The sequence below is a fragment of the Epibacterium ulvae genome, assembly GCF_018678075.1.
Classification (GTDB): Bacteria; Pseudomonadota; Alphaproteobacteria; order Rhodobacterales; family Rhodobacteraceae; genus Epibacterium; species Epibacterium ulvae_A.
Map to the genome: position 1 here is coordinate 1 of NZ_JAHHIR010000037.1, position 57,154 is coordinate 57,154.

Genomic DNA, 57,154 nt, shown 5'->3' on the forward strand with positions numbered 1-57,154 from the left:
GATGCGCGCCGCAGCGGGCGATTAAACGCGACTTCGCCGTCTTGGGTGATCCCGTGGATCTGAAAGACGTTCTTGGCTAAATCGAGACCAACTGTTGTAACTTGCATTGGGTGGCTCCTCTCTGAGCAGTTCATTACAACTGCACTATGGCGCATTGCGACGCCGATGGAGCAGGAGCCATCCACCCCATCTGCTTTGGGGATGCGGTCGAGCTCTGGTTGATAGCCAAATTCGAATTTTTTTATACCTGTGATGCCAAGGTCATTCAGGTAACGGACATTCGCATCGCTGTAATCCCAAATTGTGAAATCGTAGGAAAACCATTTGAGCAGGGCCTCGTTCCAGTCGTCGTACACCCCACCTAACTGTTCTGTGTTTAGGATAATAGTACCGGGTGGTACACCTGCAGCTACAGATGGATCCAGAAGATGCGCACCGATCAGGATGTTTTGTGCGGAATCGTCAACTTCATTCACCTTCACCTCGGTTTCATGACCAAGCGAATTCAGTGTGAATTTGATCAGGTCAGCGATTTCTAAAAAGGCAGCCGTATGGACATAGTTTTTGGGTTGAATGAGACAGATTTGAAACTTCACCGTGCAGCTCCGATCAACTTGCAATGCGCGAATTTAGAGGATGTGTCGCAATATCGTCTTCTGGCAGAGAGCGTGTTTCAGGCTCGTAGTTGAAATTCTTGAAATCCAGTGCGTAAAGCTCATGAATGAGGTCGACGCTTTCAGCGCTCAGTTCGAGGTCCTGCGAGGGGAGGCCAGCATTGCCATTTGAACGGTTTGTATGAGCAATGTCGCGGCTTGCCATGTTGCCAAACAATGCGTGGTCAATGAATTCCTTGGCAAAAGACGCGCCGTCTTCTTCCAGTTTGAAGACCTGATAGTTGGCACCGGGGAAAAAGAACCCCGACTGCGGATAGAAATGATTGTCCAACCAGCCCTTGGTCAAATAGTTCTCGCGCAGATCGGTTTTGACAAATTCGTCAAAGCTGATGCTTCCAATCTGTTTTTCTCGGGTGCGCTGAAACTTGTATGCGCTTTTGAGCCGCGACATCGGATGACGCACCACCGCAAAGAAAGCAGTGAAGAAATCCAAAGGGAACAGTCGTGCAATAGATTCGCCGTCCACGTGCTGCGGTGACGAGATGTTCCAATGTTGTTGCGGCGCGTGGGAGACGTACCGTTCATCGATAAAGGCTATACTGACCGACTTTAGCCCCTGAATGTAGCGCTCAACCGATGTGCCGCCGCACTTGGGGATATGTGCAAAGTGAAGAATGACATCTTTGTATTTGATGATAGGCACGCTGCACCTCCAAATTTCATGAGAAGATCGCAGTGGTAGGTCCCAAAGAGATCATTTTCACTTAATTTGGCGGAAACTGTTTAAAATCTCCTGAAAAGCCGGGCGGATTTCAAACAAAGCTAGATCGGAACTACTCGATCGAAACCATGTAATTTCGGTCTATGCCTCGGGTCGTTTCGGCCCATGGGGAGGCCAGGGTTCGCGCTTGATGCGCGTCAAAGGCCTCTTGGTTCACAAAGGCCTCCTGCACCTCTAAACGCCCGGCGATTGTCGCATGGGGGGTGACCTCGAAACTGAGGCACCCGGGTTCAGCGCGGGTCAGACGGATGTGGTCTTGTAGGGCGGTTTCGACCTCGTCCAAGCGGTCCAGCGGTACGTCGATATGGCCGGTCAGGGTAACAGGCATCTAGGCTTACTCCACTATCCAAAGACGCGCGCTGTTTGGAATGCCCAAGGCGCCCGCAAGGGAATAGACCGGCGCGCGCAACCCATTGGCCCAGAATTTGACAGTCTCTGCAATCAAAAGCATTTGCGGCACCTCGCCCCAGGTGACATCTGGATCGGCTGCCAGCATCTGCATGTCGCGCGCGCCGGCCCACCAAAACGACACCGCAGAGCGCGGCAGGTGGAAACTGTCGGTCACCAGGATCAGCTCAGAGGTGCTGTCGAGTTTGGGCAGGGTAAACAACGCGTTCTGCAGAGTGGATTCAGATTGGCTCTCAATCACTATCGCATCGGCTGGCACGCCCAGATCTTGGGCCAAAGCCGCCATTTGCGTGCCGGTGGGCGGGGCGTCGTGGGATGAGTTGCCACCCGTGAAGGCAAGTGTCGGTGCAAGGCCCGCGTGATAGGCGGCAATACAGCGTCGGGCGCGGGCTTCGGTAAAGCGGCCCATGGTGCCATCATGCCTTAACCCCGCCGCCAGACAGACAATAGCGGTGGCCGGGCGCATGTTCTCAAACCGTTGGTTGGGCCACAGGTGGGTCCAAGCATTCACCGCGCCATACGTCAAAAGGCCGAGGAACACCCCGGCCTTTGTCATACGTAAAAGAGCGCGTCTTATTCCCACTCAATGGTTCCCGGAGGTTTCGAGGTGATGTCATAGGTGCAGCGATTGATGCCCTTGACCTCGTTGATGATCCGGGTTGCGGTCTCGCCCAGGAATTCATGGGTGAACGGGTAGTAATCCGCGGTCATGCCGTCCACCGATGTCACCGCACGCAGGGCACAGGCGTAGTCATAAGTGCGACCATCGCCCATCACACCAACGGTACGCACGGGAAGGATCGCGACAAAGGCTTGCCAGATCTCATCATACAGACCGTGTTTACGGATCTGGTCGATATAGACGGCATCGGCCTCGCGCAGGATATCCAGCTTTTCGCGGGTGATCTCACCCGGGCAGCGGATCGCCAGACCGGGTCCGGGGAAGGGGTGACGACCAATAAAGCTTGCAGGGAGGCCAAGCTCACGGCCCAAAGCACGGACCTCATCCTTGAACAGTTCCCGCAGGGGTTCGACCAGTTTCAAGCCCATCTTCTCAGGCAGGCCGCCGACATTGTGGTGCGATTTGATGGTGACCGACGGTCCGCCCGAGAAGGAGACCGATTCAATCACATCCGGGTAGAGCGTGCCCTGAGCCAGGAACTCAGCACCGTCGATGGTGTCGGCATGTTTCTGGAACACGTCGATGAACAGCTTGCCGATGATCTTGCGCTTGGTCTCGGGGTCGGACTGACCGTCCAGCTCGCCCAGGAACAGCTCTTGTTCGTCCGCATGGATCAGGCGCATGTTGTAGTTGTCGCGGAACATGGTGACGACCTCTTCGGCCTCCCCCTTGCGCAGCAGACCGTGGTCGACAAACACACAGGTTAGCTGGTCGCCAATGGCTTCGTGGATCAACACGGCGGCAACCGAACTGTCAACGCCACCAGAGAGACCACAGATCACCTGCTTGTCGCCAACCTGTTCGCGGATCTTCTCAACCATGATTTCGCGGTAAGCGCCCATGGTCCAATCACCCTCGAACCCGGCCAGTTTGACAAAGTTCTCATAGAGCTTGGCGCCATTGGGGGTGTGGTGCACTTCGGGGTGGAATTGCACCGCATAGAAGTGACGCGACACATCGGCGGTGATCGCATAGGGCGCATTGGGGGAGGTTCCATAGACCTCAAACCCTGGTGCGATTTCCGACACATGGTCGCCGTGGCTCATCCAGACCTGCTCATCGCCGTCAGCGAACCAGCCATCCAGAATATCCAGGTTGTTTTGCGGGGTCACATAGGCGCGACCAAATTCAGCGGTGCCATGGCCGCTTTCGACCTTGCCACCCAATTGGGTCATCATGGTCTGCTGACCATAACAGATGCCCAGGATCGGCACGCCGAGGTCAAAAATCTCTTGCGGGGCACGGGGGGACCCCTCACGTGTCACACTGTCCGGCCCACCAGAAAAGATCACGGCCTTGGGCGCGAAGCTGCGCACAAACTCCATGGTCACTTTTTGATAGGGGTGGATTTCGCAATAGACATTCAGCTCGCGCAGACGACGGGCAATGAGCTGCGTCACCTGGCTGCCAAAGTCGATGATAAGAAGGCGGTCATGGGATGTCTCTGTCATGGCTGGGCCATAGGCGGAAAAGCTCCGTTTCGCAAGGGTGAAGGGCAGACAACAGGGGAATTAATCGTGACGCAGCCGCCTGTTGTCCAGTTCGCCCGGCGCGTGGTGCGTTGAAAACCACAGAATTTCGCCATCCCATCAATGGAATGTCGCTTTTTAACCGCAGCCGCCGCTTCCACGCGGCGCGGTCCTGCGCTGTTTGTCTATCCTTGTCATCAACAACAAGACCTGTGCTGAGGATAAACACATGGCTGAAGCTGTAAAAGCGCCGCGTCGCCGGGCGCGTGGAGGCGGTGGAGCCGCCCGTCGTGCCGAACGTACGGCAGTCAAGATTGAGACTGCAAAGTACATCGAACGCAACGTTCCCAATTTCGAAGTTCTGGATGAAAACGCGCTGCAGATCATCGAGACCAATGCGGAAACCGTATTGGAAGAGGTCGGCGTCAACTTTGTTGACAATCCGGCCGCGTTGGAACGCTGGCGCGCGGCGGGGGCTTCGATTGACGGAGAGCGCGTGCGCATTCCCCGCGGATTGGCACGCAAACTGTGTGAGACCGCGCCCAGCCAATTCACCCAACACGCCCGCAATCCAGAAAAATCCGTAGTGATCGGCGGCAAAAACCTGGTTCTGGCCCCGGTCTATGGCCCTCCCTTTGTGCGGGACGCAAAAGGCGGTCGCCGTTATGCAACGCTGGATGATTTCCAGAAGTTCGTAAAGCTGGGCTTTATGTCCAAATGGCTGCATCACTCGGGCGGCACAGTCTGCGAACCCACCGATGTGCCAGTGAACAAGCGGCATCTGGATATGATGCTGGCGCATATGACCCTGTCGGACAAACCGTTCATGGGCTCGGTGACCGAACCCAGCCGCGCGCAAGACAGTGTCGAGATGTGTGAAATCCTGTTTGGCAAAGAGTTCGTGCAGGAAAATACGGTGATGACCTCGCTCATCAATATCAACTCGCCGCTGACCTTTGACGATGTGATGATGGGCGCGTTGGAGGTTTATGCCAAGAACAACCAAGCCTGCATTGTCTCTCCCTTTATTGTGGGCGGTGCGATGGCGCCGGTCTCGGTTGCGGGCACGTTGACGCAAGTTCTGGCCGAGGTTCTGGCTGGTGTTGCCTATAGCCAGCTGATCCGTCCCGGTGCGCCGGTGATCTTTGGCGCCTTCGTCTCGTCGATCGATATGAACTCTGGCGCGCCGACCTTTGGCACGCCCGAAGCCTCGCTTGTGACCTACGGCGCTGGGCAATTGGCGCGCCGCTTGGGGTTGCCGTTCCGCTCGGCCGGGTCGTTCTGTGGCTCCAAATTGCCGGATGCGCAGGCCGCTTATGAGACCGCGAACTCGCTGAACATGGGGCTGATGGCCGGTGTGAACTTCATGCTGCACTCCTGTGGTTGGCTCGAAGGCGGCTTGGTCGCCGATTTTGAGAAATTCGTGATGGACGCCGATCAACTCGGCGCGCTTCATGGTGTCGCAAAAGGCGTGTCCGTCGATGAAGACTCGCAAGCCCTGGATGCGATCCGCGAAGTGGGGCCGGGTGGACATTACCTGGGCTGCGCACATACGCAGGCGAATTTCAAAACCGCGTTCTGGAAATCCGATTTACTGGATTACAAGCCGTTTGAGACCTGGGAAGAAGAGGGCGCGCGTGACACATATGCGTTGGCGACCAATCGCGTGGACCATTTGATGGCGACCTACCAGCAGCCCCAATTGGATCCGGCGATCAAACAGGCGCTCGAAGACTATGTGGCCGCCAAGAAGGAGTCGATGCCCGACGCCTTCATGTAAGGGCCACATCTCGGTCCAACTGTGTTGATTTCGCAGGCGGTTTCCCAGACAGGGGGCCGCCCGTTTTTGCATGTTGAGCCGCCAAATAGGCCTGTGCTTCTGACATAAATGCAATGAGAAGCTCCACATGCCGCGCGTGGCTATAGGCCGGGCTCGCGCATTGACGCTGGTGATTCACCTCATGTTCCAAATCCAGCAAACGGGCCAAGCCTGTGGCCATGCTTGGGCATTGCGGAACCCCAAGAATGCGCCGTAAGTCTCTGTTTCGGGAGTATTTATCCAAACCAAACTTGGCTGCGCGCAGTAGCAAAGAGGGGCGAGATAGAGCGGTGATACGTGTTGTGAGATCCTGCATGGGGCTACCCTTTTTTGTCGATTTGCGAGAATTTATCACAACTTATAAGGGTGTTGCCGTGGGTGACCTGATGGCGCGCGCTGTCTTTAGTCTTGGTTGATAATCTTTTGGAAACATTTGCAAGGCGAGGCGCACGCGCAGGACACTTTTGGGACGAAACCTGCGCGATGCCACCCGCATCGTCAGGCGAATGGGTGAGGATTTAAAAAGAGACTGGGGCGAAATTAATGCAAACACTACATGTGACCCGGGTGCCACGATGGGTGCCCGAAGACGCGCGACGTTACTTGGAACATACGGAAAAAGGGCGGTCCATTCGACAGATCGCCCGATTGGCAGGCTGTCATCCGTCAACTGTGATGCGACAGGTGCGCAGGATCGAGATCTTGCGGGATGATCCCTTAATTGACAGTGCGTTACAGGACATTTCTAATCGGTATTTCGCGCAGGAAGGAGCCTTTGCGATCTCAATCGCGCCGCCGGAAAAGGGTGCGGACAACACACCCGTTCATGGGTTGCTTCAGGTCATGGGCTGGCTCAACCGATCGCAGACTGTTCTGGCATACGCACAAGGGATGGAACGTGCGGTCATTGTGCGCGGCGATCAGGAAAAAATCAGCATCGGCAAAGAGGTAGCAGGCGAAGTTGCTTTGCGCGGGTGGTTGTCAAACGTAAGCGCCGGGCGGATCTCGCGGTATCAATTGAACGACCAGGGGCGCGCCGCGCTGTCGCAAATGATGGCGGATCAGGAAAACCGGGCGCGATTGCACCATGAGGCGGGATTTGCCGAGGCTGCCGCGGGGTTTCAGTCACCGCCGCCAGGTGGCCGCAATCAGGTCAGGCGCGCCTGCACCGATACGCCTTTGTCCATGTTGGCACGGCTCAGCGATCGCAACGGGGATCCATTTTTGACCCATGATCTGGTGCGGTGTGGCGAGCGATTGCGGGAAGATTTTGAATTGGCGCAAATCGGTGACCATGTGCAGGCCGCACAGCAAGCCTTTGCCGACGGATGTTCCGCGGCGCCGTTGGGGATGCAAGCGCCAACAGATGACGCGCGCACCCGCGCGATGGAGGCCTTGGCGGCGCTTGGGCCGGGGCTCAGCGATATCGCGATCCGCTGTTGTTGTTACTTGGAGGGGCTGGAGACGGCGGAAAAACAGCTGGGCTGGTCCGCACGTTCGGGCAAGGTTGTGTTGCGCATCGCTTTGCAACAGCTCAAGTCGCATTACGACCAAGTGGAAGCGCAGAAAATGATGATTGGTTAGGCAAGTATATGCGTTACTTAAAGTAAAAGGGCGCGCCGTGGCACGCCCTTTATCCGGAATTGTGCAAGCAAAAATCGCTTAGACCGCTTCTGCTGTCGCTTCTGTCAGATGCTTCAGCAGGTTTTCTGGAGAAGATACGCCATAGGGGTCTTCGCCGTGGTTGTCGGACAGGCCTGGCTCTTCGAACCATGCTTCTACAACGCCGTCTTTTACGATGGCAGCATAACGCCAGGAGCGCGCGCCAAAGCCGAGGTTGTCTTTGGCAACAAGCATGCCCATTTTGCGGGTGAATTCACCGGAGCCGTCGGGGATCACGCCAACGTTTTCCAGCTCTTGCGACTGGGCCCATTTGTTCATCACAAAGCTGTCGTTGACTGACATGCAATAGATCGCATCGACGCCCGCAGCTTTGAAATCGCCAAAGCCTTTTTCAAAGCCAGGCAATTGGTATGTGGAGCATGTCGGGGTGAATGCGCCCGGCAGCGAGAACAGGATTACGCGCTTGCCAGCAAAGTAATCAGCGGTTGTTTTGTCTTCCCAGCGGAACGGGTTCGGGCCTGCAATCGACTCGTCGCGTACGCGGGTGTGAAAGGTCACGTCGGGGAGCTTTACGCCAGCTTTCATGATTGTCTCCATTTTGTTCGAAGAAGCAGCTTCGGCGCTGGATTTATAATGTTTCTAATGTGATCGCAACGCATGTTTTTCAGAACACGCGCGGTTGTGAGCGCTGCAATGCGGCGGAGTCTGAAGTGATGCTAACTTATGCAGGTGATGCTATTTTTGCAGCGTGCGGGAGTTGAAATGCCGCGACGCCGCGCGGTGGTGAGCGGTTCTAATCACCTCTTCATCAGGTTGCATCAGCAGTTAGGGAAGTGTTCCTGCGTGAATGGGCGTTGTGTGGGTGTCATTCCCAGAAAATCATGCTAGATTACGCCTTGAAACCGGCCCCGTTTGGAAGGTTCAATCCCAGGGCCCAAGCGAAAGAGTACGCGAGTGAGAGACCTCAAGATCCCTGAGCAGCGCCATCCGGAAAAGGCGCATCGCCCTGACAATGCCCAGCCGAAAAAGCCAAGCTGGATCCGCGTCAAAGCCCCCGGCGGCAAAGGTTACGCCGACACGCAAAAGATTATGCGCGAAAACAACCTTGTGACGGTTTGCGAAGAAGCAGGGTGCCCGAATGTGGGCGAATGCTGGAGCCAGGGTCACGCCACCATGATGATCATGGGCGACATCTGTACCCGTGGTTGCACCTTCTGCAACATCGCGACTGGTAAACCGGATACGCTGGATGTGTTTGAGCCCGGTCGTGTGGCGCATGCGGTAGAAAAGCTCGGCTTGAACCACGTTGTTATCACCTCGGTTGACCGTGACGATTTGGGTGATGGCGGGGCGGATCACTTTGCCCAAACCATTCGTGCCGTGCGGCATCGTTCGCCCAAGACAACGATTGAAATTCTGACACCAGACTTCATTAAGTGTGCTCCCGAAGTGCTTGAAATGGTTGTCGAAGCCAAGCCTGACGTCTTTAATCACAATCTGGAAACCGTACCTGGTCTGTATACCGAGGTGCGTCCTGGCGCGCGGTATTTCCATTCGCTGCGACTGTTGCAACGGGTGAAAGAGCTGGATCCGTCGATCTTTACCAAGTCCGGCATCATGGTCGGTCTGGGCGAAAAAGCTGTCGAAGTGAAACAGGTAATGGATGACATGCGCGCCGCGGATGTGGATTTCCTGACCATCGGTCAATACCTGCAGCCGACGCCAAAGCACCATGCGGTTGATCGCTTTGTGACGCCAGAAGAGTTCGAGACCTATGAAAAGGCGGCCTTTGGCAAAGGGTTTCTGATGGTTTCCGCGACACCGTTGACACGGTCGTCGTATCACGCAGGTGATGACTTTGCCCGTCTGCGCGCCGCGCGTAACGCCAAGCTTGGTCAAGCCTGAGCGAGACTAGATTTCAGTGAGTTAGAGGCCGTTCCTGATGTGTCAGGGGCGGCCTTATTCGTTTGAAACTGGCGGCACTGCTTTTAGGTAAGCGGCAATTGCATCGCGGTCGGATTGGGGCAGGCGCGCGGTGTTTTCCACAACCTCCGCCATCTCTCCACCTGCGCTGTCAAATTCGGGCGTAAAGCCGCTGCTGAGGTATTCGGCAATATCGCCTTCGGACCAATCTAAGGCGCCGGAGGTGATATTGGGAATCGTACCTTTGCCCGACGGGTTCGGTGCGCCGCCTAACCAGCGGGCGTAATCAATCCCGCCCAAAGCGTTGCGCGGGCTGTGACATTCACCGCAATGCCCCGTTCCTTCGACCAGATATTGGCCGCGTTGTTGCTCCGCGGTCAAATCGGTGCGGACCACCGGTTCGGGATGGGCAAAGAGCTGTTTCCAAAGACCAAGCCCACGTCGCACCGAGAATGGGAAAGAGACGTCATGGGCTTTGCTCGCCACGTCGCTGGGCGGCAAAATCTGCATAAACGCCCACAGATCCACCACGTCTTGCGCGTTTAACCGTGCATAGGAAGTATATGGAAAGGCTGGATAATAATGCTTTCCACTCGGCGACACTCCGGCGAGAATCGCATTGGCAAGGTCGATTTGCCTCCATACACCGATCCCATGGGTTGGGTCGGAGGTAATGTTGGGCGCGTAAAAGGTGCCGAAATCGGTGGCAAAAGCTTTGCCGCCGGTCAGCAGTATCATGTCGTCGCTGTCAGCCGATGGTGACGCATGGCAAGATGCGCAGCCACCAGCCCAAAACACCTGCTCGCCGCGTGCGGCGTCGCCAGTCAGCCCGTCGATGGTTTGGGGATCAATGGTGCGCGGAGCGGTGATCCAAAACCCCGCTGCCGCGCCGATCAGGCCGAGGCCCAGAAATCCGCGTATCACATTACGCATTTCGGGCCTCCTGCCGATTAGTTTCTAGGGCCGCGGTAGGCTTTGTGGCAGCTGCCACATGCGCCACCAACACCGCCCATCGCACCTTGCAGGGCTTCCAGACCTTGGCCAGCAGCGGCGTCCATTGCGCCAACGGCTTCACCAAACGCTTGAGCCTTGGCACCGATATCGGAGCCTTCGGCCCAGATTGCGGGTAGGGCGCGGGTGTTGTCCATTGTCTCATTATCTGTGCCTGGCAACCACATACGCGACGCATCTAAAGCGGTCAGCGCCAGCAAACCGGACGCCGCCGCCTGCGCTTTGTCGGCGTCATAATCGATCTGACCTTTTGCCATGCCGCCCAGAAGGCCGAGGTTGAAAGCAAAAAGCGTCATTTGGGATTTACGTGCCTTTACGGCGGCTTCGAGCGCTTTTTGATCCTGCGCGACAAGCGGTGTGGCGATGATTGCGGCAGAGAGTGCGATACTGGCGACTTTTGAGAAAACTGACATGCTGGCCCCTGTTAGCTTGCGTGAATTTTGGATGTCTCGGTCACGAGGTTAAGCGCTGAACTTAACTTTGCATCATAACGAATGCGTGAATTTTTTGCTATTATTATTACAGGTTTGCGTCGTCGGTGAAGCGCACTTTGCCGATGAAGGGCAGGTTCCGATTGCGTTGGGCAAAGTCGATGCCGTAGCCGACAACAAATTCATCCGGGATCTCAAACCCAATCCAGTCGGCGCGAAAATCGGCTTCTCTCCGAGAGGGTTTGTCCAAGAGCGCAATGGTTTTTAGACGCGCGGGATTGCGGCTTTTGAGCAGTTTGGTGACATGATCCAACGTGTGGCCGGTGTCGACAATATCCTCAACAACCAGGACGTCACGCCCTTCAATTGCGCCGCGCAAGTCTTTGAGGATGCGCACTTCCCGACTGCTTTCCATGGCATCTCCATAGGAGGACGCCTCCAGAAAATCGACCTCAATTGGTAGGTCCAATTCGCGCACGATATCGGCAATAAAGACAAAGCTTCCGCGCAACAGGCCGACAACCACCAATTTGTTGGTGTCGGAAAATTCTTGCGTGATTTCGCGGCTCAGCTCCTCGATCCGGGCGGCGATTGCCTTGGCTGAGATCATCACGTCGATGACATATGGACGCTGTTCCATAATTGGCCCCTTGAATTTTGTCTCTGTTCATATGACATCAGCGGCCACAAAGACAGAAAGAAGCGCGAACCCGATGCCGACCCATTCAGAAACCCGACCGCTGCCGTATTCCGCTCAGCAGATGTACGATCTGGTGGCGGACGTGGCGCAATATCCGAAATTCCTGCCCTGGTGTGCGGCGGCACGCATTCGCAGCACTGCACCTCATGGGGATGGGGTGGTGATGGAAGCGGATCTGGTGATTTCCTTCAAAGTCTTTCGTGAACGATTTGGCAGCCGGGTTGTGCTGCGTCCCGACCAATATGAGATCGACACCGAGTATTTGGATGGTCCGTTTCGGCACATGAAATCAAACTGGGCGTTCAAAGACCGCCCGGAGGGTGGCTGTGATGTCGCGTTCTTTGTCGATTTTGAATTCAAGAACGCGGTGCTGCAGGGGATTATTGGAGTGGTGTTCAGTGAGGCAATGCAACGGATCGTGCGCGCATTTGAGCGTCGTGCGGCTGAGCTGTATTCAGCCTGAATTCAGTCTCTAAACCGCGGTTTAGAGCCACATACGAAAAACGGGCCGTTTAGGGTCCGTTTTCTGTTTTGCGATGCGTTTGCGGTTAAGACGTCAGCTCGTAGGCGCGTTCGCCATGGGCTGAGAGGTCGAGGCCGGTTGTCTCAGCCTCCTCGTCCACGCGGATCGGGGTGAAGGCCGCAACCAGTTTCACCAGGATCAGCGTGACCACAAAGGTAAAGACACCCACGATGGCCAAAGCGCCAAGCTGCGCGGCCCAGGTGCCCTGACCAAAGGCTGCGATCATGATGGTGCCAAAGATGCCGCCAATGCCGTGCACGGCAAAGACATCCAGCGTGTCGTCGATTTTCAGCAGGTTGCGCACCACGTTCACGGCTTCCTGACATAGGATGCCGGCAACCGCGCCGATGATCAGCGCTTCGATTGGGCCAACAAAGCCGGATGCTGGCGTGATCGACGCAAGTCCCGCGATGGTGCCGGTGACCAGGCCCACGACTGATGCTTTGCCGTATTTGATGCGTTCCCAGATCACCCAAGTGAGCGATGCGGTCGCGGCAGAGATATGGGTGACGGTCAACGCCATCGCCGCGCCACCATCGGCCGCCAGCTGCGAGCCGCCGTTAAAGCCGAACCAGCCGACCCACAGAAGGGAAGCGCCGATGACCACATATCCAGGGTTGTGTGGCGGTTTGTTCTGTACTTTACGCGGACCCAGAACCACGGCAATGATCAAAGCGGCAAGACCTGCGGTTTCGTGAACCACAATACCGCCTGCAAAGTCACGCACGCCTGTGTCGCCAAAGATGCCGCCGTCGGCGAGCATGCCGCCGCCCCAGATCCAATGCACTACGGGCGCGTAACACAACAGCATCCACAGGCCAGAGAAGACCATCACAAAGCCAAAGCCCACACGCTCGACATAGGCTCCGACGATCAATGCCGGTGTGATGATGGCAAATGTCATCTGGAAGGCAAAGAACAGGATTTCTGGCAGGGTGCCGGACAGGCTGTCGGCGGTGACACCGCTGAGGAAAGCTTTGTCCATGCCGCCCCAATAGCCGCTGGTGCCGCTGCCAAAGGCGATAGAATAGCCAAACATCAGCCACAGAATGCTCATCAAACAGGCGATGGCATAGCAATGCATAAAGACGCTGAGCACATTTCGGGCGCGCACAAGGCCGCCGTAAAACAGGGCCAGTCCGGGCAGGGTCATCAATAGGACCAGCGCCGTGGCTGTGATGATCCAGGCGGTATCCGCTCCATTCATCGGTTCTCTCCTCCAAGGGTTTTGGGTTGGAGGGGGTCAAATCGTGCCTGGTTGGATTAAAAAAGAGGCGATGGTGATTGTGTGGGTTAAAAATGCAGCAAAAAACATACTGCATAAAAATAACGCGATAAAAATACCCATTTGTTTAAAAAATAGTCACTAGTCGAAAAGTGCGCCGAAAACCATCTGCAATGCTTCATTTTTTGCCGCTTTGCGAACGTTTTGGCGGCCGATCGCGCCGTATTCTATTGTTTTTGTGACTGTTTTTTCACCGATCTGTGCCAGTCCAAAGCAAACACGCCCTTCAGGTTTGAATTCTGAGCCACCGGGACCTGCCAGACCCGTGACGGAAATCGCGATCTGAGCCTGCGCATTTTTGAGGGCACCTTCGGCCATTTCCAGTGCAACCTCCTCGCTAACGGCGCCGACACGATCCAGGGTCGCATTTTGGACGCCCAGCATCTCCATCTTGGCCTCATTGGAGTAGGTGACAAAACCGCGGTCAAATACGGCTGAGCTTCCGGGCACCTCTGTCAGGGCGGCCGCGATCATGCCGCCAGTGCAGCTTTCGGCAGTTGTAAGCATGACGTCTTTGTCGCGCGCGGCGGCGATCAAATTGGTGAGCATCTCGGTCATAAACCCATCAACCCGTGGGCAATCCCGGCCAGGATCATGGTGCCGACACCGGCAAATACGCCAGCAACCACATCGTCGAGCATTACACCGAGCGCATCGCCCCGTCGGTCGGCCCAGCCAATCGGGCCGGGTTTTGTGATGTCAAATAGTCGGAAAAGGACAAAGGCACTGATCCAGCCCGGATAGAGCGCCAGCGCGGGAATATCATGCGCCCAAGCAGCGTAAAGAAGCGGCAGCAGGGCGATCCATTGGCCCGCCAACTCGTCTATGACAATTTCTGAAGGGTCGTGATCCTCAGCCCCACGCGTGGTCACGGCGGTGGCCCACCAACCAATGGCGCAGGCCGCAACCGTGGCGGCCGCGATCAGGGGAAAACTGCCGATTTGAAACACGACATAGGCCAGCGGCAGCGAGACGGCAGAGCCCCAAGTGCCTGGCGCGGGACGCAGGTAGCCCGCGCCTGCAACGGTTGCGATAAAGGTGGCGGCGCGGCGCATGGGCTGTGTTCCTTAGTCCTTAGGAGCGTTTGATCAGGCTGGCGGTGGCCAGGGCGGCGATGCCTTCTTTGCGACCGGTAAAACCGAGGCGCTCAGAGGTGGTTGCTTTGATCGACACGCGGTCGATGTCCATCTCCAAAATCTCGGCCATTGCTTGGCGCATATGCAAAGCATGCGGGCCGACCTTGGGGTGTTCACAGACAAGAGTGCAATCTACGTTGCTAATTTGGAACCCCATTCCGCGAGCCATATCGGCGGCGTGATGGAGGAAAATGTCAGAGGCTGCGCCTTTCCACTGCGGATCAGAAGGCGGGAAATGCTGCCCAATGTCGCCGCGCGCCAACGCGCCGTAGATCGCATCGGTCACTGCGTGCATGCCAACGTCGGCGTCCGAATGCCCCTGCAGGCCGCGCTCATGCGGGATCTTGACCCCGCACAGGATCACGTGATCGCCGTCACCAAAGCGGTGGACGTCATAGCCATTGCCCAATCTGATATCCACGGGAGGGTGCTCCATCACTTGTTGTGTCTTGTTCAAGATCTGCGCGGCCCGGGCGAAATCCTCGGGTCGGGTGATCTTTATATTGTTGGGGTCGCCGGGCACAATGTGCACGTCATACCCTGCGTCGCGGGCGACTTGCACATCGTCGGCTGCGTTGCCTGGATGTGTTTCATGTGCGGCGGTGATGATGTCCAGGTCAAATCCTTGGGGTGTCTGGGCTGCGAACAGGCCGTCGCGATCTTGGGTGCCGGTGACCTGGTTATCCGCGCCGCGCCACAGGGCATCCGTGATTTGAACCGCAGGTGCGGCGGCGGGAGTATGTTCCAGCGCCTGTGTGATGGCCCCAATCAAGGGTTGCGACAGGCAGGGGCGCGCGCCATCGTGGATCAGGACTTTTGTCGCGCCAGTGCCAATCAGCGCCTTTAACCCGTTTTTGACCGACCCCGCACGTTCATCAGCGCCGGGCACAAGGTTAATATCTGACGAATGTTCAAAATGTTGCCAGCCTGTTGGGTCGTCTGAGTTCAAAACAACCACAATGTCGCGGATGCCGAAATCGCGAAACGCCTTGATGGACCAGTCAATTACACGGCGATCTTGAAGGGGGCGCCACTGTTTTGGCGCACCGACTCCTGCGCGCGTGCCCTGTCCTGCGGCGACAATAAGTGCAGCAATGGTCATTTTCTACTCCGAAACACGTGGCTGTTGTTTATGGGGTGGCGCTGAAGGAGGCAATGGGGCGGGTGGGTGCGATTAAAAATTAAGCACAAGCCGATTTGCTAAGCGTTTTTAAACTGCCTTTCATTGTAGCATAGCGGTGCCTTCGGTTAATTTAACCCCAATTGCACAAGGATTACGCAGTTGTCTTTTGACATCGGAACCACATCTCTGACCCCGCCCATCGCGTTGGCGCCTATGGCCGGAATCACAGATCGCCCGTTTCGGGATCTGGTCCGTTCTTTTGGTGTTGGTCTGATGGTGAGCGAGATGGTTGCGAGCCAGGAAATGGTTCAGGCCAAACCGGGGGTGCGCGAACGTGCGGAATTGAGCGCGGATGTGGCAAACACCAGCGTGCAAATTGCAGGGCGCGACGCTTATTGGATGGCTGAGGCCACGCGTCAGGTCGCCGATCGCGGCGCGCGGATGATCGATATCAATATGGGATGCCCCGCCAAAAAGGTGACCAACGGCTATTCCGGGTCTGCTCTGTTAAAGACGCCGGACCACGCCTTGCGCCTGATTGAAGCGGTGGTTGAGGCCTCGCCCGTGCCGGTGACCCTCAAGACGCGGTTGGGCTGGGACGAAAACAGTCTGAATGCCGCAGATGTGGCGCGCCGGGCCGAAGAGGCTGGGATTCAGATGATCACCATCCACGGTCGCACGCGCTGTCAATTTTACAAAGGCTCCGCTGATTGGGCCGCCATTCGCGCCATAAAAGAAGCCGTTCAGGTGCCGGTCGTCGCAAACGGCGACATCGTTGATTCTGAAACAGCCACTGATGCGCTGGCGCAATCCGGCGCGGACGGTGTGATGATCGGGCGTGGCAGCCAGGGCCGTCCGTGGATTTTGGCACAGGTGGCGCATGCGCTTTGGGACACTGCGGAGCCAGAGATCCCAACCGGCCCGGAATTGGTGGCCATGGTGTGCGCACACTATGAGGCTATGCTGGCGTTTTACGGTTTGGATCTAGGGGTGCGCGTCGCGCGCAAACACCTGGGCTGGTATATGGACGAGGTTGGAACCGAAGCGGTTTTGCGCAAACGCGTGCTTACAGCGCGTGATCCGCGCGAGGTTTTGCAGATGCTGCCCGAAGCATTGACCCCTAATGTGACGGAGCAGGCGGCATGACCTATAGCGTTTCCTCCCTTTGGGCCTCCATCCCCGTTCCGAGCTTCCTTGTTGATACGCAGGACTGCGTGGCCGAGGTGAACTCTGCTGCGGAAGGCTTTATGAACGCGTCGAAAAAGGTGCTCGAGGGCAAACCAATTTGGCAGCTCCTTGCAGTGGATGCGCCGATCGAAGAGGCCTTTAACAGGGCGCGTGCGAATAACACCACATTGTTTGTGAATGATCTGGATGTGGGCACGCGCAACCGGGCTCCGCTGCAATGCGGGGTGCAAGTCGCACCGGTTCAGGGCGGTGATGGCACTATGTTGTTGATGCTGTCCCCACGTGAGCTTGCGGGGCGACTGACCCGCAACCAATCTGCCAAATCCGCCGCGCAATCCGCCATTGGCATGGCCGAAATGCTGGCGCATGAGATCAAGAACCCACTGGCGGGCATTACTGGCGCGGCGCAACTGCTGAGCATGAATTTGAACCCGGACGATCTGGAGCTGACAGAGCTGATCGTGAGCGAAAGCCGCCGCATCGTAAAGCTGTTGGAGCAGGTCGAGCAATTTGGCAATCTGACGGAGCCAGATTTCAAACCGGTGAATTTACACGATGTTCTGGACCGCGCCCGGCGTTCGGCGATCCTGGGGTTTGGTGCGCATATGACCATCATCGAGGAGTATGATCCCTCCTTGCCACCTGCCTGGGGAGATGGGGATCAACTGCTGCAAGTGGTTCTGAACCTGCTAAAAAATGCTTCCGAGGCCTGTGGGCGCGACGGTGGAGTGATTCGCATTCGTACCTTTTATGAGCATTCCTTTAACCTGCGGCGGCGTGACGGGCAGGGCGGTGCGCTGCCTTTGCAGATCGAAATTGTCGACAACGGACCCGGTCTGCCCGCCGCAATCAAAGACGACATTTTTGACCCCTTTGTCTCGGGCAAAGAGAACGGCACCGGTCTGGGTCTTGCCCTGGTGAGCAAGATTATCGCCGACCACAATGGCTGGATTTCAGTCAACTCTAAGCCGGGCGAAACAAAATTCAGATTATCGCTGCCGCGCGAGCCGCGTGGACGCAAAACCAAGGAGTAAGCCAATGGATGGAACTGTACTTGTTGCCGACGACGATCGCACGATCCGCACGGTTCTGACCCAGGCGTTGACACGAGCCGGGTGCAAAGTTCACGCAACCTCTTCGCTGACCACGCTGATGCGCTGGGTTGGGGAAGGCAAAGGCGATGTCGTGATCTCGGATGTGATGATGCCGGATGGCAATGGTCTGGAAATGCTACCTAAAATTTCTGAGGACCGCCCAGGCCTGCCCGTTATCGTCATCTCGGCGCAAAACACCATCATGACGGCGATCAAAGCGGCCGAGGCCGACGCCTATGATTACCTGCCGAAACCGTTTGACCTGCCGGAGCTGATGAAGCGCACGGCCAAGGCGTTGACGGAAAAACGCAGCGCGCCAGCCGCGATTGAGGTTGAGACAGACGAACGCCCCGAAGAGTTGCCATTGGTTGGTCGCACTGAGGTGATGCAGGCGCTTTACCGTTTGATCGCGCGTGTGATGAATTCGGATATGCCACTGCTGATCACTGGCGAAAGTGGCACAGGTAAGTCTTTGATTTCACGCGCAATTCATGACTTCTCTGATCGCCGTACCTTGCCGTTTGTGACCGCCAGCCCCAGCATGATGACTGCGATCGATGGCCCATCGCGTCTATTGAGCCAGGCCAAAGGCGGCACGGTTCTCGTGGACGAAGTGGCCGACCTTCCGGATGAGGTTCAGGCGCGTTTGGTGCGTATGATCGACAATCCGGGCGAACACGCGCCGCGCTTTATGGCGACGTGCCAACGTAATGTGAATGAGGCGTTGGAGCGTGGCGAGCTGCGTCAGGATCTATACTACCGGATTTCTGGAACGGAACTGCATGTGCCTGCCCTGCGCGAGCGGGTGGAAGATATCGTTTTGCTGGCCAATCATTTCCTTGCGCGGGCAGAAAACGAAGGCGCACCGCACCGGACTTTGGATGAAGAGGCGAGCGAATTGTTGCGTCATTTCTCCTGGCCGGGCAATGTGCGTCAGCTGGAAAACGTCGTGCGGTCGCTGGCGTTGACGGCACGCGGGGAAGAGATCTCAAAAGCCGATGTCGCCAATGCGCTCGGCCCGCAGACCTCATCCGAGCCGGTGTCGGGTGGAAGTGCAGTTCCAAATGAGAAATTGGCAGAATCAGTAGCACGCCATTTGCAGCGGTATTTCGACCTGCACGGCGATATGCTGCCGCCTCCGGGTCTTTATGGGCGTATTCTCCGCGAGGTTGAGACCCCGATGATAGAGATTACGCTAGCCGCAACAGGTGGAAATCAGGCCCGCTGCGCTGAACTTTTGGGAATCAACCGAAATACACTTCGTAAAAAAATCACTGATCTCGATATAGAGGTGACACGCCGCCGCAAACTGATGTAATATCGCCACATGATATAAGCACGCGGCGTGTTTGCGTAGACGTGCATACAAAATATGGCGGTTGAGCCAGTACGGCTCACATTGGAATGAGGACGAGCAGTGGCGTATCGGTCACAACTTCGTTCGGCATACGGGATGTTTGTGACCATCGATCGGTGGCGCAGGTCTCGGCGTATGCGGAATGTAACGACATTTGGGTTGGTCCTCTTGGGGCCGATTCTCGCAGTTCTGACCTATTTGATCATTGGTCCGTTGGGTCTTGGCTCGGCGTCTTCGTCGCTGCGCCTCGTTCTGCTTGCCGATCTCATCTATATTTTGACGATTGCCGTTTTGGTGCTGACACAGATTGTGCGCCTCAGAGCGGCGCGGCGCTCGAAATCTGCGGGATCGCGACTTCACCTGCGTCTGACCGGGACCTTTGCGTTTTTGGCACTGGTTCCGGCCGTTATCGTCGCCGTGTTTGCGGTTTTGTCGGTTAACGTGGGTATGGAGGGATGGTTTTCCAACCGTGTGCGCGATGCCGTTGGCAGCTCTTTGGCCGCAGCAGAAGCCTATCACGATGTGCAACGCACGGATTTGACGGATGATGCAGAGGCGTTGGCTCGTTTCGTGGAAAACAGTCGCCAGCGCAGTTTCTTTATCAGCGACGCAGAATTGCGCGAGGTCCTGGGGCAGGGGCAATCGCTGGTCCAACGCGGTCTGCGCGAAGCTTATATTATTGATGGAACGGGCGCGATCCGGGTGCGGGGCGAACGGTCCTATGAGTTCGATTTCGAGACCCCGACCGAAGGCGAAATTTCTGAATCTGAAAACAACGGTCTGCTGATCATCGAGGATTGGGACAACAGCGAATTGCGCGCGCTTGTTCCGCTGGCCAATTTTGTGGATCGGTTTCTGTATATCAGCCGCGAAGTCGAAGGTGATTTGCTCAACCTGTTGGATGAGACGCAGAAAACCGCAGATCTCTATCACCAGCTCGAAAACGACCGTGGCCGGGTGATGTTTGAATTTGGGCTCTTGTACCTCGGCTTTGTTCTGATCCTTGTTCTGGCCGCGATGTGGCTGGGGATGTGGTTTGCCGAACGACTGTCGCGCCCGGTCGGTCGCCTGACGGTTGCCGCCCAACGTGTGGGTGCCGGTGATCTGGACGCTAAGGTTCTGGCCGAAGACGGCGGCGACGAAATTTCCCAATTGGGTCAATATTTCAACCAGATGACAGGAAGACTTAAAGAACAGCGCGAAGAGTTGTTGAGCAACACCCGTCAAATTGAGAAGCGTCGGCGCCTGTTCGATTCCGTGCTGTCCTCGGTCACGTCGGGCGTTGTTGGACTGGATTCCACGGGGCGGGTGACCTTTGTAAACCGCTCTGCGGAACGCCTTTTGGACTGGAAAGACAGTCACAAATCGGTGGCGCTGGCCGTCGCCGTGCCCGAGTTCGGCGCGTTGTTTGAGGAGTTGGTCGCAGGTAAAACGGACGTCCTTCAACAAGAGATCAAAGTGACACGCCAGGGCCGGTTGGAAAACTTGTTGGTCCGCATGTCGTTGCGCCAATCCGAAGATGGCGATCTGGAAGGCTATGTTGTGGCCTTTGACGACGTAACCGATCTGGTGAGTGCGCAACGAATGGCGGCCTGGGGCGATGTGGCCCGGCGCATTGCCCATGAGATCAAGAACCCGCTCACACCCATTCAGCTGAGTGCCGAGCGGATCAAGCGCAAATTTGCCCCCAAACTGGGGGAGGAAAACAGCGATATCCTGCAAAGCATGACAGATGTTATTGTGCGCCAAACCAACGACTTGCGCCGCATTGTGGATGAATTCTCAAAATTCGCCCGTATGCCGGAGCCCAAACGGCGCCCCGAGGATCTGGGTGAGCTGTTGCGCAGCGCCGTGTTGTTGCAACAATCGGGGCAGCCGGATTTGACGATACGCTCCGATGTTCCAAAGGGCGCGTATATGGCTGATCTGGATGCCACAATGATCGGACAGGCGCTGACAAATTTGATTAAGAACGCCGGTGAAGCCATTGAAACCGCTCAAAAGACAGAGCTGGGCAAGGTGATGGATCCTGAGATACGAGTGGCCTTGTCCCATCATGATGAGATTTTGGAGATCACGATTGCGGACAATGGCATTGGTTTGCCCGAGGATCGCGCGCGCCTGTTTGAACCCTATGTCACCACACGTGACGAGGGCACCGGGCTGGGCCTGCCGATTGTAAAGAAAATCATCGAAGAACATGGGGGTACGCTCACATTGGAAGACGCGCCGCCTTTTGGTGACACCAACCACTTTGGCGCGATGGCGGTCATGCGACTGCCGGCCGCCATCGACATCCCGCATAATCACAAAAATATAGTAATGACAGGTCTGACATGAGTGACATTCTGATCGTTGACGATGAACGCGACATTCGCGAGTTGATCTCGGATATTCTGGAGGACGAAGGCTTTTCGACACGCAAAGCCGGGAATTCCGATGAATGTATGGCGCAATTGTCGGAAGGACTGCCGTCGCTGCTGATCCTAGATATATGGCTGAAAGACAGCAATATGGACGGGATCGACATTCTGAAGACGGTCAAACGTGACACGCCTGAAGTGCCAGTGGTCATTATTTCCGGCCACGGGAACGTTGAAATCGCGGTTGCTGCAATTAAGCAAGGCGCCTATGACTTCATCGAAAAACCCTTTAATATCGACCAGTTGATGGTCGTTATTCGCCGCGCGATGGAGACGTCGCGACTGCGCCGTGAAAACACAACGCTGAAACGGCGCGAGTCCGGTGCCAGCGAAATGATCGGCGCATCCTCGGCCTTCCGCACGATGGTCGGACAGTTGGACAAGGTGACCAAATCCAACGGTCGCGTGATGCTGGCCGGACCCGCGGGCAGCGGTAAGGAAATCGCCGCGCGCTATATCCACGCCCATTCCAACCGGGCATCGGCACCGTTCGTCACCGTAAACTGCGCCAATATCGATCCTGACCGGATGGAAGAGGCGCTGTTTGGCAAGGAAAGCACCGAACGTGGGATCGAACCGGGGCTGCTGGAACAGGCCAATGGCGGCGTTGTGTTCTTTGACGAAGTGGCGGATATGCCAATGGGCACCCAGTCCAAAATCTTGCGGGTTCTGGTCGATCAGAAATTCCAACGCGCTGGTGGCAGTGAAATGGTTGAGGTCGACCTGCGGGTGATCTCCTCCACCAACAAAGATCTGGATCAGGAAATTCTGGAAAACCGGTTCCGGCAAGAGCTGTATCATCGTTTGAATGTTGTCCCGATCGAGGTGCCTTCGTTGGCGGATCGCCGCGAAGATATTCCCGTGCTGGCGGAACATTTCCTGAGGCATTTCAATGAGACACAAGGCCTTCCTGCGCGTCAACTGTCTGAGGATGCAGAGGCTTTGTTGCAGACCATGATCTGGCCCGGAAACGTGCGTCAGTTGAAAAACATGATGGAACGAGTCCTGATCTTGGGTGATGGGGCCGGTCTGATCGAGGCCAAGGATCTTCCAAACGAGGAAGAGAAAGCCGGGACCCAAGACGGACGGGTGATGCTGGCCGGCGGGCTTGCCACCTTGCCCCTGCGTGAAGCGCGTGAAGCGTTTGAACGGGAGTATTTGTTGACGCAAATCAACCGGTTTGGCGGCAATATCAGCCGCACGGCCTCATTCGTGGGGATGGAGCGTTCAGCGCTGCACCGCAAGTTGAAATCGCTGGGCGTGGTGACATCCAACAAATCCGGCGCGCGGATTGCACATGTGGAAGAGGCTGAAGAGCACCCGGCATAAAACGGTTGGGCAGGGCCTTAGAACAGGTCCTGCCGAATAGGGTTGCGGGCAAAATGCAAACGCGCCGCAAATTTCAGGCGCTCAATTGGATTGCTCGGCGGCGTGTCCTTGATATCGGTTGTCGCAGCAATCGCGTCTAAGGCGCGGCGGGATGCCGGGCCGAACTGACCATCCACTGTAATGTCGGCACCTAAGCTTTTGAGAATAAACTGAGTTCCCGCATCAATCTCCCGCGCGGATTGCCGGGAGATATGATTGCGCGCGGCGGCGCGTGCGTCCGCATTTGGTAATGCGAGCGCTTTGCCAGCCCGCGCGATTGCCTCAGCCGTGGGCGTACTGCCGGAGAGCGGATTAAGCGCAATCCATGCGCCATTTGCACCGCTCCAACCGTCGCCGCGGGACAGGCCGATATCATACCATTTCAAAGCCTCAGCCGGACCTTTGCCCGGAAAATTTTCGGCCATGATCAAGCGCCCGATTTCGGCCGGAGCATAGGGGTGGCCGCCGTCCGTCGCAGCCTCAAAAAGGTCAAACGCTTTCTGCGGGCTTGCGTTCAACCCGGCGAGTCCATCGCGATGAGCGTAGGCAAGATTTGCGATGCCAAAAATGTCCCCGCGTTCGGCAGAAGCTTCCAAGTAGGACAGCCCGCGTTCCGGTTGCGGATTGGACTTGGACCACAGGTAATACACCCCCAGCTCATTCATGGAATAGGTATGACCAAGCTCCAAAGCGCGGCTCAAAAGGTCAAATCCACGCGCGCTGGTTGCACTGTCTTCATCGCGCAGCAGACGTTTGCCAAGCGCGTGCATGGAGAAAGGGTCGCCAGAAGAAGCGCCCTTTTCCCAATAGGTTGTGGCGCGTTCTTGATCAAAGGGAATGTCCACGGTTGCACGGTCCACAGTGGGCGAGACATGTAAGAACGCCAGCGCGTTATTGGCGCGGATATGGTCCAGGCGTCGCGCGGTGTCAAAAGCGACATAGGCCTCTTCCAAGCGCCCTTGGCCCTGCAAGGCGCGACCCAGTTGGTAGTGAAATCTGCCAATATCCGGCTGCTGTTCGATCGCTGCGCGACAGGCGGTCTCGGCCGCGGGAAGGTCGATCTCATTCGGGAAACGGTGCAGCCCCACGCCTTGCAGATCAAGCAGATCCCCGGCCAGGTGATCACATTCTGACGGTGTAAGGTTCAGATCCACGGTGACATCACGCGCACCGCCAGCCTGAGCCACGCGAATGGTGAATTGATCGGTCAGTGGACGCTTGCCATCGGTAGCGGATCGATCTTGTAAATTCGGACGGTAAATCAGGCTAAAGTGGCCGTCGTCCGTTGCGCCGACCGTCGACAGGCCATTGCTGGGCGCCTGGACCAGTGAGGCGTCGATGTCACCGGACATATAGGGGCGCAGTTCGCCGGCCAATTCCAATGCGCGCCCGAGGGGGACGTTGATGGCCAAGCGATCGGGCAGGACCTGTGGTTCCGGTGCGGACTGCGGCAACGGCGTAGGCGCGATGGATGCGATCGGGCGCACATAGGCTTTGTTGGTTAGGGTCGAGCTTTCCCAGGGCAGCTGTCGGTCAGCGGTTGCGGTCAACACATCCTGGCGGATGCGGGTGAGGACGGACATGGCATCCTCATTCGTGCGCTCTGGGAATTGACGCAAAACAGCCGCGGTGTAGGGGCTGTTTTCACCCGGTTCTCCGTCCAGTGCCGTGTCGCCGGGCGATGTAGAAAAGGCCACCAACGTATTGAGAGGCGGGCGAAACACATCGAACCCCTCGCGTGCTTCATAAAGTTCGGCGCCGAGTTCAGCCGTGACTTTGGCGTTTGGCACCGGGTTTTCGCGGCAGGAGTCGAGCATCAGAATTTGCTGCGCAGCCTTGCCGCCTAGAATGGCAGAGACCTGATCCAAGGTAATCGATTGAAACGGCAAATCGTGAATGTCACGCAGCGCGGCATCGCTGGTCAGCAGGTAATTGCGCCGCCCCATTTGAACGCCGTGGCCTGCGTAATAGAAGAACAGCTGATCCTGCGAGCGAATGTTCAGGGCCGCAGCGCGCAGCAATTGTTCCACGCCGCGTTTATCCAGATCATAGCCGTCAAACACGCTGTAGCCGAACTCACGCAACATTTTTGCAACGGATTCAGCGTCATGTCGGGTGTTGTTGAGGTCTTGAATGTGGTCATAGGATTGGATGCCAATGACCACAGCGATGTTTTGCGGCGCGGTCTCTTCCTTGATCTCCACCAAAGTCAGCGCGTGAAGCGGTAGCGCGCCAAGCCAAAGACTAAGCGCGGCAGGTGCTGTATACCGCGTTACAGTGGACAAAAACATATTGCACCGCGCAGGCATCAGCCCCAGCTTCCGCCGCCGCCGCCGCCGCCGCCGCCGCCGCTATCACTTCCACCGCTGTCTCCGCCTCCATCGCCGCGTTCATCGTCATTTGCAGGTGGCGCGCTGCCATATGAAGCGGTTCCAGAGGTGCTGGCTGCGGGAGGAGGCGCGATGCTTGCGGCAGGTGGCGTGTTGGTCTCCGGCTCGCCTTCTAGCAAGGGTATACACCCAGACAAAGCGAGAGTGGACGCGGTTATCGCGACGACAGGCACGAAAAATCTGCCAGAAAAACGCATGACATTACCTCAACAACAGGTGACTCGATAAAAGATTACCTGATCAGCGTAAGACGCGTTTTATGATCTGACAACGGTGGAGTGGTTTGCGGACGGTAACTAAGGGGCCGGGCGCAGCACGCGGGGGCCATTTTTTACTGAGATCGCGCAGGTATCCGACGCAGGCGTGACCAGCCGTCCCAGCGCGTCTTTTGGCGGGCGCACCGTTCCAGGGGGACAGCGCTGTGCTTCGATCTGGGTGTAGTCATTCCGGATCATGCAGCTTTGCGCCAGACGGCCGCGTAGCCCTTCGTTTGTATCAACGGTATAGATGCGACCCTCACGCCAAAAGCCACCTGTGTGATAGCACGAACCGTCCTTGCGACAGATCCGGCGACCTGGGTGAAAGACCGGCGGATCTTGGCGGATTTCATTGGCCACAGGCGCGTCGCGCAAGGCTTGCACTTCGCAGGCCAGCAGATCTTGCTCCAGCGTTGCGAAGCTGGTGCGGTCCTTGTGATACACGGCGACGGGGCCGCAACCGACGGTCACAAGGGTCAAAAGACATAAAAAGGATGCGGGTTTCAAATGTGCCATAGTCGACAGAATGGACGGTTTTCAGAATATTTACAATTGCATTGACCGGTCTTTCCCCTTCTGTCATTCAGTCTTGGCAATGATGCGCCGAGGGGACAAGACATGAAGGTAATCATCTGCGGCGCAGGACAGGTGGGTTGGCAGATCGCACGCCATTTGTCCGGCGAATTCAATGATGTGACCGTTGTGGACAACAACCCTGAATTGGTCCGATTGGCCACTGACACATTGGACGTCCAGGGCATCACCGGCTTTGCGTCCTACCCGGATGTGTTGGAGCGCGCGGGCGCGCGTGATGCCGATATGGTGATCGCGGCGACCCATTCCGATGAAGTTAATATGGTGGTCTGCCAGGTCGCGCATTCAGTCTTTGGCGTGCAGCGCAAGATCGCGCGTTTGCGGGCCAAAAGCTATTTGCATGCGATTTATTCCGACCTTTATCGCCGCGACCACCTGCCGATTGACGTGGTGATTAGCCCGGAACGCGAGGTCGCGGTGGCCGCGATGCAACGCCTGTCGGCGCCGGCTGCGTTCGATATTGAGACCTTCATGGAAGGCAAAGCGCAGTTGTTGGGCATTCAGGTCGACGAAGACTGCCCGATTGTGAACACGCCCCTTCGCCAGCTGACCGATCTGTTTTCCACCTTGCGTGCGATTATTGTCGGCGTGCGTCGTGATGGGTCGCTCTTTGCACCTGATCCCGGAGATCAATTGTTCGTCGGCGACAGCTGCTATGTATTTTGTCATTCCGACGACTTAAGACGTGTCATCGAAGTCTTTGGTAAAAAAGAAAAACGCCAGGATCGCGTGGTGCTGGTTGGGGGCGGGAATGTCGGTCTGGAAGTCGCCAAAGCGCTAGAGGGGCGCCAGTCACGGACCCGCGTCAAAGTGATCGAAAAGAGCCGCAAGTCTGCCGAAAAGGCTGCAGAGGCGTTGGAGCGGACGATTGTCCTGAACGGCGATGGGTTGGATAGCGCATTGATGACCGAAGCCGGAATCGAGCGCGCGGATGCCATGTTGGCTGTGACTGACGATGACAAAACCAATCTCTTGGCGGCTGTGCGTGCCAAGGCGCAAGGATGCCCCTTTGCGATCGCCTTGATCAATGACCCAACTCTGATTCCGCTGACCACACATCTGGGCATTGACGCTTACATCAACCCGCGCGCCACAACCGTAAGCTCGATCCTGCGCCACATCCGGTATGGTCGGGTGCGGCAGGTTTATTCCTTGGGTGATGCCGAGGCGGAAGTGATCGAAGCGCAGGTTCTGTCCACGTCACCGATTGCGGGCAAATCGATCAAAGAGATCGATTTTCCAGAAGGTGCCTTGGTTGGCGGTGTTCTAAAGGGGGGGGAGATGCGTCGCCCCACCGGGGATTTGCGGTTCGAAGAGGGCGATGTGATCGCGCTGTTTGCGATGGCAAGTGATGTGCCTGAGGTGGAGCGGTTGTTGCAAGTCTCCATTGACTACTTCTAGAATGGCGCGCAAACGTCAGAGAACGCGCGGTATTCTGCGTCTTCCCCTGTTTTTGCTGCTCTGGGGGGTGGCGTCTCTGGCTATGTGGGTTCCAGCGATCCATGCCTTGATTTTGGACGACCATCCCACATCGCGAAGCTTCTTTTACGCAGGTATCGTTGGGATGATGCTGGTCACATTGATCGGCCTGTCGATGGGCAATCGGGTGCCCCGTTATGGCATGCCCGGTCAATTGCTGTCGCTGCTGGCGACCTTTGTCCTTTTGCCGTTATTTCTGGCGATGCCGGTTGCGGAAACATTGGGCAATACCCGGTTTTTGAACGCTTATTTCGATATGGTGAGCGCGATCACCACAACGGGTGCGGCCATTTTTGGCGATGGAGACCGTCTGCCCAGCAGCGTGCATCTGTGGCGTGGGATCGTGGCCTGGCTTGGCGGGCTGTTGATGCTGGTTGCTGCCGCCGCGGTGTTGGCTCCGCTGTCGCTGGGCGGGTTTGAAGTGACCGCGCGCGGCGAACCCGGCGGCGTTGTTACGGCTCCCTATATGCAAAAGGGTGACGCGCGGCGTCATCTTGTTTTGGTCTTTCGCACGCTTGCACCGATTTACACCGGGTTGACGCTGGCCTTGTGGATCCTTCTGATGGTCACCGGTGGACAACCGACGGCGGCCCTGATCCACGCAATGTCTGTTATGTCTACGTCGGGAATTTCATCCATTGGCGGCGTTGAGAATGCCAACAGTGGCCTTGGTGGTGAGATGATCATGTTTTTGTTCATGTTCTTCTCTCTGTCTCGGCTGACATTTTCCTCTGATACGCTGAGCACAGATACCCGCCGTCTGGACCGGGACCCCGAGTTTCGTCTTGGTCTTTTCCTTGTGATCTCAATTCCTTTGATGCTCTTCCTAAGGCATTGGGTGGCGGCGTTTGAGGTGAGCGCGGGCGACGGCATTGGGGTCGCTTTGTCTGCTCTGTGGGGCGCGCTTTTCACCATCTTGTCCTTCCTCAGCACCACGGGGTTCGAAAGCGTGCATTGGCAATCGGCACAGGATTGGTCAGGGCTGGCGACGCCGGGGATGATCTTGATGGGAATGGCGATGATTGGCGGCGGCGTTGCAACCACTGCAGGGGGCGTGAAACTGTTGCGTGTCTACGCCCTTTACTTGAACGGCGTGCGTGAGATGGAGCGCTTGGTGCACCCGTCATCTATTTCCGGTGCGCGCAAAAGCACCAAACGGTTGCAAAGCAACGGGGCTTATGTAGCCTGGGTGTTTTTTATGCTGTTCGCTTTGTCGTTGGCGGTAATCAGCACAGCGCTTTCGGCGGTAGGGGCGAGTTTCGAGGAGGCTTTGATTCTTTCGGTTGCAATGCTGTCAACCACCGGACCGTTGACGGAAATTGCGGGATCAACACCAATTGCTCTGGAATTGCTCTCTAGCCCTGCCAAGTTGATCCTTTGTGTTGCGATGATCTTAGGGCGTTTGGAAACTTTGGCCTTCATTGCACTCCTTTCGCCAAATCTCTGGCGCAGTTAAGCGTTCGTGGTTAACCATATAAGGAACGCAGAATTTTCGGCTGGAAACTTGTTTACTCTGCGTCCATACTAGAAAAAACCAGGCGCGTTGGTCCGCAGCGCGTGGCACAAGAAAAAAAGCGAGATAATAAAAATGGCTTCGGACAGACAGAATCTTCAGGACGCCTTCCTGAATCATGTTCGCAAAACCAAGGTTCCCGTCACTATTTTCCTTATCAACGGTGTGAAACTTCAGGGTGTAATCACTTGGTTTGATAATTTCTGCGTCCTGCTGCGCCGCGACGGTCAATCCCAGCTTGTTTATAAGCATGCGATTTCGACCATTATGCCTGCTCAGCCGATCAGCCTTTACGAAGGTGAAGACGCCTCTTGATGGAACATGACAGGAAGCGCACCCGGGCTTGGGTGTTGCATCCGGATATTAAATCAGAACAATCGCGCCGTGATCCCGCGGCTGCGCTTGAAGAAGCCGTCTCCCTTGCCGTCGCTTTGCCGGACCTCGATGTCGCCGGTCGATCGGTTGTGCGACTGCCAAAGGCACAGCCCGGCCACCTGTTTGGCTCCGGTAAAATCGAAGAGCTCGCGCAGCAATTCAAAGCAGAAGAGGTTGAGCTGGTCCTGATCGATGGGCCCGTCACACCCGTGCAGCAGCGCAATTTGGAAAAAGCTTGGAAGGTCAAAATTCTTGATCGGACCGGGCTGATCCTTGAGATCTTTTCCGATCGTGCGCGCACCCGTGAAGGTGTTCTGCAAGTTGAAATGGCCGCGCTGAGCTATCAGCGGACGCGTTTGGTGCGCGCTTGGACCCACTTGGAACGTCAACGGGGCGGATTGGGATTTGTCGGCGGTCCCGGCGAAACCCAGATCGAAGCGGACCGCCGCGCCATTGATGAACACCTTGTACGCTTGCGGCGGCAATTGGAAAAAGTGGTCAAAACCCGAACGCTGCATCGTGCGGCCCGGGCCAAGGTTCCATATCCGATTGTGGCCCTTGTGGGCTATACCAATGCCGGGAAATCTACCTTGTTCAACCGGTTGACCGGTGCCGAGGTGATGGCCAAAGACATGCTGTTTGCAACGCTGGATCCGACGATGCGGCGGGTGCAATTGCCGGATGGGCCCGAAGTGATCTTGTCCGACACGGTGGGCTTTATCTCGGATCTACCAACGGAGCTGGTTGCGTCCTTCCGTGCTACTCTCGAAGAAGTTTTGGCCGCTGACGTTATCTTGCACGTGCGCGACATCAGTCATGACGAGACGCAGACCCAGGCCGAAGATGTCGAGGCGATCTTGAACTCGTTAGGCGTGGACGAAAACCGTCCGATGTTAGAGGTCTGGAACAAGATCGACCAATTGCCCGATGAGGAAGCCGAGGCACGACGCGACCGGGCCTCTCGCGACGACGCGCTGCATGCGATCTCTGCTCTGACCGGCGAAGGCCTGCCGGATCTGCTCGAGACCATTGCCCAGCTTTTGCAGGGAAAACGTTTCGAAGAGGATCTGGAGCTGACATTCGCGCAAGGCAAAGAGCGCGCTTGGCTGTTTGAGCAGGACATTGTGCAAAGCGAAGAACAGACTGAAACCGGATTTGCCGTAACGGTTCTGTGGACGGAAAAACAAAAGTCACAGTTTGCCAAACTCTGATCCCAGTTAAGGGGTCAGAGTGCGAAACCACGCCCAGCTGTCACGTGCGATACGTGGTCCGATTTTATACAGCCAATGGGTGTGGTTGGGGATCAGTTGCAGCGTAACCGAATGACCTGCCCGTGCCATGGCGCGCGCGGTCTGTTCCGCGGCATCTACACCAAAAATGTGGTCTTTCTCGCCTAGGTAAATCCGAAACGGCTTGGCCTCTTTCTGTGCCGAAATATGTTCAGACGATGCGAAACCTCCATGGGTTACACCCGCTTTCCAAGGGCCATCAAAACGGTTGACCAACAATGTCACAAAACCGCCGCCGTTTGAATGGCCGAACAGATAAATGCGATCGCGGTCGACGGGACGGTGGAGGTCGGTTATCTCCAGCATTTTGTTCAGCGTTGAGAGAGTGAAATCTGACGTCTCCCAGGAACGTCCACGCGCATTTGGGGCAAGCAGGATCAGATCTTCTTTGGCTGCGACGTCTTTCCACATATCCAGCACCGACAACCCATCGCGGCCTGACCCATGAAACAGGATCACCAATGGCGCCGGCGATGTTCCATCAGGCGCGTAATGATACCATGTGTTGGCCTGGTGCTTGTTCTTTACCGCGATGTCTTTGACGTGTTCCGATGGGGTGTAGGTGTAATCCGCCAACGGCTGACTTTGAATGGTTGCGCGCCGAACCTTTGCATAGCTTCCCGTCGTCAGCTGGTCACCCGCTGGCTGTGCTGGGGGGAGTAAGGCAGTTTCAGAGGTCGCCGTTTTGGGAGAAACCTGGAGTGTTACGTACGTCAGCGCCGCCAATAGGGCAAAGTAGTAAATGGCTTTAGACATAACTCTCTTTTCAAGTTAGGAGAGTGATTCCACTCACCTACTGCGGTAGTATTCGAGTAATACCAACCGCAGCTGCCCGTGCAAGGTTTTCGTCTAACGACATGGGAATATATTCTCCGCGCCGCCAATGTTGGGACATATCGTCGTAGTACCGAGAGAGGAAATGCCCAGATTGTCCCGTAGAGGTGACAAAGACCGAGCTATCCGGATCAGCAAAGTCATAAACACCGCGATAGCCTGAGGCGTGGATATTAGTGAAGGGCGCGAGACCTTTACCAGATGTCAGCCCGCGCTGCAGTGTATTGTCCCCACCGCTGGTGGATTGGCGAATGTTAACGAAGTAACGCAGCACAGGGATGGATCCCAACGCTTCGTGCAGGTGGTTCGCCTGATGGGCGTCCCCCCAACGCAGGGATTCCAATGTCCCACCATAAGTTTCATTAACCCAAAGAATGGCGTCATCCAGAGCGAGACGAGATAGATCGGTGCAGCTTTCGATCAGCGCGCTTTGGCGGATGTCACACCAGGCGGACGCGCCGTCAATATTGCGGAACACCCGTTCCAGGAACAGAGGGTCAACGCGGGGATATGCAGATGCAAGCGTGCCGATATCATCTTCGATCAGGCGTTTTTGCAAAGCGCGCACCCAGGCCGCATAGATCAGTGGTTCAGGCAGATGCTCATTCATCTCACCGTTCCATTGGGCAAGCAGGTTCAAGGCGGTCTGACGTTGACGGGCAGGGGTGCCCTCTGGCGCGGCCTCTCCGGTGAACCAGAGGTCAGCACCAATCAGGGGCAACAAGGTGCGTGCGGCAAAGGACACTGTGTCCTGCTGCGCCTCAATAAAGCTGTCGCGGGTATGGACCTCGCGCGATTGCATCAGGCGTTGCCACCGGTGGATCCGCTGCGAGTCTCCCCAGTCGTAGGAAATATGGTTGGGAAACGGGCGGTCGACCAGTTTGTTGTTGGTGTTGCCCAGAATGCCGCCGCGTGGGTTTCGAAATACCGGGTTCGCCGCATATGCCGCGCGTCCCTGCCAACGGTTTTCACGCCGCCAACCCGGGCTCGGCAAACGCCCTTTGCTCTGATGGCGACTGCTGCGTTGGGGCACCGCACCGATGGTTTTCATCGCGATCTCTTCCTGATCGGCGAGAACAAGGTTAAAGGAGGGCGCGACAAAACCTTCAGCCGCTGCAATGGCCTCTGAAACATTGTGGCTGCGCATCAGATCGATCGCGGCCGTCATCGAGGTGTCAGCCGGGCTCAGCGCGGTCCAGCCGAGGCTTACGACATGGCCGGGTGGAGTAATGCTGGAGAGATTGAAGATCCCACCGGGCAAAACAGGACCATTTTCAGTCCAACGCAGAGTGGTTGTGATCGGTGGCGCGTCTTTGACGTTGATAATGGCGCGCCGTGTGCGGAAGGTTTTGAAACCGCTCGGAGTTTGGTATTCCTCCGGATTACCTAGGTTCAATTGTTCGATGAACAGATCCTGGTCATCCAAAAAGGACGCGGTGATTCCCCAGCCCATTGCATTGGACCTTCCTGAAAACACAACCGGGATGCCGGGCAGGGTGCCGCCAATGATACCACCGGTCGCAAGCTCTAGCCGGGCAAGATACCATGTTGACGGCGCGGTGAGGCTGTTGTGCGGATCGTTTGCCAAAATGGAACCACCGGCAGCGGACCGCGACGGCGCGGCGGCCCAGGCATTGGACGCGCTGGAAAGACCGCGTTCCGGCAGGGGCCAAAAAGTTGGTTGCGACGTCTCAAGCGCTGCAAAGCGCTTCATCTGCGGAAAAAGCTCAGTGAATTCTGGCAAAGCAGAAATCCCGTTGCCCGGCGCGTCCGGCAGGATATCTCGCAGCCGGTCGGGATCTTCGAGCACCAGTGAGGTCCGCGTGCGCAGGATCTCGTTTTGCATGTGTGTCGACGATTGCACCGCCAAAAGCTTGAGCAGCGCAAGACTGTCTGCCGGTTGCCAGGGTGCAACGGGCGCGGAGAACAAGAACATCTCGGGCGCGCCTCGTCCCAATGCGCTTTCGTTAACCTCAAACAAACGCGCATTGACGCCTGCCGCGTAGGCTCGCAAGGCCGCCAATGTATCCGCAGATTGGGCAGCCACCGACTGTTGCGCGAGACGATAAATATCCAGCCGCCGCATCAAACTGTCGCTTTCGATGCTGCGTTCGCCAAAAACTTCCGACAGGCGTCCTTGAGCGGTGCGCCGCAGGACGGTCATCTGCCACAGGCGATCCTGGGCATGGGCATAGCCAAGACCGAAATAGACGTCTTCGTCGCTGGCGCCAAAACTGCCAAAAATATGCGGCACGTTGGCGTTGTCGCGCACGATTTCCACAGGCGCGGTGACGCCGGGCAGGGCGCGTTCTTTTTCGTATTCGGGCAGCGATTGCGAGGCGAGAAAATACACAACAAGGATTGAAAGAACAGACAGCAGCACGCCCACCGCGGTCAGTTTCAAGAGCCAATTTACCAATCTCGCCATATGGTGATCTTTCTCGAGCTTTCAGAACTTTAGCGGACGCGTCGCTTGCGCTTGCGCCCTAGGCTGGTAGGGTCAACGCGACCATAAGGCAAGTTTTTCAGAGGGGAAAGCAAATGGCGAAAGTTGCGTTCTTGGGCTTGGGGGTGATGGGCTATCCCATGGCTGGCCATCTGCAAAAAGCGGGGCATTCCGTGAAGGTTTATAACCGCACAACCGCAAAAGCGGAGGCCTGGGTTGCTGAGTATGGTGGTACATTGGGCAGATCGCCGCGCAGCGCCGTGGAAGGCGCGGATTTTGTGATGAGCTGCGTCGGAAATGACGATGATTTGCGTGCGGTTTGTGTCGGCGAAAACGGCGCTTTTGCAGGCATGTCCTCGGGCACGGTCTTTGTGGATCATACAACCGTTTCGGCAAAAGTGACGCGCGAGCTGTATGATGTCGCCAAGGATGCGGGCATTTCCCTGATCGACGCGCCAGTGTCCGGCGGGCAAGCCGGCGCTGAAAATGGTGCGCTGTCCGTTATGTGTGGCGGTGACAGCGATGCATTTGATCGCGCCGAACCCATTATGGCGGCTTACGCGCGTATTTGTCGGCGGATTGGGGAGTGTGGCGCGGGTCAGATGACCAAAATGTGCAACCAGATCGCCATCGCAGGCGCGGTTCAAGGCCTCTCTGAGGCGCTGCACTTTGCTGAGAAATCGGGCCTCGACGGGGAGGCAGTTGTTGAAGTGATTTCCCAAGGGGCCGCCGGCAGCTGGCAAATGGCAAACCGTTTTCAAACCATGCTTAAGGACGAGTTTGAACATGGTTTCGCGGTGGATTGGATGCGCAAGGATCTGGGGATCTGTCTGGATGCCGCTGATGAAAACGGCGCAAGCCTGCCGGTGACCGCGCTGGTCGATCAATACTACAAAGATGTGCAGAAAATGGGCGGCGGTCGTTGGGATACGTCGAGCCTGTTTAAGCGTCTGCGCAAACTCGGATAATAAAAAAGCCCCGCTCGAAAACGAGTGGGGATTTTTTAATTTCATTCTTTCCCAGCGACTTAGGGGATGATGCGAGTGTACTTCGTGCCTTCCAGCGTTGCACCGATGCGCAGGCCGGTCTGACCAAAAATCGCCGCCAGAATGGGCGAGGTCAGCGTATTGGTGTCGGCTGCCAAAGCATTGCCTTCGTTCTGGATGACATATTCCAGATCCGCACCTGCGGCCCAGCCAGAGGACCGGCGGAAGTTCGACAGCGCGTCTTGCGTCATAAAGAACAAAACATGCGCATATTGCTGCGCGCCGATTTGCAGACCAGCGTTGCCTTTGAGTGTCGAGTAATAGTCGACGGTGACATCGTTGATCCGCAACGCGCCCTGGCCATAGGCACCACCAAAGATAAAGCCCGCCTCGGTCACCAAGGGCATCACCAACAGACCGGTGGCTTTGCTCGCCAGATCGCGGGTGTTGGGGTAAAGGCTGTACATCTGGTCCAGCGTTGCGTCTACGCGTGCATCGATTTTGGCGGCATTGCTGGTGCCAACACCATTGCCACAGGCAGCGGTCACACCAAGACCCGCCACCGCGCCCAAGGCAAAGCCACGGCGCGTGATATTTGTGTTTCGTTTACTGCTCATTTTGCCTGTCCTGTTTTCAAGCTCGACTTTTTGTCGTTCTTAACTCGAATTTATAGGCTCAACTTTGCCGATTGTCATCTGCAAGCGCAAGAAAACAGCGACAATTCGCCCATTCACAAGTGTTGGATTATCTGTTCAGAAGCTTGGCAACCCGAGGGGCGAAATAGGTGAGGATCCCGTCGCAACCCGCGCGTTTAAAGGCCAAAAGGCTCTCCATCATCACCTGCTCTTTATCGATCCAGCCGTTTTGCGCCGCCGCCATGATCATCGCGTATTCACCGGACACTTGATAGGCAAACGTCGGCGCGCCAAAGGTGGTTTTGACACGGTGACATACATCCAAATATGCAATGCCAGGCTTGACCATCACCATGTCGGCCCCCTCTTGCAGATCGCGTTCCACAAGGCGCAGAGCTTCGTCCGAGTTGCCGGGATCCATCTGGTAGGTTTTCTTGTCGCCCTTCAAAGCACCCGATGCCCCAACCGCATCCCGAAATGGGCCGTAATAGCCCGAGGCGTATTTGGCGGAATAAGACAGGATAGAGACATTGGAGAAGCCTTTCTCCTCCAAGGCGCGGCGCATTGCGCCAATGCGGCCGTCCATCATGTCGGACGGTCCAATGATGTCCGCGCCAGAACGCGCCTGGGCCAATGTCATTTTGACCAAAGCTTCGACAGAGCGGTCATTTACGATCTCACCTTCAACCACAAATCCATCGTGACCATTGATGTTGTAGGGGTCGAGCGCCACGTCGGTCATGACGGCGATATCAGGGGCTGCGTCCTTGATCGCGCGGATCGCCTGGTTGGTCAGATTGTCGGGGTTCCAGGCCTCGGCGCAATCCTCGGTTTTGAGCGCGGGGTCGGTATAGGGAAACAGGCAAATCGCGGGGATGCCCAGATCCTGCGCTTCTTTTGCGGATTTCACCACATTGTCCAGCGACTGGCGCATCACACCGGGCATAGAGGCGACGGGTTCCATCACATCGGTGCCATCACGCACAAAGACCGGCCAAATCAGATCGTCCACCGTCAACGTGTTTTCGCGAACCAGATTGCGCAGCGCGTGGGTGGTGCGTGTACGGCGCAGGCGCGCGGCAGGAAAAGGGGCGACGGTCGGTTTCATCTACTGGCTCTCGCTTTGGCTTTTCCTTTGGTTTGCATGGAAAGCCGTCGAAAACAAGATGCGTGGCTTGCGACACAGTAGTCAGGCTTGTGTCCCGCCGCCGGACAGTGGATATAGGGACGGGCGCGTAAGCGACAGAATTGACGAACAAAAAGGACCTGAGTGTGGACCTCTTTCACTTGCTGGCGGAAATGATTGATATGCGGTCATTTTCCAACCTCTGGTACTGGATTGTTCTGGCCATTGCCTGGTCGACGGCCAGTCATTGGATCCTGGGCGTGCCTTTTGATTTGGTGAACCGGGCCCGAAAACGCGGTGGTCAAGCCTATCAGGATCTGGAAACGCTAGTGCGGATCAATGTGACGCGCAAATTGCATGTCATGGATGTTGCCGGGCTTTGGGTCGTAGGGTTTGCGTGTTTCTTGCTGAGTACATTGGCGGTGCTGGGGTTTTGGTTTGGAATGGAAATCGCGCAAGCCGTCTTCCTGATTGCCTTCCCGATGAGCGGTGTCTCACTGGTCAGCCTGCGTGCGGCGTGGAAAATTCAGGCGCAAGGGTTGGTCGGTGAGGATCTGATGCGTCAGCTTAGCACCTGTAGATTTGCCACCCAGCTGATCGGAGTTGTGTCGATTTTTGTGACCTCTTTATGGGGCATGTACCAAAATATCCAAATTGGCGTCATTTAAGACAGGGACTTCAGCGATGGCCGTAAAACAGGTCAAAATGGGCGGCGTTCCCGAAGGGTTTGATGCGCGCCAGATTTTGAAGGAACTGGAGACCTCCGGCAAACCGGTGGTGCATGTCGCCCGCGATGACAAGCGGATGGAGGCGACGCGCGCCGCATTGGCGTTTTTTGCGCCGCACATCCCGGTGTTTGTCTTCCCTGGCTGGGACTGTTTGCCCTATGACCGTGTCTCGCCCAATCCGGATGTCTCTGCCGCGCGTATGGCGACGCTTGCGGTGTTGCTGCATCAACCGCCCAAAGAATATGTGCTACTGACCTCATTGAACGCGGCCACCCAACGCTTGCCTGCGCGTTCCGTGCTCAAAGAATCGGTGTTCTACGCCAATGTGGATCGTCGCATTGACGAAGATGCATTGCGTAAGTTTCTGGTTCGTATGGGGTTCTCCCAAAGCCCAACGGTGATGGAACCCGGTGATTACGCCATCCGCGGCGGCATTATCGACATTTTCCCGCCGGGCGAAAGCGGCCCAGTACGGCTGGATCTGTTTGGCGATGTGTTGGAAAGCGCCCGCCGGTTTGACCCTGTGTCACAGCGGACCACCGAAAAACTGAATACGGTGGAATTGGCGCCCGTCTCCGAAGTCATCTTGGATGAGGCGGCGATAACCCGGTTCCGCCAGAACTACCGGATCGAATTTGGCGCCGCTGGCAGTGATGATCCGCTGTACGAGGCGGTGAGTGCCGGGCGCAAACATCAGGGTATGGAGCATTGGCTACCCTTCTTCCATGAAGAGCTGGAAACCCTGTTTGACTATGTGCCGGGCGCGACGGTGACGTTGGATGACCAAGTCACCCCAGTGCGCTTGGCGCGGTGGGATACGATTGCGGACCAATATGAGACCCGCAAGATCGCGATGGCCCAAAAGGGACGCTTGGATTCCGTCTATAAACCCACGCCGCCTAGCTTGTTGTATTTGGATGACGCCGCCTGGGAACACACAGTGGCCGCGCATCGCGTGATCCAATTCCACCCGCTGGCACAGGCCACAGGCCCCGGTGTGGTGGACGCTGGCGCGCGTATTGGTCGAAACTTTGCGCCCGAGCGGCAACAGGAAAGCATAAGCCTTTTTGGGGCTTTAGCGGATCATATTAAATCACGTCTTGCAGAAGGGCCGGTCTTGATCGCCTCCTACTCAGAAGGGGCGCGGGAACGTTTAACCGGCCTGATCGAAGACGAAGGACTTGCCGAAGCGATCCCTGTAACCGACGGCACGCGGATCGGAAAGTCGGGCCTGCATCTGGCGGTGTGGGCGTTGGAGCATGGGTTCGAGACGCCCGAAATGACGGTGATCTCAGAACAGGATGTTCTGGGCGATCGCCTGATCCGCGCGCCCAAGAAACGGCGCAAGGCCGAAAACTTCCTGACTGAGACACAGTCGCTGACACCGGGCAATCTGGTGGTGCATGTGGATCATGGGATCGGCCGCTACATGGGGCTGGAAGTGGTGACCGCCGCCGGAGCCGCCCATGAATGTCTGCTGTTGGAATATGCAGAATCCTCAAAACTTTATCTGCCGGTAGAAAACATCGAATTGTTGAGCCGATACGGTCACGACGAAGGTCTTCTGGACCGTCTGGGCGGCGGCGCGTGGCAGGCCAAAAAGGCCAAGCTGAAAGAGCGCATTCGTGAGATGGCGGATCGTCTGATCCGGATCGCGGCCGAACGTGCCTTGCGCAAGGCGCCGAAAATGGATCCACCACCGCATGCGTGGGAGGAGTTCTCAGCCCGGTTCCCTTATCAGGAAACCGACGACCAGCTGCGGGCAATTTCCGATGTCATGGAGGATTTGCAATCTGGTGCGCCGATGGACCGTCTGGTTTGCGGTGACGTTGGGTTTGGCAAGACCGAGGTTGCGATGCGCGCAGCCTTTGTCGCAGCTATGTCTGGCCTGCAGGTGGCTGTAGTGGCACCCACCACCTTGTTGGCCCGTCAACACGCCGCCAGTTTTGCCGAACGTTTCCGTGGATTTCCGTTGGAAGTCAGACAGTTGTCGCGCTTTGTTTCTGCAAAAGAAGCGAGTAGAACACGCGAAGGTTTAAGCCGCGGCATCATTGATATTGTTGTTGGCACCCACGCGTTGTTGGCCAAAAGCATTCGTTTCGAGAACTTGGGCCTGTTGATTATCGACGAAGAACAGCATTTCGGCGTGGCCCACAAGGAACGGTTAAAACAGCTGCGCAGTGATATTCACGTGCTCACCCTGACCGCGACCCCGATCCCGCGGACGCTGCAATTGAGCCTTACCGGGGTGCGGGACCTGTCGATCATTGGCACGCCACCCGTCGACCGTCTGGCGATCCGCACGTATGTCAGTGAATTTGACGCGGTCACCATTCGCGAAGCCTTGCTGCGAGAACATTACCGTGGCGGGCAAAGTTTTTACGTGGTGCCGCGGATCTCGGACTTGCCGGAAATTGAGGCCTTCTTGAAGGAACAACTGCCGGAATTGAACTATGTCGTCGCGCATGGACAGCTCGCCGCCGGTGAGTTGGACGAGCGGATGAATGCGTTTTATGACGGCAAATTCAACGTCTTATTGGCGACAACTATTGTGGAATCGGGCCTCGATATTCCAACCGCCAACACAATGATCGTGCACCGCGCCGATATGTTTGGTCTGGCGCAGCTGTATCAAATTCGTGGCCGCGTGGGTCGTTCCAAAACCCGCGCCTATGCCTATATGACAACCAAGCCCCGTCAGCGTCTGACCGAAACGGCCGAGAAACGACTGCGTGTTCTGGGCTCGCTCGATACGCTTGGGGCGGGCTTTACCTTGGCCTCGCAAGACCTTGATATTCGGGGTGCTGGCAATCTGTTAGGTGAAGAACAGTCCGGCCAGATGCGCGACGTGGGCTACGAGCTTTATCAGTCGATGCTGGAAGAAGCGATTGCCAAGATCAAATCGGGTGAAGCTGAAGGTCTGACTGAGCAGGACGACCAATGGGCACCGCAGATTAACCTCGGCGTGCCGGTTCTTATCCCACAGGATTATGTGCCAGATCTGGATGTACGTTTGGGTCTGTACCGGCGTTTGTCCTCGCTTTCGAAAAAGGTAGAGTTGGAAGGTTTTGCCGCCGAACTGATCGACCGGTTCGGAAAATTACCGAAAGAGGTCAATACGTTGATGCTCGTTGTTCGCATCAAGGCGATGTGCAAGCGGGCGGGCATTGCTAAGCTTGATGGTGGTCCCAAAGGCGCGACCATCCAGTTCCACAACGACAAATTCGCCTCTCCGCAGGGATTGGTTGAATTTATCCAAGGGCAAAATGGTCTGGCCAAGGTCAAGGACAACAAGATCGTTGTCCGTCGTGATTGGCGCTCTGATGCGGATAAGATCAAAGGCGCCTTTGCAATTGCGCGGGACCTGGCCGAAAAAGTTGTGGCTGAGAAGAAGAAAGCCAAGGCGTAAGCGGCGGTTTTACTCCGCCGCCGTCGCCTGAGTCTCGCGTTGTGTCAACGAGCGCATAATCAAGGCGGCGATGCAGGCCATCATGAACACCCCGGTCGCCATAGGCCGCAGGGTTCCGTCAAACATCTGGCCGACCGGCGTGGCGAAGAGCACACCCAAAACCGTTGAAATTGCAGCAATAACCGATGCGGCGAGGCCCGCAATATGCCCAACGGGTTCCATCGCCATCGCATTGAGGTTGCCCATGGCTGCGGCGATCATCAAGAAGATGGAACATTGCCAAATCACGAAGAATGCAAAGGGGATCTGATCCGAAGGGAGCGATAGACTGAGTGCCAGCATAACAAAGCTGAACGCGCATTGACCCCAAAGACCAAAGACCACAATTGCGCGCATCCCAAAACGCGGCACCAGCTTGGCGTTCAAAATACTGCCCAGCCCGGACACAAGCGCGACCAGGGCGAACCAATAGGGGAAAGTCGCGGCGCGATCGAAAATCTCACCATAGATCTGCTGGATCGAGGTGAGCATGGAGAACAACATCCCCATGGCCAAGGCTTGGATCAAGATGGATGTGCGCGCAACCGGATGAGTGAACAGCTCTTTTGTCGCCGCGAGCAGGGATGAGATCCGCAACGGGCGACGGTGTTCTGCGGCATGGGTTTCGGGCAAGCGCAGGCTCACCCAGATCGCAACGACTAACGCGAATACGATGAAGACCGCGAAAATTGTACGCCACCCGGACACCGTTAAAATGGCGGCACCCAGGGCGGGGGCGACGGCCGGCACCAGTGTAAAGATCATGATCGCATAGGACATCAGCTGCGCCATCTCGCGACCTTTGTACAAGTCACGTACGGCTGCCAGGCTGACGATACGCGGGCCAGCAGCGCAAATCCCCATGATAAATCGTGAGAAAAGAAGCACTTCGAGTGTGCTGCTCATCACGGCCATAAACGAGGCTCCGGCATAGAGCAGTGCGCCCGCGATGATCACCGGCCGCCGCCCAATCGCGTCCGAGATTGGGCCTGCAAAAAACAGCCCGATTCCCATGCCAAACAAGAAAACCGTCAGAACCAATTGCGCTTTGTTGGCATCATCCGGCGACAACTCAGCAGCGATGTTCGGCAGTGCGGGCAGCATGGCATCGATGGAGAGCGCGATGATCGCAAACATAAACGCAATCATCGCCGTCAATTCGGTTTTACCGAGGCGGCGGGTGGTGTTCTGGGGCACTGGAATATCGCTCATCAAGCTTTGGCGAGAGGCATTTTGCCTCGCGCGCCGAAAATGTAGAACATGTTAAGCAGTTTGGCCAGAGCCGGCTGTCAGTTTCCTGACCAAAATTGAGCGTCAGGCGGGCATTTGCCGATGCGCCAACGCGGCTATTCCTCAGGCGCGTCTGCCAATTGGCTCTGAATATCCGCAATCACCTGCTTCCACAGCTCAGGCGGCTGTGCGCCGGGAACGGCATGTTGGTTGGCAATGATAAAGGTCGGAACGGAACTGACACCCATTTTGCGCGAGTGTCCATCACGTTGACGAATGTCGTCCAAGTCATTGTCAGAATTCAAAAGATTTCGAATAACGTCTGCTTCTAGACCTGCCGACGTCGCAACGTCGACCAATACGTCCTCGGACCCAATGTCTTTGCCATCCACAAAATAGGCTTGAAACAAGGCATCGACCACTTGCGTCTGTTTCTGCTCAACACCTGCCCAATGGATCAGGCGATGTGCGTTCACCGTGTTTGGAGTGCGCGCGATCTTATCCAGGTTGATAATCAGACCAGCATTTTCGGCGTGTTCCACGACGGGTGCATAGGCGCGAACGGCTCCGTCTTTGCCGCCAAATTTCCCCTCAAGATAGGCGCGCCGGTCTACGCCATCCACCGGCATTTCTGGGTTCAGCTGAAACGGATGCCATTCAATCACAAACGGGTGGTCTCCAAGTTCCGCCAGGGCTTTGTCCAGGTTGGCTTTGCCGATGTAACACCATGGGCAAATCGGATCCGACAGAATGTCCAGTTTTACAGTTTCCATAGTGGTTTATCCTTCAAAGCTCACCCAATAGGCACGTCATTGCAACCTGCCATTTGGATTTCGGAACTGCGCATAGGTGCGCGCGTATATCTTGGGCTGTTTGTAATCTGCCAAACTTGCCTTGGCAAACTGAGAAAGGGCTTCAGGTTCAAGATCAGGTGATCGTAAATCCAATGCGAAGGCCCTGAAGAATAAGTTCAACCCGTGCCAGGACACATTGCAAGCCCCATCCACGCGGCTTATAGATGATCCATGACAGATAAAGACCCCAAATCCCTCATCTCGATCGCGCGTGAAAGCGGTAATACATCCGAGCCAGAGCCGCTGGATCTGGGTGCGCGGGTGCGTGAATTGCGCAAGGCGCGGGATTGGACGTTGGAGCATGCGGCAAACCAGGCCGGATTGGCGCGATCCACACTGTCAAAGATCGAAAACGGCCAGATGTCTCCGACCTATGAGGCGTTGAAAAAGCTGGCCGAAGGATTGGAAATTTCCATTCCGCAGCTGTTTACCCAGCCGAAACGCGAACAGGTCAATGGCCGGTTTACCGTGACCAAGATGGGTCAGGGCGCGGCCCATGCGACCGCGACCTATGAACATGAGCTGTTGGCGGATGGGTTGTCCCGCAAGCAAATGCTACCGTATCGGGCGCGGGTACGGGCGCGGAATATGGACGAATTTGACGGCTGGGTGCGCCACGACGGCGAAGAGTTCCTGTATGTGCTGACCGGCGTAATCAAGCTTTACACCGAATTCTATGAACCCATCGAAATGCGTCGTGGCGACAGTGCCTATTACGATGCGACGATGGGGCATAACGTGGTGTCGGTCAGTGATGAGGACGCCACCATCCTTTGGGTGACGTCTTTGGCGTAAGGCACTGATTTACTGTTACTCTTCGGCGAAGAGGATGCGCAGGATTACATGTGCGAAGCCAACGGCAACAAGCTGCACAACAATGAACATCGCGATATGGCCGGGGTAAATTCCAGCAAAAGTGTCTGAGAAGCCGCGCGCAATTGTGACCGCCGGGTTCGCAAAGCTGGTCGATGACGTGTACCAGTATGCGCCTGTGATATAGAGCGCGACGAGGGTTGGGATCGCCTCCGGCTTGCTGCGCAGACCGCCAAAAATCACGAACAACAGACCAAAGGTTGCAACGATTTCCGAGAACCACTGTGACACGCCAGTGCGGTGCATCGTGGTTGAGGTCTGCGGGATAGATTGGTCAAACATCCAGTGGCAGGCCCAAACGCCTAGGATGCCGCCGACAATCTGAACAATCACATAGGCCGGCACGTCTTTCCATGCGTGGTCACCGCGCAAAGCAAAGGCCAGCGTGACCGCTGGATTGAAGTGAGCGCCAGAGATTGGGCCAAGCGTGGTGATAATTGCATAAAGCATGCAGCCGGTTGCAATCGCATTGGCCAACAGGGCCAGCGCAACATTTCCCTGCGCCAACGTCTCGGCCATAATGCCAGAGCCGATAACGCTGATCAGAAGAAATGCCGTCCCGAGCCCTTCTGCGAGCAGTTTTTGAGCGGTCATGATCTGGCTCCGTCGCGCAAGGGTTCGACTGATATGAAAGTCATGGGCGACGCGATGTGAAAACTCATAATATTCATTAGCCTACGGTTCCTCGTAAAGGCGATGATTGGGGCGGTGTTAGGTGACCAAGCTCATCAATGCGATGTTGCAAGGATTGTCGGTCCAGACGTTCAAATGGCAGCCAGGTCAGCGCCTGGATCCGCTGTTTCAAAACCTCGAAAGTAGCGCGCATGGCGGTTTTGGCGCTGCTGGGATCCGCATCTGGGTTGGCGACGCCCCAATGGGCGTGCAACGGCTGCCCGGGCAGCTGCGGTGGCTCTTCGTTTGCGGCTTGGTTGCAGACAGTGATGACCAAATCCATTTGCGGCGCATCGGCGCGCAGAAAGGGGGCCAACCCTTTGGGAGATAGTTTTGACACATCATACCCGCGCGCCACGAGGGTTGAGAGTGCTTCCTCATGGGCGTATCCCTTGGGGGCGATCCCAGCTGAATACGCGCGAAACCGCCCGTCGCCTTCACCGTTCAGCAGGGCTTCGGCCAAAATGGAACGCGCGGAATTTCCGGTGCAAATGAACAGGACGTTTAGCGGCCGCTCGGCTGTTGGCATCGGCAGCGGCGCGGATTGGGTCACGTTGCAAATGTCAGGCCGGTTCTGACAACAGTCGGAAATCAACGTGTCAAACATGCCTTTCAACCCGTCGAGCTTGGCCTGATAGCACAGTGAAGTGCCAATGCGACGCTGATCAATCAGCCCGGCGCTCCGCAGGATGGACAGATAGGTGGAGGTGGTATTGGCTTTGAATCCCAAAACCCCGGCAATTTCACCAGCAGGGACAGCGTCTGGGTAGCGCCTGACCATGAGGCGAAACACCGATAGCCGGTTTTCGTGAGCGAGGGCTGAAAGCTTATCGATTACACTTGTTTCCATATTTCTAGAAATAAAGAAGCTAACTGATAAAGCAAGAAAAAACCGCGCTATTTCCCAAAAGCGCGGTTTGTTATGGTGTCGGTGTCGGTGCTATTCAGCGTCCACCCACCAAACATCTGGGAGGAAATAGGTTTCCTTGTCCCCATAGATTGGAATGTAATCCGGGTACTTCAGCTCTTTGACGTGGGCGATGTAGGCGCTGTCGTATTGCCAGATTGGGATCACGTACCGCCCCGCAGTCAGCAGCCGATCCAACGCGCGACTGGCGGCTTGGAAGTCTTCGGTCGAATGTGCTGCCAACATGGTGCCAATCATCGCATCGATGGCCGGGCTGTTGATGCCTGGCAGATTTCGGCTGCCGGATTGGTCGACCCCGGCGCTGCCCCAATAGAGGTATTGTTCGTTGCCGGGGCTCAGCGACAGGGCGCGGCGTATGGGAATAATGTCGAAGTCATAGGCCGTTTCGCGTTCCACAAACTGGGCGTTGTCAACGATGTCGATCGACAGGGAGATGCCCAGACGTTTCAACGCCTGCCCATAGATGTCGATGATCGATTTGGTCTGCTGGTCCGCTTGTCGGATCAGAACACGTAAGGTGACCGGCGTGTCGGAGTTACAGTGCAGCGCACCGTCGGTCACAACGCAGCCAGCCTCCTGCAGCATTTTGACCGCTTTGCGCAGGTTCTTGCGGTTGCGCAAGCTGCCATCCGAGGCCGGTGGTTGATAGCCTTCCAGCGTTCCTGGGATCAGCTCCGACTTGTAAGGAGCTAATAACGCTTCCGTTTTCCCGGTTGCAGCACCGGGGATGAGGCCAAGAGAAGAGCCAGAGAAGTAAGAGGCTATTCGTTTTTGCTGCCCGCCAGTGATCGTCTCATTTATGTATTCAAAGTTAAACGCCAGCATCAACGCTTCGCGCACCTGCCAATCATTTAGCGGCGTGTTGCGTGTATTCAGCGCAAGACCCGTAATTCCGGTTGGCTTTTGATGTGGGATTTCTGATTTCACCACGTCGCCATTTTGGGCACGGGGGAAGTTGTAGGCGTTTTTCCAGAGGTTTGCGTTGTATTCGCGATAGGTGCTCAGCTCGCCTGCTTTGAAGGCTTCAAACATAACCGTGCCGTCACCGAACAGCTCAACCCGCAACTCATCTGCGTTTTGGGTGCCGTTGCGAAACGGCAGATCCTTACCCCAGTAGTCCGGATTGCGCTTCATGGTGAAGTAGCGATTGGGCTCGTAATCGCTCAGTACATAGGCCGAGGATGAAATGGGTGCTTCGCTCAGGCCGGAATTGGCAAGGTCTTTTCCCTCCCATTGCGCCTTTTTCAAAATGGGGCGCAGGCCTGCAATCAGCGCCAATTCACGGTTGTCTGATGCAAAGCTCAGCCGCACCTTGCCCGGGCCGGTTGTTTCTATTTTGGAAACTTGTTGCCAGAATCCACGGTATCTGGCGTGCCCTTCGGTGCCCAAGGTTTCATAGGACCAGATCACGTCCTCGACCGTAACCGGGCTTCCATCCGAGAATTTTGCAGCCGGGTTTAGGGTGAATTCAACCCAGGACCGGTCGTCTGGAACCTCAATCGATTCGGCCAAAAGGCCGTACAACGTGAAGGGTTCATCCAGACTACGCCCCATCAAGCTCTCAGAGGCCCAATATCTGTAGTGCCAGGGCGTGCTGCCTTTGCGCGCAAATGGGTTCAATGTGTCAAAGCCGCCGGTCGCTCCAAAGGTGATGCGACCGCCCTTTGGCGCGTCCGAGTTGGCATAAGGTAATGACACAAAATCCGGTGGTAGGGCGGGGTCGCCATACATAGCTATGGCATGGGCTGATTCTGCTTGCGCAGAGGCAGCGGTGAAAAGGGCCATGATTCCGGCCAATGCGCCGAAGCGGCGAGAGAAATATTTCGGTGCCAATTTCGCAACAATCCCGATGAAGCCTTATTTTCTTAGGTGGCGACGCTATCGGCTTGGGCACATCAAATCAAACTTTTAGCTTGGACCAAGGCCGGAAATTGCTTATAAAGGGATCACTGCTCGATAGGTTTCTTGCCTGTATGAAACCTGCCTCAATAACTCAACGCCCGCCTTGCGCGGGCGTTTTTTTCTGCCCGATTGCCGGGCAAATGACGGGCCATTCCAGTGCTCGTTTACGGCGGGCGATAGATACCAAAACCGTTTCCTTTTGCAGGTGCAGCATGTCAGACTGCGCATCAGAGCGAGATATCCAAATCGGAGGGAAGAGGCCATGGTATTAAAAGGCAAAACAGCCGTTGTTACAGGTTCGAATTCAGGTATCGGACTTGGCGTCGCACGAGAGATTGCGCGCGCCGGTGCAGATGTGGTCCTGAACTCATTTTCGGACACTGCCGACGACCATGCGTTGGCGGAAACAATGTCACAGGAATTCGGCGTCACCGTGCGCTATATCCAGGCAGATATGTCGGATGGCGCCCAGTGTCGAGCCCTGATCGAGAAGTCCGGAGCCTGCGATATTTTGGTGAACAATGCCGGTATTCAGCACGTGGCACCGATTGACGACTTCCCGGTTGAAAAGTGGGACGCGATCATTGCGATCAATATGAGCTCTGTGTTTCACACGACAGCTGCTGCTTTGCCAGTCATGCGCGCAGCGGGTTGGGGGCGGGTGATCAACATCGCTTCAGCCCATGGTTTGACGGCCTCTCCGTTCAAGTCCGCCTATGTCGCCGCCAAACATGGGGTCGTGGGCATGACCAAGACGGTGGCGCTGGAGACCGCAGAAGAGCCGATCACCTGTAATGCCATTTGCCCGGGCTATGTACTCACGCCGCTGGTCGAGGCGCAGATCCCGGATACGATGGCGAAATACAACATGGGCCGGGAAGAGGTGATCAAGAAGGTCATGTTGGAACGCCAACCCTCCCGTGAATTTGCCACCGTGGAACAGCTAGGTGGAACAACGGTGTTTCTGGCCTCAGACGCCGCCGCGCAGATCACCGGAACGACGATCAGCGTTGATGGTGGTTGGACCGCACTATAAGCGGGGTTTACATTGAAAACGACAAAGGGCGCCGATATTGGCGCCCTTTTTTGTTTTTAGAACGGGTATTTAAGAGCCGTTTTTGATGTTCTCGTCTTCCTTGGAGCTCGGATAAACAAGACCCGCGGAAATGACCAATTTGGCTGCGTCTTCGACGCTCATATCCAATTCGGTCACGTCTTCTTCGGGGAAGTATAACAGGAAACCGGATGTCGGGTTCGGGGTTGTTGGGACAAAGACGCTCAAAAGATTGCCGCTGGTTGCGGCTTTTTCGGCCACTTCACCCTTGGCCGGGGTCGAGATGAAACCGATCGCCCAAATGCCTTTGCGCGGATATTGAATCAGGCAGGCGCGTTCAAACGTCCGCTCGGACTGTGCAAATACTGTTTCCGAAATCTGTTTGATCCCGGAATAAATCGAGCGCACTACCGGCATCCGGTCGACCAATCCTTCGGCAAAGCCGATCAGGGAGCGTCCTAAAATCCCTTTGGCGATCCAACCAACGACAATGGTAAACAGAAGGAAGATGATTAATCCGACGCCGCGCAGGTTGATGCCGATGTATTTTTCCGGCTGGAATGTGTCAGGCACCAGCGGCAGGACCACGCCGTCGATCCAACCCATTGCCGACCAAAGTAGCCAAACCGTCAGTCCAACTGGTGCGATGACCACGATCCCGGTCAGGAACGAGGACCGAAGTCTAGAGAACAGGCCAGGGCCACGATGTGGCTCTTCGTCAAAAGGCGTAGTCATTGGTCATCAATTCCGTTAGTTGACTGCAACTTAGGGTCGGAGCGGCGATACGACAATGGGGTGAATGACGCAAAAACCCGTCAACCCTGCAACGCGGTCAGTTCTTGAGCAATTTGTGCGGCCAATTTCGCGTTATTTCTGACCAGCGCGATATTGGCTTCCAAAGAGCGGCCTTCGGTCAGTTCAAAAATTCGCTGCAACAAGAACGGGGTGACGGCTTTGCCAATGACACCTTGGGTATCCGCTTCGCTTTGCGCTTGTGCAATGATTGGCGACAAAACATCGCTTTTGATTTGTGCAGTTTCGGGGATGGGATTTGCAATCAGCTGACCGCCCGGCAGACCCATAGCCTGGCGCGTGACAAAAGCGCGGGCGATACTGGCTGTATCATCCATCCGCAAGGGCGCCTTGAGATCTGACTGAGCCGACCAGAACGCAGGCAAGCTGTCTTGCCCAAAGGCGATCACCGGAACGCCATTGGTTTCCAGAAATTCCAGCGTCTTGGGCAGATCAAGGATGGCTTTGGCGCCGGCTGCAATGACATTGACCGGGGTCTGTGCCAATTCGGGCAGGTCGGCCGAGATATCAAATGTGCTCTCGGCCCCTTTGTGAACGCCGCCGATGCCGCCGGTTGCAAAAACCGCGATCCCGGCGAGGTGCGCGGCTATCATGGTCGCGGCAACCGTGGTCGCTCCGGTTCCGCCCGTCGCAATGCACGCGGCCATATCCGCGCGCGAGACTTTGGCAACGTTTTGCGCTTGGCCGAGCGCTTTCAGCTGATCCGCCTCGAGGCCGACGTGCAATGTGCCTTCGATCACTGCGATGGTTGCTGGTGTCGCGCCCGCATCGCGGATGTCCTGTTCGACCAGCGCTGCGGTTTCCACGTTGCGCGGGTAGGGCATGCCGTGGGTGATGATCGTGCTTTCCAGTGCGACAATCGGACGGGCCTCTGCCTTTGCGGCGGAGACTTCGGAAGAATAGGTGATGTTCATGACTGCAAAAGCTCTCCGGACACATAGGAAGCAGCGGCGGCGAGCGCCGAATTGAGGGCATCTGCGGGTGTTTCACCGCGGAGTTCGGCGGCGATATGGGCCGCCATAAAGGTATCGCCCGCACCGGTGATCCGCTTGACGGTAACTGGGGGCGGGGTTTGTGACAGCACTCCGTCGGGCGTTGCAAAGCTCGCATCCCGGCCACCATGCGTGACCATAACCCGCGCGGCCCCTGCTGCGATCAACGCCTGTGCGGCATCTTGGCTGCTGTCAAAGAGGCGATCTACCAGAATACCGGCCTCCTCCAGATTGACATAAAGCGTGCCGCGCCCATGGGTCAGAAAGGGCCGCAGCCGTTCGGCCTTACCGGGAGAGGCGGGCGCGATGCGCAAATCTGCGGCGGCAAACAGCGGATTTTCGGCAATGTCTTGCAGCAGTGCAAGGGTCAGATTGCCGTCCAACGCGATCAAACCGGAGTAGGGCGCATCTGGACTGCCAAGCCGCCCATCGGAAAGCGGCGTCAAAATCGCATTGCCCACGGTTTCCAGCGAATGGGCATCGGCAATGGCAGCGACCAAACCGTTGGCCCCTTCGATGGCCATGTAGCAATCTGTTGGCAGGCCGTTGGGACGATGCACATATTGCATGTCCAGACCAAGCGCGGCGCTGGCGGACATCAGGTCGTCGCCTTCGGTATCCTGTCCAATTGCGGTCAAAGCGGCAGGCGTTATGTCAAACTTTGCAAGCGCTTGCGCGATGTTGAGTGCGACACCACCGGGCAGGCGCTGAATGCGACCCGGCACATCATTGGACAAGGCCATGCTGCGCGGCGTGCGGCCGACGATATCCCATAGGACAGAACCGATACAGATGACTTGGGCAGACATGGGCGAAGTTCCCTTTGGCATGACTTCCTATTGCAACCTTTTGACCCGGTCGCAAGCGGCTTCCTGAATTTAGCAACCGACGGGATGGACGGGCTTTGCGATAGGTTGACGGCCGCGAGGATAAAACAGCCAGTTTCCAATCGCAAACCACTGGAAATGCAGCGCAACTGGTGTCTACTGTAGATCAGGGTCACGTGTGATCGGTGCGGGTTGAGGAGAACACACTGCGGCGTTTTGGGTATCTGTTTCAACTGACGTGCAATTGCTTGGCGCTTTTGTTGCTGCTGTGGCAATCACAAGCGTTTGCCCAAAGCACAGGGCCTACAATCGTTGATTTCAGACGCGACGGGCCATCCCTATTGGTGGATGTCACGCTAGAAGCGCCGCCGGGCGCGGACTGGGTTTCGGAACAGCTTTTTGATGAACCCGCTCATATTGCGCGCATGACGGACGGCATGGTCTCATTCGGAATTGGGTTTGCAGAATTAACGGTGCAAGACCTACGCAAGACCGAGGCAGACGCCACAGTTGAACTTGCCTTCACCCTGTCCCTGACCATCCCACCCGAGGCTGAGGTGGTCACGTTTCGCTGGCCACTGGCATTCGGCGCGGTTGTGTTGCGGCAGCACGGCGTTCCCGAGGCCTTTGGCGGGTATTTTGCACAAGGGCAGTTTCCAGACGCGATCCCGCTTGCGGGCGGGGCGGCGCGCAGTAGCCAAGACATTGCGGTCCAGAATTTCGTAACCGGTATTGAAACGGTGTGGCCGCGCGGGGTGGAGTTTATCTTCCTGGCGGCTTTGATCTTTTTAAAACGAGGCTGGCCTGGTCCCATGATCGCGCAGCTCGCCGCCATGGGGTTTGGTAATGCCTGCGCCGTTGTCGCGCTGTCTTTTGTAACTTGGAGCCCTACGCCAGCGCTAGTGGCCTGGGCGCTGCCGGTGGTTGTTGTGATGCTAGCGCTCGACAATATCGTGATGCGGGGCCTGCGCGTCTGGCGTCTGGCCCTGTTGTTTCTCTTTGCGGGTTTGCACAGTTTTGGGTTCGCAGCCACAATGGGCGGTGCAAATATTGCAGCGATGCAAGTCTTGCCTGCCACTGCCGGCTATGGGCTGGGAATACTCGTCGCGATTTCTGGCGCTGTTTTGGTCGGTTATCTAACGCTGGCCATTTGGTTCGGGCATAGCCTAAAATACCGGGGGCGGGTGATTATGCCTGCCAGCCTGACCGTTCTTGGTTGGGAGTTGTATCGCCTGTTCGGTTAGGTCCGCGCACCGGATGCTGGCTTCAGGTCATCAATGACTGAAACCGTTGCAGGGTCGCCAGCGGGTCCTCGGTGCGCCAAATTTCATCGCCGATGCCAAAGAAATCAGTGAATGGCGCGACTTTGCGAATGGCGTCGTCATCCAGCCCGCCTTCGGCAACCACCGGCACTTCGATCATCTGCGACCACCATTCAAACAGCTCAACTTCGGCCTGCGCACCATCACCAAGGCCTGAGGCGCCGATCGGGCCAAATGCGACATAGTCCACACCAGCCTCGCCGGCAGTCATCCCGTCATGGCGCGAGGCACCGCAGAAGCTGCCAACAATTGCATCCGCACCAAGGGTTTTGCGCGCATTGCGCACGGATTTCATTGCATCGGTCAAATGCACACCGTCCAACCCCAGACGTTCGGCCAGAACAATATGGTCCGAGATCACCAGCGCCACATCGCGCGAAATGGTGACTTCACGTAGAGCATCGCTTGCGCGGCTCAGCGTATCCTCGTCGCGGCTGGCCAGATCCAGGCGCACACAGGCAATTTCCTCAGCATCCAGCACGCGGGCGAGCTGCTCGGTGAACCGCGCCAGCTCAAACGTGGGCGGTGTCGTCAAATAGATCTGTGGCTGCTCGGGGGCTTGGGCCTGGGTTTCCATTCCGCGTGCTCCTGTTTGTCGATTGACAGGTATTTACCGGAAATGCTGGCGGACGCAAGGATTTGTCCCAAGGAAAAGCCAGGTTTGAGGGCAGGGCGGCCCCATCTGGATCTTGCCCCCAAGGCCGCAGGCGACTACAGCAGGACGGATTTTGCGGAGAAAGTGATGCCTAGCCCAACCCCTCAGCCGTCCTTTGTGCTTGTACGTCCCCAAATGGGGGAAAATATCGGCGCGGCGGCGCGTGCGATGTGGAACTTTGGTTTGGACCGGATGCGGATTGTGGCGCCCCGCGATGGCTGGCCCAATCCCAAAGCGGTGGCCATGGCGTCTGGCGCAGGACGGCTGTTGGATGAGGCGCAGTTGAATGAGGATCTGGCTGGCGCTTTGAAAGACTGCACCTATGTCTTTGCCACCACCGCCCGGCCGCGTGAGCTGACCAAACCGGTGTTCAGCCCCGAAGCTGCGATGAAACTGGCGGCGGAAAAGATCAAAGCAGGTGAAAAGATCGCCGTGTTGTTTGGCCCGGAACGAGCGGGTCTGGAAAACGAGGACATCGCCAAGGCCAACGCCATCATTTCCGTGCCGGTCAATCCAGAGTTCGCCTCATTGAACCTTGGGCAATGTGTGTTGCTGACCGCCTACGAATGGCGTCGCCAGGTCGAAGAGATCGAGCATGAGGTTCTTGATATCGGCAAATCTGACTGGGCAACCGGGCAAGAGGTCGAAGCGCTGGTCAAACACTACGAAGATCGACTGACCGAGGCTGGCTATTTCTATCCACCAGAAAAAGCACCGGGCATGAAGGTTGTGTTCCGCAACCTGTGGAGCCGCATGCGCCTGACACGAGCGGATGTGCAGATGTTGCACGGTATCATGCGACAGATGGTCCGTTGGCGCGAACATCGCGACTGATCCACGGCACGCATACTATATCAGCCAAGGTAGGCCGAGGCGGTAAGAGAACGAGGCAAGTATGAGCAAACGCAGTATTTTCGAAGATGTCGGCGGCGCAAAATCCGAACAAGCGGCACCAACGCCGGGGCTTTTGGATCGGGGCCAGGACGGTGCGCGTAAGTGGATCCGGATTTGGCTGGGCGTGTTGTTTGTCCTAGTGGTCGCCATGATCGCCGTCGGCGGCCTGACCCGGTTGACCGACAGCGGCTTGTCGATCACCGAGTGGCGTCCGATAACCGGTGCGATCCCACCGCTGAGCGAGGCGGACTGGCAGGCGGAATTCGAAAAATACAAGCAGATCGACCAATGGGCCATTCATAACAAATGGATGGAACTCTCTGATTTTAAAGAGATATATTGGTGGGAATGGGGCCACCGCCAGTTGGGGCGCGTGATTGGTCTGGTTTGGGCTTTGGGCTTCTTTGGCTTCCTTGTGGCGCGTAAAATTCCAACCGGTTGGACCGGGCGTTTGATGATCCCCGGTGTCTTGGGTGGCCTACAAGGCGCTGTTGGCTGGTGGATGGTGCATTCCGGCGTGACCCAGGGCGAGGGCGTGACCACGGTTGCCTCCTACCGTCTTGCGGTGCATCTGGGGCTGGCTTTTGCGATCCTTGGTCTGTTGGCGTGGTACATGCTGGCGCTTGGCCGAAGTGAGCAGGATTTGATGCAGGCACGTCGCGCAAAAGAGGCCAAACCCTTTAGCCTGTCCACCGGTTTGATGCATTTTACGCTGCTGCAAATTCTGTTGGGGGCCTTGGTCGCCGGTATTGATGCGGGCCGGTCCTATACCGGTTGGCCGTTGATGGGTGGTCAGATTTTCCCACCGCAGGCCTTTGCGCTAGAGCCGATCTTGCGCAATTTCTACGAAAACCCCGGCCTTGTGCAATTCATCCACCGTGTCAGCGGCTATCTCTTGTTTGTCTTCACTGTTGTTGTCTGGCTCAAAGGACGTGCAAGCGCCCATGCGCATACGCGATTTGCCTTTAATGCAGTGATGGCAGGCGTGACAATTCAGATGCTTCTGGGCATCATCACGGTTATACAGGCGGCTCCGTGGCAGACAGCCATTGCGCATCAATTGGTTGCAGTTGTTGTCTGGGTGTTGATTTTACGGGCGCGTTTCTTGTCAGCATACCCCGTGAGCATTTCGATCAAAGATCATTGAGTAAGGAATTCAAAGAGATGGCCGCATTTGATGAACTAATGGCGTTCCAACGCGAAACCCAAGCATTGGGGCAGGTTGCTGGGCGATTGGGTTGGGATCAGGAAACCATGATGCCCCGCGGTGCGGCTGCGCAACGTGGTGAAGAAATGGCCGCGATGGAAGCTGTTTTGCACGCCCGTCGTAGCGACCCGCGTGTGGCTGATTGGCTGGAGGCGGCTGAAGTCACCGATGACGTCACGGCGGCGCATGTGCGTGAAATCCGTCGCAGCTTTGATCGCGCGGTCAAAGTCCCCGCCGACCTCGCCAAAACACTGGCCCGTGTCACGTCTGAGGCGCAGGGCAAATGGGCCGAGGCGCGCGCCAACGAAGACGTGCCTGCCTTTGTGCCGGTGCTGGAAGAGGTCGTGGCTCTTAAGCGCGAGGAAGGTCAAGCGCTGGCGGACGGCGGTGATGTCTACGACGCGATGATCCAGGACTATGAACCCGGCACAACGGCGGCTGAAATCGGCGCGATTTTTGATGCCATGCGCCCGGAATTGGTAGCACTGCGGGCAGCGGTTCTGGAAAAACCCGCGCCCGCCGGTGTGAAAGGTACGTTTGATGCCGCCGAACAAATGCATTTGGCTCATACTCTCGCCGAGGCGTTTGGTTATGACATGGGACACGGGCGTCTGGACAAAGCCGTGCATCCGTTTTCCTCTGGCAGCGGAATGGATGTTCGGATCACCACACGCACCAGCGAAACGGATCCGTTCAACTGTTTTTATTCGACAATTCATGAGGTTGGCCACGCCTGTTACGAGCAGAATATCTCACGCGACTATCTACTGACGGCGCTTGGATCCGGCGTATCGATGGGCGTCCACGAAAGCCAAAGCCGCATTTATGAGAACCAACTGGGGCGCAGCCGTGCCTTTACCGGATGGCTGTTCGAACAGATGCAGGCCCGGTTTGGCGACTTTGGCATCGCGGATCCAGATGCGTTTTATGCCGCCGTCAATGCGGTCCAGAATGGCTATATCCGAACCGAGGCGGATGAGCTGCAGTACAATCTGCACGTCATGCTGCGGTTTGATCTTGAACGCGACCTGATGAGTGGCGCGTTGGAAGTTGCCGATCTGGAAGACGCCTGGAACAGCCGCTTTGCCTCTGACTTTGGCTATGCGGTCGATAAGCCGTCCAACGGGTGTTTGCAGGATGTGCATTGGTCGGTGGGCTTGTTCGGCTATTTCCCGACCTATTCTTTGGGCAATGTCTACGCGGGGTGCCTTTATGGGGCGCTACGCAAAGCTGTTCCACAGCTGGATACGGATCTGGCCAAAGGCGACACGAGCACCGCGACCGGATGGCTGAAACAGAACCTGCAACAGCATGGTGGCTTGCGCACACCGTTGGATACCATCCGCCATGCATGTGGTGCCGAGCCAACTTATGCGCCGCTCATGGCCTATTTGAAAACCAAATTTTCGGCCCTTTACGATCTGTGACGCAGGGAAAATAAGGTAGCAAAAGCCGGGCGTTACGTCCGGCTTTTTATGTTACACCAGCGCCATACGTTCTGCGCGTTCGGGATCCGGGAATGGCCGATACAGCCCAACGTCCACCGACGCGATGAGCGATGACACAGCCGCGTACAAACGCTCGACCTCTTCATCTTTTTCCCCAAGGACATGAAACGCGCTGTCCAATTGGGTCATATTGTCGAATTCAATATCCAGCAGGAAATCACGACAACTGTCATTGGCGAGGTGCAGTTTTCGCCGCATCAACCGCCAGTCGCGCACCGTGCCGCGTTCCTTAAGATAGGTCATCCAGTTTTCGACCGCATTTGCAAACGCCAGTGCCCGGGCGTCATTCAAAAGGTCGATTGAGCAATGATACAAATTCATCGGGCTCTCCCCCGTTGATTGAAAAGTGCTCGACTTTATAGCTA

The 57,154-nt window shown here is 56.5% G+C and carries 52 protein-coding genes and 1 pseudogene; 22 read left to right on the plus strand and 31 right to left on the minus strand.

The genetic code is table 11. The features are described from left to right. The 5 genes and pseudogenes from KMP13_RS20485 to guaA all read right to left on the minus strand — a co-directional run. Positions 1-596, minus strand: a pseudogene (locus tag KMP13_RS20485) (hypothetical protein); the annotation flags it as partial. Positions 597-609: 13 nt separating this feature from the next. Beyond that, complete coding sequence (locus KMP13_RS10765; RefSeq protein WP_215265863.1) at positions 610-1,317, minus strand: sulfotransferase family 2 domain-containing protein; 708 nt, start codon at positions 1,315-1,317, stop codon at positions 610-612. Between the two features lie 130 nt (positions 1,318-1,447). Further along, on the minus strand, positions 1,448-1,723 hold the full coding sequence (locus KMP13_RS10770) for a putative quinol monooxygenase (protein ID WP_215265864.1): 276 nt from the start codon (positions 1,721-1,723) through the stop codon (positions 1,448-1,450). A gap of 6 nt (positions 1,724-1,729) precedes the next feature. Beyond that, positions 1,730-2,359, minus strand: coding sequence for a YdcF family protein (locus tag KMP13_RS10775; RefSeq protein ID WP_215265865.1), 630 nt, complete (start codon positions 2,357-2,359; stop codon positions 1,730-1,732). 17 nt (positions 2,360-2,376) lie between these two features. Continuing rightward, a complete protein-coding gene (guaA, locus tag KMP13_RS10780) occupies positions 2,377-3,936 on the minus strand; it encodes a glutamine-hydrolyzing GMP synthase (protein WP_215265866.1) in 1,560 nt (519 codons plus the stop codon). 247 nt (positions 3,937-4,183) lie between these two features. Here guaA and KMP13_RS10785 point away from each other — a divergent pair, with 247 nt between their 5' ends. Next, positions 4,184-5,734: a trimethylamine methyltransferase family protein gene (locus KMP13_RS10785; protein WP_215265867.1), complete on the plus strand. Its 1,551-nt coding sequence runs from the start codon at positions 4,184-4,186 to the stop codon at positions 5,732-5,734. Here the strand turns inward: KMP13_RS10785 and KMP13_RS20490 are convergent. Then, on the minus strand, positions 5,727-6,089 hold the full coding sequence (locus KMP13_RS20490) for a DUF6477 family protein (protein WP_251363799.1): 363 nt from the start codon (positions 6,087-6,089) through the stop codon (positions 5,727-5,729). The two genes, KMP13_RS10785 and KMP13_RS20490, sit on opposite strands and share 8 nt — an antisense overlap. A gap of 227 nt (positions 6,090-6,316) precedes the next feature. Here KMP13_RS20490 and KMP13_RS10790 point away from each other — a divergent pair, with 227 nt between their 5' ends. Beyond that, positions 6,317-7,357 (plus strand): DUF6456 domain-containing protein, encoded by a 1,041-nt coding sequence (locus KMP13_RS10790; protein ID WP_215265868.1) that lies wholly within the window; start codon positions 6,317-6,319, stop codon positions 7,355-7,357. Positions 7,358-7,435: 78 nt separating this feature from the next. Here the strand turns inward: KMP13_RS10790 and KMP13_RS10795 are convergent, their stop codons facing one another. Next, positions 7,436-7,981, minus strand: coding sequence for a peroxiredoxin (locus KMP13_RS10795; protein ID WP_215265869.1), 546 nt, complete (start codon positions 7,979-7,981; stop codon positions 7,436-7,438). Between the two features lie 369 nt (positions 7,982-8,350). Here KMP13_RS10795 and lipA point away from each other — a divergent pair, with 369 nt between their 5' ends. After that, a complete protein-coding gene (lipA, locus tag KMP13_RS10800; RefSeq protein WP_215265870.1) occupies positions 8,351-9,301 on the plus strand; it encodes a lipoyl synthase in 951 nt (316 codons plus the stop codon). Between the two features lie 54 nt (positions 9,302-9,355). Here the strand turns inward: lipA and KMP13_RS10805 are convergent, their stop codons facing one another. The 3 genes from KMP13_RS10805 to hpt all read right to left on the minus strand — a co-directional run bounded on the left by KMP13_RS10805 (position 9,356) and on the right by hpt (position 11,401). Next, positions 9,356-10,252, minus strand: a complete 897-nt coding sequence (locus KMP13_RS10805) for a c-type cytochrome (RefSeq protein ID WP_215265871.1) — start codon at positions 10,250-10,252, stop codon at positions 9,356-9,358. Positions 10,253-10,269: 17 nt separating this feature from the next. Continuing rightward, positions 10,270-10,743, minus strand: a complete 474-nt coding sequence (locus KMP13_RS10810) for a c-type cytochrome (protein ID WP_215265872.1) — start codon at positions 10,741-10,743, stop codon at positions 10,270-10,272. Between the two features lie 106 nt (positions 10,744-10,849). Further along, entirely contained in the window at positions 10,850-11,401 is a 552-nt protein-coding gene (hpt, locus tag KMP13_RS10815; protein WP_215265873.1) for a hypoxanthine phosphoribosyltransferase, read from the minus strand. Positions 11,402-11,474: 73 nt separating this feature from the next. On the opposite strand from hpt, the gene KMP13_RS10820 reads away from it, so the two are divergent. After that, entirely contained in the window at positions 11,475-11,924 is a 450-nt protein-coding gene (locus KMP13_RS10820) for a type II toxin-antitoxin system RatA family toxin (protein ID WP_215265874.1), read from the plus strand. Between the two features lie 85 nt (positions 11,925-12,009). Here the strand turns inward: KMP13_RS10820 and KMP13_RS10825 are convergent, their stop codons facing one another. The 4 genes from KMP13_RS10825 to KMP13_RS10840 form a co-directional block, all read right to left on the minus strand. Beyond that, a complete protein-coding gene (locus KMP13_RS10825; RefSeq protein ID WP_215265875.1) occupies positions 12,010-13,191 on the minus strand; it encodes an ammonium transporter in 1,182 nt (393 codons plus the stop codon). A 159-nt stretch (positions 13,192-13,350) separates the two neighbouring features. Continuing rightward, the gene (locus KMP13_RS10830; protein ID WP_215265876.1) at positions 13,351-13,827 is read right to left on the minus strand and encodes a CinA family protein; all 477 of its coding nucleotides are present in this window, start codon (positions 13,825-13,827) and stop codon (positions 13,351-13,353) included. After that, complete coding sequence (locus KMP13_RS10835) at positions 13,824-14,324, minus strand: phosphatidylglycerophosphatase A family protein (RefSeq protein ID WP_215265877.1); 501 nt, start codon at positions 14,322-14,324, stop codon at positions 13,824-13,826. Before KMP13_RS10835 ends, KMP13_RS10830 begins: the two co-directional genes overlap by 4 nt. A gap of 19 nt (positions 14,325-14,343) precedes the next feature. Continuing rightward, entirely contained in the window at positions 14,344-15,507 is a 1,164-nt protein-coding gene (locus KMP13_RS10840; protein ID WP_215265878.1) for a bifunctional 2-C-methyl-D-erythritol 4-phosphate cytidylyltransferase/2-C-methyl-D-erythritol 2,4-cyclodiphosphate synthase, read from the minus strand. 180 nt (positions 15,508-15,687) lie between these two features. On the opposite strand from KMP13_RS10840, the gene dusB reads away from it, so the two are divergent. From dusB to KMP13_RS10865, 5 genes are all read left to right on the plus strand, one after another. After that, positions 15,688-16,674 carry a tRNA dihydrouridine synthase DusB gene (gene dusB, locus KMP13_RS10845; RefSeq protein ID WP_215265879.1) on the plus strand — a complete coding sequence of 329 codons (987 nt, stop codon included), beginning with the start codon at positions 15,688-15,690 and terminating at the stop codon, positions 16,672-16,674. Then, entirely contained in the window at positions 16,671-17,750 is a 1,080-nt protein-coding gene (locus KMP13_RS10850) for a two-component system sensor histidine kinase NtrB (protein ID WP_215265880.1), read from the plus strand. The genes dusB and KMP13_RS10850 overlap by 4 nt, the downstream gene beginning before the upstream one ends. Before the next feature lie 4 nt (positions 17,751-17,754). Beyond that, a complete protein-coding gene (locus KMP13_RS10855; protein ID WP_215265881.1) occupies positions 17,755-19,128 on the plus strand; it encodes a response regulator in 1,374 nt (457 codons plus the stop codon). 99 nt (positions 19,129-19,227) lie between these two features. Further along, a complete protein-coding gene (locus KMP13_RS10860; protein WP_435370356.1) occupies positions 19,228-21,507 on the plus strand; it encodes an ATP-binding protein in 2,280 nt (759 codons plus the stop codon). Next, complete coding sequence (locus KMP13_RS10865) at positions 21,504-22,919, plus strand: sigma-54-dependent transcriptional regulator (protein WP_215265883.1); 1,416 nt, start codon at positions 21,504-21,506, stop codon at positions 22,917-22,919. Before KMP13_RS10860 ends, KMP13_RS10865 begins: the two co-directional genes overlap by 4 nt. A 17-nt stretch (positions 22,920-22,936) precedes the next feature. Here the strand turns inward: KMP13_RS10865 and KMP13_RS10870 are convergent, their stop codons facing one another. The 3 genes from KMP13_RS10870 to KMP13_RS10880 all read right to left on the minus strand — a co-directional run bounded on the left by KMP13_RS10870 (position 22,937) and on the right by KMP13_RS10880 (position 26,121). After that, positions 22,937-25,243: a caspase family protein gene (locus KMP13_RS10870; RefSeq protein WP_251363802.1), complete on the minus strand. Its 2,307-nt coding sequence runs from the start codon at positions 25,241-25,243 to the stop codon at positions 22,937-22,939. Further along, positions 25,203-25,379: a hypothetical protein gene (locus tag KMP13_RS10875; protein ID WP_215265885.1), complete on the minus strand. Its 177-nt coding sequence runs from the start codon at positions 25,377-25,379 to the stop codon at positions 25,203-25,205. The genes KMP13_RS10870 and KMP13_RS10875 overlap by 41 nt, the downstream gene beginning before the upstream one ends. A 265-nt stretch (positions 25,380-25,644) precedes the next feature. Continuing rightward, positions 25,645-26,121 (minus strand): hypothetical protein, encoded by a 477-nt coding sequence (locus tag KMP13_RS10880; RefSeq protein WP_215265886.1) that lies wholly within the window; start codon positions 26,119-26,121, stop codon positions 25,645-25,647. Positions 26,122-26,223: 102 nt separating this feature from the next. Here KMP13_RS10880 and trkA point away from each other — a divergent pair, with 102 nt between their 5' ends. From trkA to hflX, 4 genes are all read left to right on the plus strand, one after another. After that, a complete protein-coding gene (gene trkA / locus KMP13_RS10885) occupies positions 26,224-27,600 on the plus strand; it encodes a Trk system potassium transporter TrkA (RefSeq protein WP_215265887.1) in 1,377 nt (458 codons plus the stop codon). Between the two features lies 1 nt (position 27,601). Then, the gene (locus tag KMP13_RS10890) at positions 27,602-29,134 is read left to right on the plus strand and encodes a TrkH family potassium uptake protein (protein ID WP_215265888.1); all 1,533 of its coding nucleotides are present in this window, start codon (positions 27,602-27,604) and stop codon (positions 29,132-29,134) included. Between the two features lie 132 nt (positions 29,135-29,266). Then, entirely contained in the window at positions 29,267-29,506 is a 240-nt protein-coding gene (hfq, locus tag KMP13_RS10895) for an RNA chaperone Hfq (RefSeq protein WP_008204623.1), read from the plus strand. Then, positions 29,506-30,777, plus strand: coding sequence for a GTPase HflX (gene hflX / locus KMP13_RS10900; RefSeq protein ID WP_215265889.1), 1,272 nt, complete (start codon positions 29,506-29,508; stop codon positions 30,775-30,777). Before hfq ends, hflX begins: the two co-directional genes overlap by 1 nt. Positions 30,778-30,783: 6 nt before the next feature. Here hflX and KMP13_RS10905 read toward each other — a convergent pair whose 3' ends face one another. Both KMP13_RS10905 and KMP13_RS10910 read right to left on the minus strand, forming a co-directional pair. Further along, positions 30,784-31,611 (minus strand): alpha/beta hydrolase family protein, encoded by an 828-nt coding sequence (locus tag KMP13_RS10905; protein WP_215265890.1) that lies wholly within the window; start codon positions 31,609-31,611, stop codon positions 30,784-30,786. Between the two features lie 37 nt (positions 31,612-31,648). Next, positions 31,649-34,117, minus strand: a complete 2,469-nt coding sequence (locus tag KMP13_RS10910) for a penicillin acylase family protein (RefSeq protein ID WP_215265891.1) — start codon at positions 34,115-34,117, stop codon at positions 31,649-31,651. A gap of 113 nt (positions 34,118-34,230) precedes the next feature. On the opposite strand from KMP13_RS10910, the gene KMP13_RS10915 reads away from it, so the two are divergent. Then, complete coding sequence (locus KMP13_RS10915; protein WP_215265892.1) at positions 34,231-35,103, plus strand: NAD(P)-dependent oxidoreductase; 873 nt, start codon at positions 34,231-34,233, stop codon at positions 35,101-35,103. A gap of 59 nt (positions 35,104-35,162) precedes the next feature. Here KMP13_RS10915 and KMP13_RS10920 read toward each other — a convergent pair whose 3' ends face one another. Next, the gene (locus tag KMP13_RS10920; protein ID WP_215265893.1) at positions 35,163-35,738 is read right to left on the minus strand and encodes a YSC84-related protein; all 576 of its coding nucleotides are present in this window, start codon (positions 35,736-35,738) and stop codon (positions 35,163-35,165) included. Between the two features lie 127 nt (positions 35,739-35,865). Continuing rightward, a complete protein-coding gene (hemB, locus tag KMP13_RS10925; RefSeq protein ID WP_215265894.1) occupies positions 35,866-36,864 on the minus strand; it encodes a porphobilinogen synthase in 999 nt (332 codons plus the stop codon). 164 nt (positions 36,865-37,028) lie between these two features. On the opposite strand from hemB, the gene KMP13_RS10930 reads away from it, so the two are divergent. Next, positions 37,029-37,550, plus strand: coding sequence for a component of SufBCD complex (locus KMP13_RS10930; protein WP_215265895.1), 522 nt, complete (start codon positions 37,029-37,031; stop codon positions 37,548-37,550). A gap of 16 nt (positions 37,551-37,566) precedes the next feature. Then, positions 37,567-41,019, plus strand: coding sequence for a transcription-repair coupling factor (mfd, locus tag KMP13_RS10935; RefSeq protein ID WP_215265896.1), 3,453 nt, complete (start codon positions 37,567-37,569; stop codon positions 41,017-41,019). 9 nt (positions 41,020-41,028) lie between these two features. On the opposite strand, the gene KMP13_RS10940 is transcribed toward mfd, so the two are convergent. Together KMP13_RS10940 and KMP13_RS10945 are read right to left on the minus strand one after the other, a co-directional pair. Next, positions 41,029-42,270 carry a multidrug effflux MFS transporter gene (locus KMP13_RS10940; protein ID WP_215265897.1) on the minus strand — a complete coding sequence of 414 codons (1,242 nt, stop codon included), beginning with the start codon at positions 42,268-42,270 and terminating at the stop codon, positions 41,029-41,031. 134 nt (positions 42,271-42,404) lie between these two features. Continuing rightward, positions 42,405-43,061 carry a DsbA family oxidoreductase gene (locus KMP13_RS10945; protein WP_215265898.1) on the minus strand — a complete coding sequence of 219 codons (657 nt, stop codon included), beginning with the start codon at positions 43,059-43,061 and terminating at the stop codon, positions 42,405-42,407. Positions 43,062-43,313: 252 nt separating this feature from the next. On the opposite strand from KMP13_RS10945, the gene KMP13_RS10950 reads away from it, so the two are divergent. After that, a complete protein-coding gene (locus tag KMP13_RS10950; protein WP_215265899.1) occupies positions 43,314-43,937 on the plus strand; it encodes a helix-turn-helix domain-containing protein in 624 nt (207 codons plus the stop codon). Positions 43,938-43,952: 15 nt separating this feature from the next. Here KMP13_RS10950 and KMP13_RS10955 read toward each other — a convergent pair whose 3' ends face one another. The 3 genes from KMP13_RS10955 to KMP13_RS10965 all read right to left on the minus strand — a co-directional run bounded on the left by KMP13_RS10955 (position 43,953) and on the right by KMP13_RS10965 (position 47,400). After that, a complete protein-coding gene (locus KMP13_RS10955) occupies positions 43,953-44,609 on the minus strand; it encodes an aquaporin (protein ID WP_215265900.1) in 657 nt (218 codons plus the stop codon). Positions 44,610-44,685: 76 nt separating this feature from the next. After that, positions 44,686-45,468 (minus strand): ArsR family transcriptional regulator, encoded by a 783-nt coding sequence (locus KMP13_RS10960; protein ID WP_251363803.1) that lies wholly within the window; start codon positions 45,466-45,468, stop codon positions 44,686-44,688. A gap of 159 nt (positions 45,469-45,627) precedes the next feature. Further along, positions 45,628-47,400 carry an extracellular solute-binding protein gene (locus KMP13_RS10965; RefSeq protein WP_251363804.1) on the minus strand — a complete coding sequence of 591 codons (1,773 nt, stop codon included), beginning with the start codon at positions 47,398-47,400 and terminating at the stop codon, positions 45,628-45,630. Between the two features lie 379 nt (positions 47,401-47,779). Here KMP13_RS10965 and KMP13_RS10970 point away from each other — a divergent pair, with 379 nt between their 5' ends. Next, a complete protein-coding gene (locus tag KMP13_RS10970; RefSeq protein ID WP_215265902.1) occupies positions 47,780-48,553 on the plus strand; it encodes a 3-hydroxybutyrate dehydrogenase in 774 nt (257 codons plus the stop codon). A gap of 69 nt (positions 48,554-48,622) precedes the next feature. On the opposite strand, the gene KMP13_RS10975 is transcribed toward KMP13_RS10970, so the two are convergent. From KMP13_RS10975 to KMP13_RS10985, 3 genes are all read right to left on the minus strand, one after another. Continuing rightward, complete coding sequence (locus KMP13_RS10975; protein ID WP_215265903.1) at positions 48,623-49,306, minus strand: DUF502 domain-containing protein; 684 nt, start codon at positions 49,304-49,306, stop codon at positions 48,623-48,625. Positions 49,307-49,386: 80 nt separating this feature from the next. Beyond that, the gene (locus tag KMP13_RS10980; RefSeq protein ID WP_215265904.1) at positions 49,387-50,298 is read right to left on the minus strand and encodes a pseudouridine-5'-phosphate glycosidase; all 912 of its coding nucleotides are present in this window, start codon (positions 50,296-50,298) and stop codon (positions 49,387-49,389) included. Continuing rightward, positions 50,295-51,185: a PfkB family carbohydrate kinase gene (locus tag KMP13_RS10985; RefSeq protein ID WP_353055703.1), complete on the minus strand. Its 891-nt coding sequence runs from the start codon at positions 51,183-51,185 to the stop codon at positions 50,295-50,297. Before KMP13_RS10985 ends, KMP13_RS10980 begins: the two co-directional genes overlap by 4 nt. Before the next feature lie 278 nt (positions 51,186-51,463). Between KMP13_RS10985 and KMP13_RS10990 the strand changes: the two genes are divergently transcribed. After that, positions 51,464-52,447, plus strand: a complete 984-nt coding sequence (locus KMP13_RS10990) for a HupE/UreJ family protein (RefSeq protein ID WP_215265906.1) — start codon at positions 51,464-51,466, stop codon at positions 52,445-52,447. Positions 52,448-52,469: 22 nt separating this feature from the next. Here KMP13_RS10990 and KMP13_RS10995 read toward each other — a convergent pair whose 3' ends face one another. Next, positions 52,470-53,102 (minus strand): thiamine phosphate synthase, encoded by a 633-nt coding sequence (locus KMP13_RS10995; protein ID WP_215265907.1) that lies wholly within the window; start codon positions 53,100-53,102, stop codon positions 52,470-52,472. 165 nt (positions 53,103-53,267) lie between these two features. Between KMP13_RS10995 and KMP13_RS11000 the strand changes: the two genes are divergently transcribed. From KMP13_RS11000 to KMP13_RS11010, 3 genes are all read left to right on the plus strand, one after another. Beyond that, positions 53,268-54,014: an RNA methyltransferase gene (locus KMP13_RS11000; RefSeq protein WP_215265908.1), complete on the plus strand. Its 747-nt coding sequence runs from the start codon at positions 53,268-53,270 to the stop codon at positions 54,012-54,014. A gap of 61 nt (positions 54,015-54,075) precedes the next feature. Beyond that, entirely contained in the window at positions 54,076-55,221 is a 1,146-nt protein-coding gene (ctaA, locus tag KMP13_RS11005; RefSeq protein ID WP_215265909.1) for a heme A synthase, read from the plus strand. A gap of 17 nt (positions 55,222-55,238) precedes the next feature. After that, positions 55,239-56,708, plus strand: coding sequence for a carboxypeptidase M32 (locus KMP13_RS11010; protein ID WP_215265910.1), 1,470 nt, complete (start codon positions 55,239-55,241; stop codon positions 56,706-56,708). Between the two features lie 51 nt (positions 56,709-56,759). Here the strand turns inward: KMP13_RS11010 and KMP13_RS11015 are convergent, their stop codons facing one another. Next, positions 56,760-57,110 carry a DUF6614 family protein gene (locus KMP13_RS11015; RefSeq protein ID WP_215265911.1) on the minus strand — a complete coding sequence of 117 codons (351 nt, stop codon included), beginning with the start codon at positions 57,108-57,110 and terminating at the stop codon, positions 56,760-56,762. Positions 57,111-57,154 lie beyond the last annotated feature (44 nt).

Bases quoted from the DNA above. Each gene is read 5' to 3' on its own strand.
- KMP13_RS10770 (WP_215265864.1), bottom strand. From the start codon at position 1,723: ATGCCTGTTACCCTGACCGGCCATATCGACGTACCGCTGGACCGCTTG.
- KMP13_RS10775 (WP_215265865.1), bottom strand. From the start codon at position 2,359: ATGACAAAGGCCGGGGTGTTCCTCGGCCTTTTGACGTATGGCGCGGTG.
- guaA (WP_215265866.1), bottom strand. From the start codon at position 3,936: ATGACAGAGACATCCCATGACCGCCTTCTTATCATCGACTTTGGCAGC.
- KMP13_RS10785 (WP_215265867.1), top strand. From the start codon at position 4,184: ATGGCTGAAGCTGTAAAAGCGCCGCGTCGCCGGGCGCGTGGAGGCGGT.
- KMP13_RS20490 (WP_251363799.1), bottom strand. From the start codon at position 6,089: ATGCAGGATCTCACAACACGTATCACCGCTCTATCTCGCCCCTCTTTG.
- KMP13_RS10790 (WP_215265868.1), top strand. From the start codon at position 6,317: ATGCAAACACTACATGTGACCCGGGTGCCACGATGGGTGCCCGAAGAC.
- KMP13_RS10795 (WP_215265869.1), bottom strand. From the start codon at position 7,981: ATGAAAGCTGGCGTAAAGCTCCCCGACGTGACCTTTCACACCCGCGTA.
- KMP13_RS10805 (WP_215265871.1), bottom strand. From the start codon at position 10,252: ATGCGTAATGTGATACGCGGATTTCTGGGCCTCGGCCTGATCGGCGCG.
- KMP13_RS10810 (WP_215265872.1), bottom strand. From the start codon at position 10,743: ATGTCAGTTTTCTCAAAAGTCGCCAGTATCGCACTCTCTGCCGCAATC.
- hpt (WP_215265873.1), bottom strand. From the start codon at position 11,401: ATGGAACAGCGTCCATATGTCATCGACGTGATGATCTCAGCCAAGGCA.
- KMP13_RS10820 (WP_215265874.1), top strand. From the start codon at position 11,475: ATGCCGACCCATTCAGAAACCCGACCGCTGCCGTATTCCGCTCAGCAG.
- KMP13_RS10825 (WP_215265875.1), bottom strand. From the start codon at position 13,191: ATGAATGGAGCGGATACCGCCTGGATCATCACAGCCACGGCGCTGGTC.
- KMP13_RS10830 (WP_215265876.1), bottom strand. From the start codon at position 13,827: ATGACCGAGATGCTCACCAATTTGATCGCCGCCGCGCGCGACAAAGAC.
- KMP13_RS10835 (WP_215265877.1), bottom strand. From the start codon at position 14,324: ATGCGCCGCGCCGCCACCTTTATCGCAACCGTTGCAGGCGCGGGCTAC.
- KMP13_RS10840 (WP_215265878.1), bottom strand. From the start codon at position 15,507: ATGACCATTGCTGCACTTATTGTCGCCGCAGGACAGGGCACGCGCGCA.
- KMP13_RS10850 (WP_215265880.1), top strand. From the start codon at position 16,671: ATGACCTATAGCGTTTCCTCCCTTTGGGCCTCCATCCCCGTTCCGAGC.
- KMP13_RS10855 (WP_215265881.1), top strand. From the start codon at position 17,755: ATGGATGGAACTGTACTTGTTGCCGACGACGATCGCACGATCCGCACG.
- KMP13_RS10865 (WP_215265883.1), top strand. From the start codon at position 21,504: ATGAGTGACATTCTGATCGTTGACGATGAACGCGACATTCGCGAGTTG.
- KMP13_RS10875 (WP_215265885.1), bottom strand. From the start codon at position 25,379: ATGGCAGCGCGCCACCTGCAAATGACGATGAACGCGGCGATGGAGGCG.
- KMP13_RS10880 (WP_215265886.1), bottom strand. From the start codon at position 26,121: ATGGCACATTTGAAACCCGCATCCTTTTTATGTCTTTTGACCCTTGTG.
- trkA (WP_215265887.1), top strand. From the start codon at position 26,224: ATGAAGGTAATCATCTGCGGCGCAGGACAGGTGGGTTGGCAGATCGCA.
- KMP13_RS10890 (WP_215265888.1), top strand. From the start codon at position 27,602: ATGGCGCGCAAACGTCAGAGAACGCGCGGTATTCTGCGTCTTCCCCTG.
- hfq (WP_008204623.1), top strand. From the start codon at position 29,267: ATGGCTTCGGACAGACAGAATCTTCAGGACGCCTTCCTGAATCATGTT.
- hflX (WP_215265889.1), top strand. From the start codon at position 29,506: ATGGAACATGACAGGAAGCGCACCCGGGCTTGGGTGTTGCATCCGGAT.
- KMP13_RS10905 (WP_215265890.1), bottom strand. From the start codon at position 31,611: ATGTCTAAAGCCATTTACTACTTTGCCCTATTGGCGGCGCTGACGTAC.
- KMP13_RS10910 (WP_215265891.1), bottom strand. From the start codon at position 34,117: ATGGCGAGATTGGTAAATTGGCTCTTGAAACTGACCGCGGTGGGCGTG.
- KMP13_RS10915 (WP_215265892.1), top strand. From the start codon at position 34,231: ATGGCGAAAGTTGCGTTCTTGGGCTTGGGGGTGATGGGCTATCCCATG.
- KMP13_RS10920 (WP_215265893.1), bottom strand. From the start codon at position 35,738: ATGAGCAGTAAACGAAACACAAATATCACGCGCCGTGGCTTTGCCTTG.
- hemB (WP_215265894.1), bottom strand. From the start codon at position 36,864: ATGAAACCGACCGTCGCCCCTTTTCCTGCCGCGCGCCTGCGCCGTACA.
- mfd (WP_215265896.1), top strand. From the start codon at position 37,567: ATGGCCGTAAAACAGGTCAAAATGGGCGGCGTTCCCGAAGGGTTTGAT.
- KMP13_RS10940 (WP_215265897.1), bottom strand. From the start codon at position 42,270: ATGAGCGATATTCCAGTGCCCCAGAACACCACCCGCCGCCTCGGTAAA.
- KMP13_RS10945 (WP_215265898.1), bottom strand. From the start codon at position 43,061: ATGGAAACTGTAAAACTGGACATTCTGTCGGATCCGATTTGCCCATGG.
- KMP13_RS10950 (WP_215265899.1), top strand. From the start codon at position 43,314: ATGACAGATAAAGACCCCAAATCCCTCATCTCGATCGCGCGTGAAAGC.
- KMP13_RS10955 (WP_215265900.1), bottom strand. From the start codon at position 44,609: ATGACCGCTCAAAAACTGCTCGCAGAAGGGCTCGGGACGGCATTTCTT.
- KMP13_RS10960 (WP_251363803.1), bottom strand. From the start codon at position 45,468: ATGGTCAGGCGCTACCCAGACGCTGTCCCTGCTGGTGAAATTGCCGGG.
- KMP13_RS10965 (WP_251363804.1), bottom strand. From the start codon at position 47,400: ATGGCCCTTTTCACCGCTGCCTCTGCGCAAGCAGAATCAGCCCATGCC.
- KMP13_RS10970 (WP_215265902.1), top strand. From the start codon at position 47,780: ATGGTATTAAAAGGCAAAACAGCCGTTGTTACAGGTTCGAATTCAGGT.
- KMP13_RS10975 (WP_215265903.1), bottom strand. From the start codon at position 49,306: ATGACTACGCCTTTTGACGAAGAGCCACATCGTGGCCCTGGCCTGTTC.
- KMP13_RS10980 (WP_215265904.1), bottom strand. From the start codon at position 50,298: ATGAACATCACCTATTCTTCCGAAGTCTCCGCCGCAAAGGCAGAGGCC.
- KMP13_RS10985 (WP_353055703.1), bottom strand. From the start codon at position 51,185: ATGTCTGCCCAAGTCATCTGTATCGGTTCTGTCCTATGGGATATCGTC.
- KMP13_RS10995 (WP_215265907.1), bottom strand. From the start codon at position 53,102: ATGGAAACCCAGGCCCAAGCCCCCGAGCAGCCACAGATCTATTTGACG.
- KMP13_RS11000 (WP_215265908.1), top strand. From the start codon at position 53,268: ATGCCTAGCCCAACCCCTCAGCCGTCCTTTGTGCTTGTACGTCCCCAA.
- ctaA (WP_215265909.1), top strand. From the start codon at position 54,076: ATGAGCAAACGCAGTATTTTCGAAGATGTCGGCGGCGCAAAATCCGAA.
- KMP13_RS11010 (WP_215265910.1), top strand. From the start codon at position 55,239: ATGGCCGCATTTGATGAACTAATGGCGTTCCAACGCGAAACCCAAGCA.
- KMP13_RS11015 (WP_215265911.1), bottom strand. From the start codon at position 57,110: ATGAATTTGTATCATTGCTCAATCGACCTTTTGAATGACGCCCGGGCA.